Genomic DNA, 54,604 nt, shown 5'->3' on the forward strand with positions numbered 1-54,604 from the left:
ACCACCACCGCCAATATCACGGCCAGGTCCATCACCGGCAGCCTCACCGCCCAGGACAAGACCTACGACGGCACCACGGCCGCTGCCACCAGCGGTAGCCTGAGCGGGGTTATCGCCGGTGACGCCGTGACCCTCGCCACCAGCGGCGTCTTCACCGACAAGAACGCCGGCAATGGCAAGACCGTCAATCTCAGCGCCAGCCTAGCGGGTCGCGATGCCGGCAACTATGCCTTGCAGAGCTACAACACCTCGACCCTGGCCGACATCGCCCGCGCGTCCCTGACCATCACCGCCCTGGACGCCAGCAAGACGGTCGGCCAGCTCGCTCAACTCAACGGCTACAACGTGCTCGGGCTCCTGCCTGGCGATGTCCTGGCCAGCGTGACCCTCGCCAGCCCCGGCGCCGATGCCGCCGCCGCGCCCGGCGACTACGCCATCCTGCCCAGCGCGGCGAGCGGCCTCGGCTTGGGCAACTACCTCATCACCTATCGACCGGGCGTGCTGGCGGTGCAGGGCCTGCCCGCAGCCCTGGTCGAGACCCGGACCGCCAGTTTCGTACCGTTGCGCGAGCGCCCAACGCTCACGCTGCCCGCGCCGACCTTGGCGGAGAGCAACGGCCTGAGCGGTCTGCCAGGCCTGGACGTCGTCAATCGTGGCATTCGCTTGCCAGAAGGAATCTGAAGATGCGTTTCCACCCCCAGCTCGGTTGCGTCCTCGCCGCCTTGCCTTATGCGGTGCACGCCGCCACCGCGCCGGATGCCGGCCAGTCCCTGCAGAGTCTGGACCAGCAGCCCCTGGCCCTGCCCGAGCGCCAGACCCTGGACCTCAACCTGCCCAGCGCGCCGGCCACCCAAGCCGCACCGGGCGGGCCCACGCTGGAGGTCAAGGACTTCGTGCTGGAAGGCAACAGCGCCTTCCCCGACCAGGAATTGCAGCGACTGCTCGCTGACCTGCGTGACCGCAAGCTGACCCTGGCGGAGCTGCAAGCAGGCATCCAGCGCATCACCGAGCTGTACCAAGTCCAGGGCTATCCCCTGGCCCGCGCCTATCTACCGGCCCAGACCATCGAGAATGGTCAGGTGCGCGTCGCCATCCTGGAAGGCCGCTATGGCGCGGTGCGCGCCGCGCACGCCGCGGACCTGCACGGCTTCGCCCTGGCCCCGCTACAGCAATTGTTATCGGGTGATGTCGTCAAGGCGGATACCCTGACCCGCAGCCTGCTGCTCTTGCAGGAGGTGCCCGGCCGCGAGCCCAAGGCGACCCTGCAGCCGGGCGCCACCACCGGCACCTCGGACCTCGTGGTGGACATGGGTCCCGCGACGCGGTTGTCCGGCTCGCTGGATGCCGACAACTACGGCAACCGCTTCATCGGCGAGTACCGCCTGGGCGGCACCCTGAACGTGAACAATCCGCTGTCGGTCGGCGACCGGCTCAGCCTGAGGGCCACCGCCAGCGACGAAGACCAGCGCTACGGACGCATCGCCTACCAGTTGCCGGTCAGCCCCTGGTCGACCCAGCTCGGCGTGGCCTATTCGGACATGGATTACCAACTGGCCAAGAACTTCGCCGACCTGGACGCCCATGGCACGGCCAGGGTGGCCAGCGTCTTCGCCGTGCAACCCTTGATCCGCCAGCGTGGCCTGAGCCTGGATACCCAGCTGCAATTCGACGCCAAGCGCCTGCGCGACGACATCGACGCCTTTAGCGAGCGCAGCGACAAGCACTCGCGGGTCACCACCCTCTCGCTCAACGGCAGCAGCCAGGACCGCCTGCTGGGCGGCGGGGTGAACAGCTTCGCTCTGGCCTGGAGCCATGGCGATCTGGACATTTCTGGCGCCGACCAGCGCCTCCAGGACCAGAGCACCGCCGGCACCCAGGGCCAGTTCAACAAGCTCTCTCCCAGCCTGGTGCGCCTGCAACGGCTGACGGAGCGTTTCAGTCTCTACACCCAGTTGCAGGGCCAGTGGGCCGACCGCAACCTGGACAGCTCGGAGAAGTTCTACCTGGGCGGTGCCTATGGCGTGCGCGCCTATCCCCAGGGCGAGGCCGCGGGTGACCAGGGCTGGTTGGCCAACCTGGAACTGCGCTACGCCCTGACCCCGGTCTGGCAGCTGTCCACCTTCGTGGACCATGGCGAGGTGCGGCTGAACCGCGATCCCTGGACCAGCGAAGGCAACCACCGCAGCCTGTCCGGTACCGGCGTCGGGGCGACCTGGAATGCCTACGGCTGGCGCGTCAACGCCGTGGCGGCCTGGAAGCTGGGCAGCGCCGAACCCACCAGCGACGTGGATCGCTCGCCGCGGGTCTGGGCACAGGTGGTGCGGTTCTTCTAAGAGCCTGTTCAAAATCTGCTGCGCGTCGGCCAAACTGCGTTGAAAATGGCCTGGGTCGCCAGCCCGGTCGGAATGCTCATTTACCACTCGTAAACTCCGCGTCCTCAGCCCTTTGATTCGCTGGCGCTCACCCTACGGGCCAGCCGTTGGCTGTTACTCCCGTTGGTCGTTGCGCCTTGTTTGGCTCTAGCTCGCGAGATTATGAACAGGCTCTAAGGACCTTGGCTGCGCCTGTTCGGCAGTGGCCCTGTTGGGCTTCGACGATGGAGCTGTCTCAGCCCAACCTACCTTACTAGCTCGCGAGCCGTTGACCGGGCTCCCAGGAAGCCAGCAGGACGTCCCATGCCCGATTACCGGCAGATCGGTAGCCAGGCCAGGAAGGAGCTCTTGCAGAAGAAAGGTTTCTGCGGCTGGGGCACGGGATTCGGTGCAGGAGTCGGTTTAGGTGCGGGTGCGGGTGCGGGTGCGGGTGCAGGTGCAGGTGCAGGAGCCGGAACTGGCTGCGGGCTCGGCGTAGGAGGGGGCGTCGGCACCGGGGCCGGTGCAGGGGAGGGTGTTGGTTTGCCTGGGCCGCGCTGGATACAGCTGTTGCTGGCCTGAGCGTACTTGCTGGCGACTTTCCAGGAGGCGGTTTCCTCTCCATCTCGGGGTTCCAGGCTGAGGATGTAGTCACCCCAGGCGGGGCCCGCGGCCCATAGGGTGACCGGTACGCAGTTATCGGCGAGATATTTCAGGGCATTGTCGAAAGGCACCAGCCAGTTCGGATTGTTGTAGGGGATACCCAACTCACCCACGAATCCCTGTTTGTTGTTGATCTTGAGCCATTCGACGAATGGCTTTAGCCGGTTTATCCCGACCATGGGGTCCTGGGCGCCGGCATCATTGGGGTGGTCATAGGTACCGGAGTTGTTGCGGTCCAGGTAGGTGTGGGCCGAATAGAGCGTCCTGTTGGCAGGGTCCTTGACGGCGAGCAGGGCGCTACCGGAAAGGTTCTGCCACTCGGGTGCGCTGGAAAATTGTTCGCCTTCGAGGATGACGTAGTTGACGTTGTCGTAGCGCCTTACGCCATCGACACCGGCTTGCATGATGCTGGTCAGGGTACCGTTGGTATTGTAGGGCTCGTTGTTGAGGTCATAACCGAACAGGGCGGGATGTCTGCCCCAGCGTAGCGCCATGCGGCCGGTCACGTCGGTAAAGGCCTTGAGTGGCACCTCAGGACTACCGATGAGTTGGTTGTTGAAGCGGGCAAAGCCATGCAGGTCGAGGGCGATGCGAATACCGTACTTGCGGGCGAAGTCCAGGGTCTGGGTGATGAGACCTGCATACTCGCTGTTCAGCTCGGTGTAGAACCTGGGTTGTAGCCGTTCCCACAGGATTGGCAGGCGCACCGTCTTGACGCCGCGGTCGCTCCACTCTTTGAAATACTGTTCGGCAGGGAACAAGTAGTTCACGCCATGCTTGCCTGGCTGCACCTCTGCGGAAAAGGTGGCGGCGGAGAGATTGACGCCGATTAGATCGATCCCGGCCTGGGCCAGGGGCGCGCTAGCCAGCAAGGCCAGGGCGAGGGTGGCAGTGCGCAGCCGTACGCCGGTAGCGATTAGTCGCCGAACAGGGGACATGGGAGCATCCTTGCAAAACCGGTGGGAAAGGGTGAGGCGGACGTTAGCACCGCGGAAAGGGCCGCCGTAGAGGGTCCCGCCGGCCTTTTGATGGCAAGGTGATGGCCGTCACGCTTGTGCCAGCAAAGAGGCTTGCCGCCCCGTCAGCCGTGACTCATCACGACCCTCCCCAGGTAAGCGAATAGCGCTATCCTGATGGCCCGGTCGGCCGCTAGTCGAATGGTTCGAGAGCCCAATTCATCGGTCGACTGCTACCGCTCGGAGGCGCCTTCGGGCAGGGTCCTCAAGCAAAGGTCCAAGCTGTCGTCCTTTCCTGGAGAGCCTGTGCGATGGAGATGCAAGGGTGGTAATGGATGGTGCTCGGGGTCGGACTGATCCTGGGCGAGTTGCTGCTGCACTCTTTCGTGCTGCTCGGCTTCGGCGTGGGTGCCTTGCTGGTGGGCATTCTCCTGCTGGTGCTGCCGGGACTGGTGCTGGCCTGGCAGTTGCTGGCGTAGGGGCTGCTGTCGCTCGCCGCCGTGGTGCTGGTTCCGCCATGGCAAGGGCCAGAGCAAACCAGGCGAGGACTGGAGCGCCAATGCCCACCTGGGCGAGATTGGCCTGCTGGTCGCCGCGGTCGGGCCCTTCGCCCGTGGCCGCGTGCGTTTCCAGAAACCCATTCTCGGCAGCGAGGAATGGCCCTGCCTGGCCGATGCCGAGATCGCCGCTGGCGAGCGGGTTCGGCTGCTCGCCTTCGAGGGCAACCTGGCCAAGGTCGCCCATCAAGCCTGACCTCTTCTATCTATAGGGAAATAAGCCATGAGTGGTCTCATCGTTGTCTGTTTGTTGCTGGTGTTCATCGTGGTGACCGTGGCCAAGGGCGTGCGGTTGGTGCCCCAGGGCCAGGAGTGGATCGTCGAGCGCCTCGGCAAGTACCGCACCACCCTCAAGCCCGGCCTGAATTTCCTGGTCCCCTGCGTGATCAGGTCGGCTATCGGCTGAGCACCAAGGACCTGATCCTCGATGTCCAGCAGCAGGAGGTGATCACTCGTGACAACGCGATGATCCTGGCCAATGCCCTGTGCTTCGCCAAGATCGTCGATCCGGCCAAGGCCGCCTATGGGGTGGAGGATTACGCCCAGGCCATCACCAGTCTGGCGATGGCCTCGCTGCGCGCCATCATCGGCGAGATGGAGCTGGACCAGGCGCTGTCCTCGCGGACGAGATCAAGGCGCGGCTGCGGGTGAGCATGGCCGAGCAGACCCTGGACTTGGGGCATCACCGTCAAGGCGGTGGAGGTGCAGGAACTCAAGCCGACCCCGTCGATGCAGGCGGCGATGGAGCTGCAGGCGGCCGCCGAACGCGAGCGCAAGGCGGTGGTAACCCGCGCCGAGGGCGCCAAGCAGGCCGCCATCCTGGAGGCCGATGCCCGCCTCGAGGCCGCCAAGCGCGACGGCGTGGCCCAGGTGACCCTGGCCGAGGCCTCCGCCAAGGCCCTGACCAAGGTGGCCGGGGCAGCGAGCCGACGCCGGTGCTCTACCTGCTGGGTGAGCGCTACATCAACGCCATGGAGAAGCTCGCCATCAGCGACAACGCCAAGACCGTACTGCTACCGGCCGATATCCAGCAGACGGTGCGCGGCTTGCTGGGGATCAAGCCCTAGTGGCCTAGGCTAGGGGTAGTCGCGCTTGGGCAGCCGCCGATAGAGCTGCTCGACCTTTTCCCGCGCCCAGGGCGTGCGGCGCAGGAAGGTCAGGCTGGATTTGATGCTGGGCTCATGGGTGAAGCAGCGTAGCGGGATGCGCCGGCCCAGTTCCTCCCAACCGTGGTGCTCCACCAGGCGGGTGAGCAGGGCTTCGAGGGTGACGCCTTCGAGGGCGGGGCGGGATTTGTCGGACATCGATTGGGCTCTTGGCTAGGGAAGGGCAGTGTAGCCGGTGCGCCGGCCGATCGCGTATTGGTCGGGTCGATAGCCTGCTGAGCAATCCTGTTCGATAATCGAACTATTAGTCGATTATCGGATTGTTTGCGCCCGTGCGGCTTTGTAGTCTGACCCTAGACCGCCGCACCGGGCGGCGCCGATAACAAAGACGCGAGTCGACAATCCATGGCCCAGATCCTGTCCCTGAGCGAAGCCATCCAGCGCTTCGTCCACGATGGCGATACCGTCGCCCTCGAAGGCTTCACCCATCTCATCCCGACCGCCGCCGCCCACGAGTTGATCCGCCAGAACCGGCGCGATCTGACCCTGGTGCGCATGACGCCCGACCTGGTCTACGACCTGCTGATCGGCGCCGGCTGCGCCAAGCGGCTGATCTTCTCCTGGGGTGGCAACCCCGGCGTTGGCTCCCTGCACCGCCTGCGCGATGCGGTGGAGAAGGGCTGGCCGCATAAGCTCGACATCTCCGAGCACAGCCACGCGGCCCTGGCCAATGCCTATGTCGCCGGCGCCTCCAACCTGCCGTTCGCCGTGCTGCGCGGCTACCAGGGCTCGGACCTGGTCAAGGTCAACCCGGACATCAAATTCATCGAATGCCCCTTCACCGGCGAGAAGCTCGCCGCGGTGCCCAGCGTGCGTCCGGACGTCACCGTCATCCACGCGCAGAAGGCCGACCGCCAGGGCAACGTGCTGATCCAGGGCATCCTCGGCGTGCAGAAGGAAGCGGCCCTGGCCGCCCAGCGCTGCATCGTCACCGTGGAAGAGATCGTCGACGATCTCCAGGCACCGATGAACGCCTGCGTGCTGCCGACCTGGGCACTGGCTGCCGTCTGCGTGGTGCCGGGCGGGGCGCATCCCTCCTATGCCCACGGCTACTACGAGCGCGACAACCGCTTCTACCAGGCCTGGGACCCGATCGCCCGCGACCGCGATACCTTCACCCAGTGGATCGACACCTACATCCGCGGTACCGCGGACTTCGCCGCCTTCCAGGCGAAGCTGGCTGCGGAGGCCTGAACCATGAGCGACTTCACCACCAATGAAATGATGACCGTGGCCGCCGCGCGCCGCCTCGGCAATGGCAGCGTCTGCTTCGTCGGCATCGGCCTGCCGTCCACCGCGGCCAACCTGGCGCGCCTGACCCATGCGCCGGACGTGGTGCTGATCTACGAATCCGGCCCCATCGGCGCCAAGCCGACGGTGCTGCCATTGTCCATCGGCGACGGCGAGCTGGCCGAGACCGCCGACACCGTGGTGCCCACCGGTGAGATCTTCCGCTACTGGCTGCAGGGCAGTCGCATCGATGTCGGCTTCCTCGGCGCGGCCCAGGTCGATCGCTTCGGCAACATCAACACCACGGTGATCGGCGACTACCACCAGCCCAAGGTGCGCCTGCCCGGCGCTGGAGGCGCGCCGGAGATCGCCGGTTCGGCCAAGGAAGTGCTGATCATCCTCAAGCAGTCGCACCGCAGCTTCGTCGACAAGCTGGCCTTCATCACCTCGGTGGGCTTCGGCGAGGGCGGCGATCACCGCCAACAGCTGGGCCTGCCGGGCAAGGGCCCGACCGCCATCATCACCGACCTCTGCATCATGGAGCCGGAAGCCGGCACGAACGAATTCGTGGTGACCGCCCTGCATCCCGGGGTGACCCGCGAGCAGGTGGTGGCCGCCACCGGCTGGGCCATCCGCTTCGCCGACCAGGTCGCCACCACCGAAGCGCCCACCGCCACCGAGCTCGACGCCCTGCGCGATCTGCAGGCCCGCACCACGGCGGCTCACGGTGGCCAGAAGGGAGGTGAGGAATGAGTCGCGCCGTCTATATCTGCGACGCCGTCCGCACTCCCATCGGCCGACTCAACGGCGGGCTGTCCGCGGTGCGTGCCGACGATCTGGCGGCCATCCCGCTCAAGGCGCTGCAGGAGCGCAATCCCCAGGTGGACTGGCGCGCCGTGGACGAGGTGTTCATGGGCTGCGCCAACCAGGCCGGTGAGGACAACCGCAACGTGGCGCGCATGGCCGTGCTGCTGTCGGGACTACCGGAAACGGTGCCGGGCGTGACCCTCAATCGCCTCTGCGCCTCGGGCATGGAAGCGGTGGGCCAGGCCTATCGCGCCATCGCCCTGGGCGAGATGGAGCTGGTGATCGCCGCCGGGGTGGAATCCATGACCCGAGCGCCCTATGTGATGGGCAAGGCCGACAGCGCCTTCGGTCGCGGCCAGAAACTGGAGGACACCACCCTGGGCTGGCGCTTCGTCAATCCGGCGCTGAAGGAGGCCTATGGCGTCGACAGCATGCCGGTCACCGGCGACAACGTCGCCACTGACTATGGCGTCAGCCGCGCCGACCAGGACGCCTTCGGCCTGCGCAGCCAGCAACGCGCTGCCGCGGCCCAGGAATCCGGCTACTACGCCGAGGAAATCGTCCCGGTGACCATCAAGGGCAAGAAGGGCGACGTGGTGGTGGCGCAGGACGAGCATCCGCGTCCGGACACCACCGCCGAGGGCCTGGCCAAGCTCAAGCCGGTCAACGGCCCGGACCGGACCGTGACCGCCGGCAACGCCTCGGGCCTCAACGACGGTGCTTCGGCCATCATCCTGGCCTCGGCGGAAGCCGTGAAGAAGCACGGCCTCACCCCGCGCGCCAAGGTGCTGGGCATGGCCAGTGGCGGGGTGGCGCCGCGCATCATGGGCGTCGGCCCGACCCCGGCGGTGCGCAAGCTCCTCAAGCAACTGGACCTTTCCATCGACGCCTTCGACGTCATCGAGCTCAACGAAGCCTTCGCCGCCCAGGGCCTGGCGGTGCTGCGCGAGTTGGGCGTGGCCGACGACAGTCCCAAGGTCAATCCCAACGGTGGCGCCATCGCCCTGGGGCATCCCCTGGGCATGAGCGGCAACCGCCTGGTGCTCACCGCGGTGCATCACCTGGAGAAGACCGGCGGCCGCCTGGGCCTGGCCACCATGTGCGTGGGCGTCGGCCAGGGGCTGGCGCTGGCGGTGGAGCGGGTGGAGTCGATCTAGGTTTTTGCATTGGCTATCGCGGCCATGGGCCGCTCCTACAGGGCATGATGCCTTTGTAGGAGCGGCCCATGGCCGCGATGACCAGAGTCGATCGTAGAGTCCTTGCTTGAGCAATCACCGAAATTTCCAACCACCCCATGCCCACACCCCCTGTAACCGCGTGTGTCTCTCCTGGTCCGATGGCGGTAGGCTGTCTCCCGTCCATCCATACCTATAAATAAGGATCTCCATGAGCACTCGCCCGCATTACAGCTTCGAGGAGCGCAAGAAGCGCATCTTCGCCATCGTCGGCGCCTCGTCCGGCAACCTGGTGGAATGGTTCGACTTCTACGTCTATGCCTTCTGCTCCATCTACTTCGCCGCCGCCTTCTTCCCGAAGAGCGATCCCACCGTGCAGCTGCTCAGCACCGCCGGTGTCTTCGCTGCGGGCTTTCTCATGCGACCCCTGGGCGGCTGGATCTTCGGGCGCGTCGCCGACAAGTACGGGCGGCGCACCTCCATGGTCATCTCCATCCTGATGATGGGCGCCGGCTCCCTGGCCATCGCCTGCCTGCCCACCTATGCCAGTATCGGCGTCGCGGCGCCGGCGCTGCTGCTGCTCGCGCGACTGCTGCAAGGTATCTCGGTGGGCGGTGAATATGGCACCACCGCCACCTACATGAGCGAGGTGGCGTTGCGCGGCCAGCGTGGCTTCTTCGCCTCCTTCCAGTACGTCACCCTGATCGGCGGCCAGCTGCTGGCGGTGCTGGTGGTGGTGATCCTGCAGCAGGTCTTGAGCGACGCCGACCTGCGCGCCTGGGGCTGGCGGATTCCCTTCCTGGTCGGCGCCGTCGCCGCGGTGATCTCGTTGTTCCTGCGCCGCTCGCTGGAAGAGACCACCACCGCCGAGAGCCGCGCCAACAAGGAAGCCGGCACCCTGAGCGGCCTGTTCAAGCACCACAAGGCGGCCTTCTTCACCGTGCTCGGCTACACCGCCGGCGGCTCGCTGATCTTCTATACCTTCACCACCTACATGCAGAAGTACCTGGTCAACACCAGCGGCATGGACGCCAAGACCGCCAGTGGCGTGATGACCTGCGCGCTGCTGGTATTCATGCTGATGCAGCCGCTGTTCGGCATGCTCTCCGACCGTATCGGCCGCCGCGCTTCCATGCTGCTGTTCGGTGGCCTGGGCGCGGTCTGCACCTGGCCGATCCTTACGGCCCTCGCCAGCGTCCAGAGTCCCTTCGTGGCCTTCCTGCTGATCTGCCTGGCCATGGCCATCATCAGCCTCTACACCTCCATCAGCGGCCTGGTGAAGGCGGAGATGTTCCCGCCGGAAGTGCGCGCCCTGGGCGTGGGCCTGTCCTATGCGGTGGCCAATGCGGTCTTTGGCGGCTCGGCGGAATTCGTCGCCCTGAGCTTCAAGACCCAGGGGCACGAAGAGGTGTTCTACATCTATGTCTCGGTGATGCTGGTGGTGGCCTTCCTGGTCAGCCTGCGGCTGCCGCGGCAGGCCACCTACCTGCATCACGACCACTAGGAGCAACCAACAAAACTACTGCGTGTTCGCCATGCGGGCGCGTGCAGTGCTCGGAATCCTCATGTACCAGTCGTACATTCCGGTTTCTGCGCGCCGCGCGCACCCGCCTGACAACCGCTCGCTACGCTTTGTTGGCTGCTCCGCCACTTGAGGAATCCCCATGTCCAATCTGCTGTTCGATGCCTACTTCACCAGCGCGGCCATGCGCGCGGTGTTCTGTGACCATGGCCGACTGCAGGGCATGCTGGACTTCGAGGTGGCCCTGGCGCGCGCCGAGGCCGCGGTGGGGGTGATCCCGCCGACGGCGGTGGCGCCCATCGCCGCCGCCTGCCGCGCCGAGCGATACGATGCCGCCGAACTGGCCCGCGCGGTGGTCAGCGCCGGCAACTCGGCCATTCCTCTGGTCAAGGCCCTCGGCCGGCAGATCGCCGCCCAGGACCCTGAGGCCGAGCGCCATGTGCACCGCGGCGCCACCAGCCAGGACGCCATGGACAGTGGCCTGGTGCTGCAGATCCGCCAGGCGCTGGACCTGCTGGACACCGACCTGGCACAACTGGCCGAGGCCCTTGCGGTCCAGGCCGAGCGCCATGCCGGCACCGTGCTGGCCGGCCGTACCTGGCTGCAACACGCCACCCCGGTGACCCTCGGCATGAAGCTGGCCGGAGTGCTGGGCGCCATCACCCGTCACCGCCAGCGCCTGGCCGAGCTGCGGCCGCGGGTGCTGGTGCTGCAATTCGGCGGCGCCTCGGGCAGCCTGGCCGCCCTGGGCGAGCAGGCCCTGCCGGTGGCCGAGGCCTTGGCCCGAGAGCTGGAACTGGGCCTGCCGGAGCAACCCTGGCACACCCAGCGCGACCGCCTCGTCGAGGTCGGCGCCTGGCTGGGCCTGGTGGCCGGCAGCCTGGGCAAGCTGGGGCGCGATCTGTCGCTGCTGATGCAGACCGAGGCCGCCGAGGTCTTCGAACCCTCGGCGCCGGGCAAGGGTGGCTCTTCCACCATGCCGCACAAGCGTAATCCGGTGGGCGCTGCGGTGCTGATCGCCGCCGCTACCCGCGCGCCGGGGCTGGTCAGCACCCTGTTTTCCGCCATGCCCCAGGAGCACGAACGCAGCCTAGGACTCTGGCACGCCGAGTGGGAAACCCTCCCGGAGCTGTTCTGCCTGGTCTCCGGTGCCCTGCAACAGGCCCAGGCTATCGTCGCCGGCCTGGAGGTGGACGCCACGCGCATGCAGAACAACCTGGAGCTGACCCACGGCCTGGTGCTGGCCGAGGCGGTGAGCATTGCCCTGGCTGGGCGCCTGGGGCGCGAGGCCGCCCACCACCTGGTGGAGCAGAGTTGCAAGCGCGCCGTCCAGGAGGGTCGCCACCTGCGCCAGGTCCTCGGCGATACCCCTGAGGTCACTGCCGAGCTTTCCAGCGCCGAGCTGGATCTATTGCTGGACCCCGCCCATTACCAGGGCCAGGCCCGGGCCTGGGTGGCTCGCGCCCTGGCCGAACACCGCACTTTGCTTGCCCATTCCTAGACAAAAGAGGACTGCCTGATGCCCAGCGTACGTTTCGCCGATGGCGACCTGAACTACCGACTGGAGGGCCCCGAAGGCGCCCCCGTGCTGATCCTGTCCAACTCCCTGGGCACCAACCTGGCCATGTGGGACGCCCAGGCCGCGGCCTTCAGCGAAAGATTCCGCCTGCTGCGCTATGACACCCGTGGTCATGGCGCCTCCCTGGTGACGCCCGGTCCCTATCGCATGGATCAGAATGGCCGCGACGTCCTGGCCCTGGCCGATGCCCTGGGCATCGACCAATTCGCCTTCTGCGGCCTGTCCATGGGCGGTTCCATCGGCCAGTGGCTGGGCATCAACGTCCCCGAGCGGGTCACCCGCCTGGTGCTGTGCAACACCGGCGCCAAGATCGGCACCCCCGAGGTGTGGAACACCCGTATCCAGACCGTCGAGGCCGGCGGCGAGCAGGCCATGCGCGACCTGCGCGATGCCTCCATTGGCCGCTGGTTCACCCCCGACTTCGCCAGCGCCGAGCCGGACAAGGTCGATCGTATCGTCGCCATGCTCGCCAGCACCCCGCCCCAGGGCTATGCCGCCAACTGCGCAGCGGTGCGCGACGCCGACTTCCGCGAGGTGCTGGACGCCATCCAGGCGCCGACGCTGATCGTCGCCGGCAGCCATGACGCCGTGACCACCCCGGCCGACGGGCGCTTCCTGCAGGAACGCATCCCCGGCGCCGAGTACGTCGAGTTTCCCGCCGCCCACCTGTCCAACGTACAGATGGGCGCTGCCTTTACCCAGCGCGTGCTGGCCTTCCTCAGCGCCTGAAGGAGTCGATCGTGGACGAAAGAGAACGTTACGAAGCTGGCATGCAGGTCCGCCGCGCGGTGCTGGGCGACGCCCACGTCGACCGCAGCCTGGAAAAACTCACGCCCTTCAACGAAGAATTCCAGGAGATGATCACCCGCCACGCCTGGGGTGACATCTGGACCCGCCCGGGCCTGCCGCGGCACACCCGCAGCCTGATCACCATCGCCATGCTGATCGGCATGAACCGCGAGGGCGAACTGCGCCTGCACCTGCGCGCGGCGCGCAACAACGGGGTGACGCGCGAGGAGCTCAAGGAGGTGATCATGCAGAGCGCCATCTACTGTGGCATTCCGGCGGCCAATGCCACCTTCCATCTGGCGGAGGCGGTGTGGGATGAGTTGGGGGTGGAGTCGTTGGAGGGGTGAGTTTCCCCCCTCCTTGGCCTCTTTGGATGACGCCCACCAGATTGGATTTGGTGGGCGTTGTTGTTTGGGCGGCGGCGTAGGTTGGGTTGAGCGTTAGCGAGGCCGCAACATTGCGGAGGTTGGTCTTCTGCCTAGGCTTACCTGTACCCTAACTGTTTATCGTGGTCTGCTGGTGGCTCTTGTTTCGCCCACCCGGGCGAGTCACTTTTTGCAGTCGCGCAAAAAGTAACCAAAAACGCTGTCCCCACGTTTCGGCCCTCCGCTGCGCTCCGGGTGATTCGCTTCGCTCACCCTCCGGGCCAGCCTGCGGCTGTTACTCCGCTTCGCTACGTCTCCCTCGTTCCGGCGCCGCTCCGGGGGCACGGCACGAAGGGGCCTCCTGCCCCTCGCGCCTTGCTCAGCGTCCTGCCTCGCATCCCCCTCCGCGACCCCTGCGCTCTGCCTCACTGACGGGGCGGGGCGCCAGCCTGATGCTTGGGTGTTCACAGGTTGTAGCGTGGAAAACCGCGCAGCGTTTTCCACTGGATGGTACCGACACTATCAGTGGACAAGGCTTCGCCGTTGTCCACGCTACGGGCCGCCGACGTCTCTTCAACCGAAACTTTCAGGCTGGCGAAACCGCCCCGTTCAGGAGGGCGAACGCCAGTGTCGTGGAGGGGGCGAGCCGCATGGATGCGGCGAGAGGCCTAACGGGCCATGGACGGACCGTGTAGGCCGACCCCGGAACGGCGCTGGCGTGAGCGAACCTGGAGCGAAGCGGAAGGCCGGATGGTCGGGGCAAGCGGTTTTGGTTACTTTTGCCGCGACTGGCAAAAGTGACTCGCCCGGGTGGGCGAAACAAAAAGTGCCAGCAAAACTCGATAAACAGCTAGGGCACCAATAAGCCTTGGTACTGGCTCCGCCTGGTTAGGCTTCGCTCGCGCTCAATCCACACTCGGAAATCACGCCTTTATCGCGGCCATGGGCCGCTCCTACAGCAGCCGGATAACCTGTAGGAGCGGCCCATGGCCGCGATAAGGCAGTCGCCCTGTACGAAGGCAGCCCTGCCCAGCCACAGGGCTTCATGCCTTACTTAGCCACTACCCGGGTAATCCGATCCCCCTCGGCATCATCCTGCCCCTTGGCCTTGTTCACCGCGTAGACCACCCCCTTGCTATCCACCACCGCGTGGTTGGGGAAGGTGCCCAGTTCCAGGTTGGCCTTGATGTTGCCGTCCGGGTCGACCACCGTCAGGGTGCCGGCACCGCGGTTGGTGACGTAGGCCAGGCGCTTGACCGGGTCGAAGACCACGCTCAGGGCCCCGGCGCCGGTGGTGACGTTGTGCAGGGTCTGGCCGGTCTTGGCGTCGACGATCAGCAGGTTGTCGCTGCCCTGGGCGGTGATGAACAGGCGGTCGGTCTGGGGATCGTGGGCCACGTTCATGGCGGTCTTGGCGCCCTGGATCGGGAAGACCTTTTCGACGGTCTCGGTCTTGGCGTCGATCACCGCGGCCTCGTTGGTCTTCAGGCTGACGGCGTAAAGCTTGTGCACCACCGGGTCCAGGTGCAGGCCGACCACGGCGAACTGCTCGCCGCGCACGCTCGACTCGATGGTGATGTGCTTGCGCACGGCCGGGGTCTTGGCGTCGAAGCTGATGATGTCCGGGGTCATGGCCGCCGAGGCGAAGGCGCGATCGAGTTTCTCGTCGACCACCACGGTGTGGGCATGGGGCACGAGGCCGGGTTCGAATTGCTTGACCAGGCCCAGGTCGCTCTGGCGATAGACCGCCACGGTGTTCTGCCGGGTGTTGGTGGTCCAGACGGTACCGTTGCGATCGTCCACGCCCACGCCGTAGACGGCGTAGACACCGGCATCCGCGCCCGGGGCGGCAGCCGGGGTCACCTGGCGTTCGATGGACAGGTCCTTGGGATCGAGCTTGAGCAGTTGCGAGACCTTGACCGGCGGGCGGCCCACGGCAGAGGTGACGAACAGGGCGCCGGTCTTGGCGCTGATGTCCACCTGGTACAGGCCGGGGACCAGTTTGACCGCGGTGAGGCGGTAGGCGTCTGTGCCGGACAGTGGCACCACGGGCGAGACCTTGAGTGGGAAGACCGCGGCGCCCGAGGGCTGGGCGGTGCTGATGACGATGGGGTGCTGGCCAGGGGCGGCGTCGTCGGGGATGCGGATGGTCGCCTTGAAGTTGCCCTGGGCGTCGGCTACGTAGGCGGCATCGGGGTTGAGCGCCACGCCGCCGCGGGACAAGGTGATCTGCTGGCCGGGCTTGAAGCCGCGGCCCTCCAGTGCGACCTCGCCGCCCGCCAGGATGGCGGTGCCGGCGACGGGGCTGGCCTTGATCTCGCCGCGGTAGTCCGGATCGGGAGCGTCGAAGCTGGAGCGCGCCTGGGCGGTCTGTACGCCCAGCGCCAGCACGCTGGCGAGCAGGGTGAGGGAAAGGGCACGCCGGCCCTTGGCCGCAGACGCTAGAGCGATGTTCATCGAGGATTCCTTGTATCGGCGATCGAAACGCCCGCGCCAGAGCGCCGGGCAGGAGAAGCCCTCCAGGGCGCGGCTATGTTAATGCGAAAAGCGAAATACTTGCATTTAGATTTGCAGGTTTTACGCGGACGCCTCGGTCGGGGCATCGAGGCTGAGCTGCATCAGGCAGGCGCCGGGGCCGTAACCGGCCAGCTTGGCGGCGAGCGCCGCGTCGGCGGGGACCGGGCGATAGTGATGGCGCTGCCAGTAGCCGATGGCGCCAGGCAGGGACACCAGGCGCCCGCGGGGCAGGCGGGCGCGGCGCGCCTGGCCTTGGGCATGGCGATAGAGGCATCCAGCCACCCCCAGGCCCTGGGCATCGGGATGCACCGCGCAATCGTGCAGGAACCAGGTCGAGGCCTGCGTGGGCAGCCGTTCCAGGTGGGCGCCGAGCACTGGCGGCAGGCCATCGTCCCAGGGATAGCCGATCAGATAGCCTTGCAGCCGCTCCTGGACGTCGAGGGCGGCCCAGCAGTGCTCGGGCGCGAGGGCCAGGCGATTGGCGTAGAAGCCGTGGTCTTCGAGCAGCTCGGCAGGGTAGTTGGCTGCCTGGATGTCGAGGACGGCGGGGAGATCGGCGAGGCGGAGCGGGCGTATCGAGGGCATGACGACAGGGGAAAAGGTCCGGTCGGGCAGTATGGTCACTGCCCGACCGGGAGGCAAATGCCTCGGAGCTGTGGTTATGAGTTCCCCGTGCAAGCCTGCGCCAGGCCATGCAGCAACGGATTCTGGCGACGACCTTGGTTTGCCTGGTCACGCCCTCTAACCCGCTGGTTACGTCGCGATGGTCGCTTCCAGACAGGTGTCTCGGGCTCAGCCCTTGGCGATCAGCCGCGAGTTGCGGGCATTGCGGAATTGCAGGTCTTCGATGCCTAGCGTGGTGGTCTCGGCTTCGGCACGGGCGGCGAGGATGAGGTCGTGATGCGGGGACTTGGCGCAGACCGGATCGGCGTTGCGCGCATCGCCGGTGAGCATGAAGGCCTGGCAGCGGCAGCCGCCGTAGTCCTTTTCCTTCTCGTCGCAGGAGCGGCAGGGCTCGGGCATCCAGTCGTAGCCGCGGTAGACGTTGAAGCCGAAGGAGTCGTACCAGATGTGCCTGAGGTCCTGCTCCTTCACGTTGGGGAAGGCGATGGGCATCTGCCGGGCGCCGTGGCAGGGCAGGGCGGTACCGTCCGGCGTGATGGTGAGGAACAACTTGCCCCAGCCGTCCATGCAGGCCTTGGGGCGCTCTTCGTAGTAGTCCGGGGTGACGAAGATCAGCTTGCAGGGATGGTTATCGGCCTTGAGCCGGGCGCGGTACTCGTTCGTGATGCGCTCGGCGCGCTCCAGCTGAGCCTTGGTCGGTAGCAGACCGGCGCGATTGCGCTCGGCCCAGCCGTAGAACTGGCAGGTGGCGAGTTCGACGAAGTCGGCTTCCAGGGCCAGGCAGAGGTCGATGATCTGGTCGATGCGATCGATGTTGTGCCTGTGGGTGACGAAGTTGAGCACCATCGGGTAGCCATGGGCCTTGACCGCCTTGGCCATGGCCAGCTTCTGGGCGAAGGCCTTCTTCGACCCGGCCAGCAGGTCGTTCACCTGTTCATCGCTGGCCTGGAAGCTGATCTGGATATGGTCCAGGCCGGCCTGCTGGAATTCGGCGAGGCGCGCCTCGGTCAGGCCGATGCCGGAGGTGATGAGGTTGGTGTAGTAGCCCAGCCGGCGGGCCTCGCGGATCAGTTCGGCGAGGTCCTGGCGCACCAGGGGCTCGCCCCCGGAGAAGCCGATCTGGGCGGCGCCCATCTCCCGCGCCTCGGCCATGACCTTGAACCACTGTGCGGTGGTCAGCTCGCGACCCTGGGCGGCGAAATCCAGGGGATTGGAGCAATAGGGGCACTGCAGCGGGCAGCGATAGGTAACCTCGGCCAGCAGCCACAGGGGCAGGCCGACATTCGGCTTGGCTACCACCGGCGGCTGCGGCAACTGCATGGGCACGCCCGACAGGCTCGTGTCAGCCGAGCAGGAGCCAGTGCTCTGCACGGGCGACCTCCATGAATTGCTCCACGTCGTCGCCCAGCTCGGGCACGCCGGGAAAGCGTTCGTCGAGGACGGCGATGATGGCCGCCACGTCACGCTGGCCGTCGATCAGTTCGCCGATGGCGGCGGCGCTGTCGTTGAGCTTGATCATGCCTTCGGGATAGAGCAGCACATGGCCGTCCTGCGCCGGCTCGAACTGGAAGCGATAGCCGGGGCGCCAGCGTGGCACCTGGGTACGGTCGAAGCTCATAGGTCGATTCCTCGGTGCCAGCGGCGCTCGGCGGTGACGCTGTGATAGGGCGGGCGGTGCAGTTCGTAGGCCATGCTCATGGCATCGAGCATGCTCCAGAGGATGTCCAGCTTGAATTGCAGGATCTCCAGCATGCGCTGCTGGGATTCCCAGGTGGTGTAGTGCTGCAGGGTGATCTGCAGGCCGTGTTCGACGTCGCGGCGGGCCTGGCCCAGGCGGGTGCGGAAGTACTCGTAGCCGGCCGGGTCGATCCAGGGATAGTGGGTCGGCCAGGCGTCCAGCCGCGACTGGTGGATCTGCGGCGCGAACAACTCGGTGAGGGAGCTGCTGGCGGCTTCCTGCCAGGAGGCGCGGCGGGCGAAGTTGACGTAGGCGTCCACCGCGAAGCGCACCCCCGGCAATACCAGCTCCTGGGAGAGCACCTGCTCGCGGTCCAGGCCGGTGGCCTCGGCCAGGCGCAGCCAGGCCTCGATGCCGCCTTCGCTGCCGGGCTCGCCGTCGTGATCGAGGATGCGCTGCACCCACTCGCGGCGGATCTCGCGGTCCGGGCAGTTGGCCAGGATGGCGGCGTCCTTGAGCGGGATATTGACCTGGTAATAGAAGCGATTGGCCACCCAGCCCTGGATCTGCTCGCGGCTGGCGCGACCCTGGTACATGGCCACGTGATAGGGGTGGTGGATGTGGTAGAGGTCGCCCTTGGCACGCAGGGCGGCTTCGAATTCGGCGGGAGTAAGGGCGTCGGGCATCTTGGGGATCGCGGCCATGGGCCGCTCCTACAGGGTGATGGACAGGCCGTCCCAGGCGACTTCCACGCCCTGGCGCTCGACGATGGCGCGTTCGGGGGAGTCTTCGTCCAGGATCGGATTGGTGTTGTTGATGTGGATCAGCACCTTGCGCTGGCGTTCGAAGCCGGCCAGCACCTCCAGCATGCCGCCGGGGCCGCTTTGCGGCAGGTGCCCCATCTCGGTGCCGGTGCGGGTGCCCACGCCGCGGCGCTGCATCTCGTCGTCGGTCCAGAGGGTGCCGTCCACCAGCAGGCAGTCGGCCTGGCCCATCAGCTCCAGCAGGGCGGCGTCAGGCTGGCCTAGGCCCGGGGCATAGAACAGCTTGCCGCCGGTACGCCGGTCATGGACCAGCAGCCCCAGGTTGTCGCCAGGGTGCGGATCGTGACGATGGGGCGAATAGGGCGGCGCGGCGCTGCGCAACGGGAAGGGCGTGAACTCGAGAGCCGGGCAGGCCGGGATGGTGAAGCTACCGCTCAGGGCGATGGGCTGCCAGGTCAGGCCGCCATTCCAGTGCTCGAGCATGTTGAATAGCGGAAAGCCAGTGGTGAGGTCCTGGTGGACCATCTCGGTGCACCAGACCTCGTGGGGGCAGCCCTCGCGCAGGCTGAGCAGGCCGGTGGTGTGGTCGATCTGGCTGTCCAGCAGGACGATGGCGCGGATACCGGTGTCACGCAGGGCCCGCGCCGGCTGCAGCGGGGCGAAGCCGGCCAGCTGGGCGCGAATATCGGGCGAGGCGTTGCACAGGATCCAGTTCACTCCGTCGTCGGACAGGGCGATGGAGGACTGGGTACGGGCCTGGGCCCTGAGGGTACCCTTGCGGAAACCGTCGCAGTTGGGGCAGTTGCAGTTCCACTGGGGAAAGCCACCGCCGGCGGCGGAGCCGAGAATCTGGATATGCATGGGAAGGGCTGAACCTGGAAAAAGTACGCCCCGGCGGACCGGGGCGTGGGGCGCATCAACGGTTGGCGAAGTACATGGTGACTTCGAAGCCGATGCGCAGGTCAGTGTAGGCAGGCTTGGTCCACATGGGAGGTCTCCTCTTTGACTGCGAAAGCCGGATGGATCCGGTCGCCAAGTTTAACAAAGTTGCTTGGCTAAGGGTTTTGCCGATAGCGAATCGGTGGGGTGGCGCCGACATAACTGTCTTACCGATCCTGCAACAGATTGACCGCTGCCGATTGCCGACGCTCCCGGGAAAATGTTGAAAGCTATGACAGCCAGCCGGGCGGTGCGGCGGCGTTGGCCAGGACGAAGCGCGGTGCGTCGGTGGCGGTGAGCTGCTGCCAGGCCTGCGGCAGGGCTTGATCGTCCAGGGCGGCCAGGGCTTCCTGCAAGGGATTGAGGTCCAGGGCACCGCTGCGTTGGAAGCCCCACCAAAGGCGCTCGGCCAGGGCAGCGCGCTGGGTGGTGGCGGGACTGAAGTCACGTACCAGTTGGCGAATGTTTTCCGCCAGCGTGGTGGCCTCGGCCTGCACGGCGGCCAGACTGTCAGCCAGGCAGCCCTCGATTTCCGCCAGGATGTCCACCGCCCGGGCATGGGGTGACTGCACCCCGATCAAGAGGCCGCCGTGATCGCCCAGCTGGCGATAGGCGGAAAACACCGCATAGCCCAGTTGCCGCTCACTGCGCAAGCGACGGAACAGCGGCGCCTGCAAGTGCGCCGCCAGCAGGCGCCAGGCGGCTTCGGTGGCGGGCTGCGCATCGGGCTGCGGGCAGAACAGCAGCAGCGCCTGCTGGGCCTCGGCGCTGGGTTCGTGATGCCAATGGCGACCGCTGAAGCACGGCGGCTCGCCGAGCGGTACGGCCCACGGCTGCGCTGGCGGGGCGACCTTGGCCAGGGCCGCCTGGGCGGCCTGTGGCAGACCGCAGGCCAGGGCCTGCCAATGGGGGCTACCGGCACCGGTACGCGGCATGACGGCTGGCAGACGTCCCGGCAGCACCTTGAGCAACTGGCGGATGAGCATCGGCTCGGGCGGTGCCGTGGCCGGTGCCTGGGGGGCGTCGAGCGCGCCCTCGAGCTGGTGCAATGCCCGTTCCAGCGTTGCCGGCAGCGTGGGAGACCACCCTTGCAGCCGCAGTTCCCAGGGAGCGCCGGGTGGACTCCAGCGCAGATTGATCCCCGCCTCGGCGGCCAGGCGCGGCAAGGCGCCCAGGACCGCGACAGCGGGTGCGGCCGGCATCGGGCCGGGCCACTGCCAGCGCAGGAATAGCAGCCCTTCACGTTGCTGGGGGGCGAGGGCCTGGCTGATCGGCCAGGGCTGGGCGCCTGGCATAGGCAGGTCAGGGGGCTGGGCGAGCAGGGGATTGGCGGGTGGCAGGCCAAAGGGCGGGACGACCGCGGCGCCTGTTCGCCGCTCTGCCGATGAACCGGCGGCGAAACCACTGAGGCGTTCCGGTACCAGTTGAGCCGTCAGTTGGGGCCAGGCCGCCTGGGCGGCGGTGGAGAGCCCGGGCTGGGGCCAGCCCAGGCCGTCACGGTCCAGCCAGAGTCGCTCGCCGAGGCGGCGGACCAGCGGCAAGGCGGGTAGGGTGGCCCACTGGCGTTGGACCCGTGCCGCGTGGCCCTCCTCCAGAGTCGCCAGGGGCACCTGGCGCAGGGCCGTCAACCAGGTGAACAGCGCGGCGGTCAGCCCAGCCGGCGTGGCCTGGGGACCGGGCACCGCCTCCAGCCGCAACAGCCCTTGGCCGGCCTGGCGATAGGGCCAGGCGAGGTGCAGGCGCTCGGCCTGGCCGGCCTGGCGCAGGCAGGCCGGCAACCCGCCCGGATGCTCGCCGAGCAGCAGGGCTTCGAGCAATTCCGCGGCTTCCCAGCTACCAGGGGGCAGGTCATCGAGGGCGAATTGTAGCGCCAGCATGGGCGGCGCGGCGGTGCTGGTCTGCCAGCCTTCGCCGGTGGCGGGGAGCGGCGGGGGCGCCTCGGCGCGGGGCGCTGGCCCGGGCGATAGGACCGCGCCCTGTTCGCGCGCCAGGCGTTCCAGTTCGGCCAAGGACTGCGGGCCGGCGAGCACCAGCAGGGCGTTGGCGGCGCGGTAATGGTGCTGCTGGAAGTCGTGCAGCGCCGCCTGGAAGGCCGGGGCGTTGAGCGGCAGGCTGTATCTATTGCCGGCATGAAAGCCGGCAGCCGGATGGGTGGCGGGTAGCCCCGCGGCCAGCGCCAGGTCGCGGCGGGTGTCGGCACTGCGCGACCAGGCGATGAATTCGGCGTGCAGCACCTCGCGCTCGCGGTGCTGGGCGTCGGGCGCCAGCAGAGGCGCGGCGAGCATGTCCAGCAGCCGGGCGAGGCCGGCGGCCAGGTGCTCGGGGGCCAGGGCGAAGAAGAAGTCGGTGGTGGTCTCGCGGGTGCTGGCATTGAGTTCGCCGCCGAGGCGTTGCACCAGCGGCATCAGGCCGTCGGCCGCGGGATAGTGGCGACTACCCAGGAAAAACAGGTGTTCGAGAAAGTGCGCTAGCCCCGGATAGGCCTGCGGCGCCTGGTGACTGCCGGCGCCGATGCGCACCAGGGCGGCGGCCTGGGGCAGTTCGGGATCGTGCAGCAGGGCGACGGCCAGGCCGTTGGCCAGGCGCAGGCGGCGGTGTTGGGAAAGAGAGCTGGGCATGGGGGTAGCTTAACCGAGTCCGAGGGAAGGTGATGGCGCGGGGTTTGCCCTCACCCTGGCCCTCTCCCAGGGGGAGAGGGGGAAGAGCGAAAGCCGTGCCTGGTTTTGCCCTTACCCCGGCCCTTTCCCGGGGGGAGGGAGAAGAGCGAGAGCCGTGCCTAGGTTTACCCTCACCCCGGCCCTCTCCTTGGGGGAAAGGGGGAAGAGCGAGAGCCGTGCCTGGGTTTGCCCTCACCCCGGCCCTCTCCCCGAGGGAGAGGGGGAAGAGCGGGTGGGGTGGCTGGGTTGGTCCTCGCCTTGGCCTTCTGCCAGGGAGAGAGGGAGCGTTCGAGGCACGGTCTTGACCCCGTAGCGTGGAAAACGGTGCAGCCTTTTCCGCTGGGCCTTAGATGCCAGGGGGCTCTTTTCATAGAGAGATAAAGCCCAGGCGAAAAAAATCCCGGCTGGGCCGGGATTTCGGGGTGGGGCGAGGGGGGTTCCAACAGGATGTCAAAAATGCTCGAAGCATCCTCGCCCCGAACCCTCTCCCGGAGAAGAGGGGAGCTCGGGCGCGGGCGCCCTTACTGCTTCTCGGGCAGGGCGAAGGCCATCACGTAGTCACCCTGCTTGGTGCCCAGCGAGCCATGGCCGCCGGCGTAGACCAGCACGTACTGGCGACCGTCCTTGCCGGTGTAGGTCATGGGGGTGGTCTGACCACCGGCCGGCAGGCGGCCTTTCCACAGTTCCTTGCCGTTCTTCACGTCATAGGCGCGCAGGTACTGGTCCAGGGTGCCGCTGAGGAAGGCCAGGCCACCGGCGGTGGTGACGGTGCCGCCCAGGCTGGGCACGCCCATGGGCAGGGGCAGCGGAACCGGCGAGTTGTCGCGCACGGTGCCGTTCTTGTGCTTGTAGACCAGCTTGCCGGTGGTCAGGTCGAGACCCGCCACGTAGCCCCAGGCAGGTGCCTGGCAAGGCAGGCCCAGCGGCGACAGGAAGGCCGACAGGATCACGCCGTAGGGCGCGCCCTTGTTGGGCTGGATGCCCTCGGTCTCGCTCTTGCGCGCCGGCTGGTTGGCGATCTCTTCACGCGGGACCAGCTTGGAGGTGAAGGCCATGTAGCTGGGATTGAGGAAGGCGATCTGGCGGACCGGATCGACCGAGATACCGCCCCAGTCGAACACGCCGAAGTTGCCCGGATAGACGATCGAGCCTTGGGTGGACGGTGGGGTGTAGATGCCCTCGTAGCGGTGCTCGCGGAAGGCGATGCGGCACAGCGCCTGGTCGAAGGGCGTACCGCCCCACATGTCGCTTTCCTTGAGGGTCGGCGCGGCCAGGTTGATCGAGGAGACCGGCTGGGTCGGCGAGGTGTGGTCGCCTGCCACCGCGCCCTGGGGCACCGGGGTTTCGGTGATCGGATAGAGGGGCTGACCGTTGGTGCGGTCCAGCACATAGATGCTGCCCTGCTTGGTCGAGGCCATCAGCGCGGGTTTCACGCCGCCAGCGGTCTTGATGTCCACCAGGGTCGGCTGGCCGCCCACGTCCATGTCCCAGAGGTCATGGTGGGTGAACTGGTAGTTCCAGCGCACCTTGCCGGTGGCGATGTCGAGGGCCACGACGCCGGCGCTGTACTTCTCGGACGCCGGGGTACGGTCACCGCCCCATTGGTCGGGCATCTGGTTGCCCATGGGCAGGTAGACCATGCCGACCTTCTCGTCGACCGCCATCATCGACCACATGTTGGGCGAGTTGCGGGTATAGATGCCGTCGGCGGCGATGGGCGCGGTGGCGTCCGGATTGCCGCTGTCCCAGTTCCATACCAGCTTGCCGCTGTGCACGTCGTAGGCGCGGACGACACCGGAGGGCTCGTCCGTGGAGACGTTGTCGGTGACGTGGCCGCCGATGATCACCAGGTTGCGGGTCACCGCCGGCGGCGAGGTGGAGTAGTAGCCACCGGGCGTGAAGCTGCCCATGTTGGCGCTCAGGTCGATCTGGCCGTTGTCGCCGAAGTCGCTGCACACCTTGCCGGTGTCGGCGTTGAGGGCGATCAGGCGGGTGTCGGCGGTGGGCAGGAACAGGCGCCGCGGGCAGCTGTTGGCGACCGGGGTGCTCTGCTCGTCGACCGGCACGGCATTGCCGGTGGCCGGGCTCTGGCCGGCAGTGGTGGTGCCGGCGTAGGTGGCGTCGTCGTGGTAGGCCACGCCGCGGCAGGTCATGTGCGCCCAGCCCTTGAAGCTGTCGGCGTGCTGGGTGCTCAGCTTGGGATCGAAGCGCCAGATTTCCTTGCCGCTGTCGGGGTCCACGGCGATCACCTGGCTGTGCGGCGTGCAGACGTAGAGCATGCCGTTGACCTTGAGCGGAGTGTTTTCCGCGGTGGTCTCCTGGGGATCGTTCGGGCCGGGGATGTCGCCGGTGCGGAAGGTCCAGGCCGGTTGCAGGTCCTTCACGTTGTTGACGTCGATCTGCTTGAGCGGCGAGTAGCGATCACCGAAGGCGGTACGGCCATAGGAGGGCCAGTCGCCGTCGGCGGCGGTCGGCGCGGCGCTCTCGGTGCCGGCGGTGTCGCGGCCCAGGTCACCGTCCAGACGGTTGTAGTTGACGAACTGGGCGATCAGGGCAACGGCGCCGGCGATCACCAGCGAACCCACCAGCGGCAGGCCGCCGCTGCGGCTGTCCAGCGGACGGCGGAACGCCGGGATCAGCAGCACCAGACCGAGCACGAACCAGAGTGCCAGGCGCGGCACCAGCTGCCACCAGTCGAACTGGACTTCCAGCACGGCCCAGGCGGTGGACATGACCAGGAAGAAGGCATAGACCCAGACGCCACTGGCCCGGCGGATGCACAGCAGGTAACCGCTCAGGGCGAGCAGCACGCCGCCGCCGAGGTAGTACAGGGAGCCGCCGAGGGTGGCCAGTTTGATGCCCAGCCCCAACAGGGCGAGGCCCAGGAGGATGAACAGGATGCCGAGTAACCTGGCAGGCAGGCCTCCCGGTCTCGCGTTGGAAGTGACAGTCATGGCAGTGCTCGCAATGCAATCGTGAAAGAGACTTCGACTCGACCGACGTCAGCGCAAATCGGAACCGCATGCGGATCTGGCGTCTGCTACGTCTGAACCTGTTGTCTATCTTATTGTTCCACCCCATCGCCGGCTTCCCTGGCAGGAAGCTGGTGAGATCGCGCTGAGGCGAAGCGAGGCATGGCGCGGAAGGCGTCGGTTGAATCGGGCGGGTAGATAGTAAGCTAAGCATTGACTGATGTCACTTCGCGATGACGGAAGGAAGGAGCCCGCGACACGTCGTGCCTGCTACCATCGCGAGCCTTTTCCTAATGTTGCCCGCCATGTCCGACGTACTTGCCCTGGTCCAGGCGACCTTCGACGTCACCGCCCCGGTCTTCGCCCTGGTGCTGCTCGGTAGTCTGCTCAAGCGGCTGGGCTGGATCGATACCGCCTTCATCAACACCTCGTCCAATCTGGTGTTTCGCGCCACCATGCCGACGCTGCTGTTTCTCGGCATCGTCAAGGCCGATCTCGGCGACGCCCTGCAGCCGCTGCTGCTGGGCTACTTCGCCCTGGCCACGGTGGCGAGCTTCCTGGCGGCCTGGGGCTGGGCGGTCTGGCGCTGTCCGCAAGCCGACCGCGGGGTCTATGTGCAGGGCGCCTTTCGCGGTAACTGCGGCATCGTCGGCCTGGCGCTGGCGGCCACCCAGTACGGCGACTACGGCCTGTCGGTGGGCGGGATCATGGCCGGCATGGTCATCCTCTTCTACAACGTGCTCTCGACCCTGGTGCTGGCGCTCTACAGCCCGCAACTGGAGGCCAACTGGCGCACCCTGCTGCGCAGCATCCTCGGCAATCCACTGATCATCGGCATCCTCCTGGCGATTCCCTTCGCCTATTGCCAGTGGCAACTGCCCCGCTGGCTGGACACCTCGGCGCGCTATTTCGCCGGGCTCACCCTGCCGCTGGCCTTGATGTGCATCGGCGCCACCCTGTCCCTGGCGTCCCTGCGCGAAAGCAGTCGCCTGGCGGTGGGCGCCAGCCTGTGGAAGATCGTCTGGATTCCGCTGTTCGGCGTGTTGGGTGCCCTGGTGGTGGGCATCCAGGGACCGGCGCTGGGCATTCTCTTTCTCTATCTGGGTTGTCCCACGGCGGCATCGAGTTTCGTCATGGCCCGTGCCGCGGGCAGCAATGCCCAACTGGCGGCGGCCATCGTGGTGGTCAGCACCCTGGGCGGGATGCTGACCACCAACCTGGGTCTGGTACTGCTGAAAGGATTAAGCCTGCTCTAGCGTGACCATCCGGACATCGGCTAGCTGAGAACGTCTATCGGTTGTACCCGGTAAATTGCCAGACTAATGCGTGATAGTGCGCCTGTCATCCTGGCTTCCGTCGCCGCCTTCCGCTGAACGTTTATCGCGATCAAGGTCTGGCCGCGTGGGTATGCCACCCTTATCGTCTGCTACGTGGTACCCATGAAACGTTCTCTCCAGTTCAGCCACAAGATCCTGCTGGCGGCCGCCTTGGTCGTGACCCTGGCCCTGGCCGGCTTCGCCAGCTTCAATGCCTACCTGCAACGCCAGGCCATCACCCAGAGCCTGGAGGCCTCGCTGAGCGAGATCGGCCGGACCACCGCCGGCAACATCGCCTACTGGCTCGATGCGCGCATCAAGCTCATCGACAGCCAGGCGCAGGCGCTGTCCCGCGACAGCAGCCCGGCCAATGTGGTCGGCCTGCTCGAACAGAAGCTCTATACCAGCAACTTCGACTCCACCTACCTGGGCGAGGTCGACGGCACCTTCACCGACCGTCCCCACACGCCCATGGACGCCGGCTACGACGCCCGCCAGCGTGACTGGTACAAGGCCGCGGTAAGTGCCGGTGGCCCCATCCTCACCGAGCCCTATCTCACCGCGCCACCGCAGAACTTCCTCTGCATCACCATCGCCGCGCCGGTCCTGCAGAACGGCAAGCTCATCGGCGTGGTGGCCGGCGACCTGGTGATGGACAGCCTGATGAAGATGATCACCTCGCTGGATGCCGGCGGCCTCGGCGAAGCCTTCTTGGTGGACGCCGACGGTAAGATCCTGGTCAGCAGCCACGCCGATCAAGTGCTGAAATCGCTCAAGGATGTCTTCCCCGAGCACACACCGTCGCTGGCGCCCGGCTTCCATGCGGTCATGCAGAACGGCAGCGACCGCCTGGTGAGCTTCACTCCAGTGAACGGCCTGCCTTCGGTCAAGTGGTACCTGGCGCTGTCGATCGACCAGGCCAAGGCCTATGCCCCGGTGACCCAGGCGCGCAACCTGGCCATCGTCGCCACCCTGGTGGCGGTGCTCGCCATCATCCTGCTGCTGGGGCTACTGATCCGCGTCCTGCTGCGCCCGCTGCATGACCTGACCCGGGCCATGGACGACATCGCCCAGGGCGAGGGCGACCTGACCCGGCGGCTGCCGGTGCAGTCCCGCGATGAATTCGGCGCCCTGGCCGAGGCCTTCAACCTGTTCGTGGCCCGCATCCATGCCTCGATCCGCGACGTGGCCCAGACCACCGGCGAGCTGAATCAGGGCACCCGGCGGGTGCTGGAGGCTTCCCAATCGTCCATGCGGCAGTCGGATGTCCAGGCCCAGCGCACCACCAGCGTGGCCGCCGCGATCAACGAGCTGGGCGCCGCCGCCCAGGAAATCGCCCGCAACGCCGCCCATGCCTCGGGCGAAGCCAGCAGCGCCCGTGCCCAGGGCGAGGAAGGCCGCGAGGTGCTCGACGAAGCCCTGCACGCCATGCAGGCGCTGTCGGCCAAGATCGGCACCAGTTGCGAACATATCGAAGCGCTCAATGGCAAGGCGGCCAACATCGGCCAGATCCTCGAGGTCATCCGCGGCATCTCCGAGCAGACCAACCTGCTGGCGCTCAATGCTGCCATCGAGGCGGCCCGCGCCGGTGAAGCCGGGCGGGGTTTCGCCGTGGTGGCCGATGAGGTCCGTACCCTGGCCAGCCGCACCCAGAGTTCGGCGCAACAGATCCAGCAGATGATCGAAGAACTGCAGAACGGCTCCCGCGACGCGGTGGCGCTGATGCAGGAAAGCCAGCGGCAGAGCGCCCACAGCATGCAGGTGGCGAAGCACGCCGGCGAGCGGCTGGGCAGCGTGACCGAGCGCATCGGCGAGATCGATGGGCAGAACCAGTCGGTGGCCACCGCCACCGAAGAACAGACCTCGGTGGTGGAGACGCTGAACATGGACATCAGCGAGATCAACCTGCTGAACCAGCAGAGCGTGGACAACCTTCAGTCGACCCTGGCGGCCTGTACCGCCCTGGAGGCCGAGGCCGGTCGTCTGCAACGCTTGGTCGGCGGTTTCCGCATCTAGTCGGAGGGCGCGAAAAGGTCGGCAGGCTGCGCTCAAGTAGTCTGCCCCTTGCCCGATAACCACGGCGACAGGCCATGCCTCGAGATCGGCATCGCCGCCTAGTTACGGACAGGGATCTGTATGAAGCGCCACCTGAAGTTCAGTCACAAGATTCTGCTCGCCGCCGCCCTGGTGGTGACCCTGGCGCTGGCCGCCTTCGCCGGCTTCAATGCCTATCTGCAACGCCAGGCCATCGACCAGAGCCTGAAAGCCACCCTGAGCGAAACCGGCAAGGTGACCGCCGGCAACATCGCCTACTGGCTGGATGCCCGGGTCAAACTCATCGAAGGTGAGGCCCAGACCCTGGTGCGGGACCGTTCGCCCGAAGGCCTGGTGGGTCTGCTGGAGCAGAAGGTCTATACCAGCAACTTCGACTCCACCTACCTGGGCGAGGTCGACGGCACCTACACCACCCGGCCGCTGCGCAGCCTGCCGGCGGGCTACGATCCGCGCAAGCGGCCCTGGTACGCGGCGGCCACGGCGGCGGGCACCACGGTGCTGACGCCACCCTATATCTTCGCCTCCTCCGGCCAACTGGGCGTGACCATCGCCACGCCCCTGCTGCGCGACGGCCAACTGGCCGGCGTGGTAGCCGGCGACCTCAACCTCTCGGCCCTGGTGGACATCATCACCTCGCTCAACGTCGGTGGGCTGGGCGAAGCCTTCCTGGTCGACGGTGACGGCAAGGTCTTGGTCAGCAGCCATCCCGAGCAGGTGCTCAAGGCCCTCAAGGACGTCTTCCCGGAACAAACCCCGTCGCTGCAGCCCGGTCTGCAGGCGGTCGCCCAGAATGGCAGCGACCGCCTGGTGAGCTTCACGCCGGTCAACGGCCTGCCTTCGGTCAAGTGGTACCTGGGCCTGTCCATCGACCAGACCAAGGCCTACGCCCCGGTGACCCAGGCGCGCAACCTGGCCATCGTCGCCACGGTGGTGGCGGTGCTCGCCATCATCCTGCTGCTGGGGCTGCTGATCCGCGTCCTGCTGCGTCCGCTGCACGACCTGACCCGGGCCATGGACGACATCGCCCAGGGCGAGGGCGACCTTACCCGCCGGCTGCCGGTGCAGGCCCGCGACGAATTCGGCGCCCTGGCCGAGGCCTTCAACCATTTCGTGGCGCGTATCCACACCTCGATCCGTGACGTGGCCCAGACCACCGGCGAGCTGAACCTGAGCACCCGGCGCGTGTTGGAGTCTTCCCAGTCCTCCATGCAGCAATCCGATATGCAGGCCCAGCGCACCACCAGCGTGGCCGCGGCGATCAACGAACTGGGCGCCGCCGCCCAGGAGATCGCCCGCAACGCTGCCCATGCCTCGGGCGAGGCCAGCGAGGCCCGCACCCAGGGCGAGGAGGGCCGCGAGGTACTGGATGAAGCCCTGCATGCCATGCAGGCGCTATCGAACAAGATCGGCACCAGCTGCGAGCATATCGAGGCGCTCAACGGCAAGACTGCCAACATCGGCCAGATCCTCGAGGTGATCCGCGGTATCTCCGAGCAGACCAACCTGCTGGCGCTCAACGCCGCCATCGAGGCGGCCCGTGCCGGTGAAGCCGGCCGTGGTTTCGCCGTGGTGGCCGACGAGGTGCGCTCCCTGGCCAGTCGCACCCAGAGTTCGGCGCAGCAGATCCAGCAGATGATCGAAGAACTGCAGCACGGCTCCCGCGACGCCGTGGCGCTGATGCAGGAAAGCCAGCGACAGAGCGCCCACAGCATGCAGGTGGCGAAGAGTGCCGGCGAGCGGCTGGGCAGCGTGACCGAGCGCATCGGCGAGATCGACGGCCAGAACCAATCGGTGGCCACGGCGACCGAGGAACAGACCTCGGTGGTGGAGACGCTGAACATGGACATCAGCGAGATCAACCTGCTGAACCAGCAGAGCGTGGACAATCTCCAGGCCACCCTGGCGGCCTGTACCGCCCTGGAGGCCGAGGCCGGGCGGTTGCAGCGGCTGGTGGGTGGTTTCCGGATCTAGCGAGAGCGACCTAGAGCGATGCCCGCTCCACCAGCGGGCACGGCAGTCGGATCAGCCCGCGGGTCGCGCGGGCCTCGATCAGGTGCAATGCGGCCTGGCGGCCCAGTTCGAAGTGCGGCAACTGCACCGTGGTGAGCGGGGGATGAAAGAGTTCGGCCACGCCCACCATGTTGTCGTAGCCGAGCACCGCCACGTCCGCCGGGATACGCCGGCCGCGGGCCAGCAACCATTGATAGGCAACCAGGGCGATGCGGTCGTTGCCGCACACCAGCAGGTCGGGTGGCGGCTGGTCAGCGGCGAAGTGGCGTTCCAGTTCGGCCGGGATTTCCCGATAGGCATCGTCGCGGCTGAGGTCGTATTGCCTGAGGTCCGCCAGGGCCAAGCCCGCCTCGCGGCAGGCCTGCAGCATGCCGGCCTGGCGTAGCGGCCAGGCCGGGCTGTGGCGCGGCAGGTTGAGGCACAGCGGCCGGCGCGGCCCGCGGGCGAGGGCGGCGCGCATGCCGAGGTACTGGCCGGCGCTGTCGTCGGGCACGTAGCAGGGCAGGTCGCTCGCCGCGGTATGGCAGTTGCTCAGCACCAGCGGACGTTCGCCCAGGCCGGCGGGAATCTCCACCTGGCACAGGTGCATGGAACTGAAGACGATGCCGTCGGGACGATGCGCCAGCATCAGCGCCAGATCCTGCGGGCGCGGTCCCTCGTCCAGCAGGTTGACGATGAACAGATTCCAGTCGTGCTCGCGCGCGGTGCGCTCCAGGCCCAGCAGCAGGTCCACGGCGAAGGGGGTGGTGGCGGTGCCCAGGGCGAAGACGCCGATGGTCTTGCCGCTGGAGCGCCCGCCGCGGGTGCGCCGGGCGGCGAGGTCGGGCACGTAGCCGAGGGTCTGGATCGCCGCCTGGATGCGCGCCAGGGTCTCGGCCCCAAGCTTTTCCGGGGTGTTCAGGGCGCGCGACACGGTCATGGCGGAGACCCCCGCCAGCCGGGCCACATCCTTTACCGACGCCATCCGCTACCTCATCGCCTGTTCTCCAGCGCTGGAGTATGCCGCCTTCAGAGCTGCAGGTCGCGCAGCGTCCAGGCCTGCAGCTCGCCGAACCGCGCCTGGCCATCGTGGGCGAACAGCGCCAGCCCCTGGCTATCCGGCCGGGGATAGAGGCGACTGCTGAGGACCCAGGCGCCGTCGTCGACGAATACCTCCAGCGAGGAACGGTCGAGAAACAGCTGCAGCTTCACCCTGGCCTGCCCGGGGGCCAGGGGGATGCTGCGTACCCCGGTGACGCCGCGTCCGGCCTGCTCCCGGTCCAGTACCAGGCGGCCGGCCTGGGCATCCACATAGAGCCGGGTCTGCTCCTGACCCTTGGGATCACAGCGCAGGGCCAGGCCGAAGCGTTCCGCATCGCTGCCGGCCAGGTCCAGTTCCACCTGCAGCTCCAGGCGATCACCCTGCAGGGGCAGTGGGCGGCGTTCGTTACACAGGCGGGTCTCCGCGCTGAGCTGGGCGCCCTGGCGCAGGCCTACCAGCTCCCGGGCCGGCCGTTGGCGCAGGCGGTCGCCGTCCAGGCTCAGCTCCCGCGGCAGCGAGAGCTGGCCGCACCAGCCATGGGCCTGGCTGGGCATGGGGCTCTCCCACATGTCCAGCCAGGCCCACAGCAGGCGGCGGCCATCGGGGGCGGCCAGGGTCTGGGCGGCATAGCAGTCGTGGCCGTGGTCGAGTTCGACGAAGGGGGTACGCGGCTGGAAGCGCCCGCTCGTGTCCAGCCGACCGAGCCGATAGCCGGTCTGGTAGAGGTTGCGTCGACTGTAGCCACTAGGAGCCAGGCCCTGGGGCGAATAGAGGAAGACGTCGGTGTCGTCGAGCCGGAACAGGTCCGGGCACTCCCACATGTAGCCGTCCAGGGCGCGGGTCCCCGCCAGGGCGCAGCCCAGCACGTCCCAGCGGTAGAGATCGGTGGAGCGATAGAGCAGCAACTGGGGGTCGTCGCCGGCGCGGGCGCCCAGGGCCAGCCACCAGGCGCCATCCTGGCGCCAGACCTTGGGATCGCGGAAGTGCTGCAGCGCCGGCGCGGGCGGCTCGATGATCACCCCGTGCTTGCTGAAGGTCAGGCCGTCACTGCTGCTGGCCAGGCACTGCACCTGGTACAGCCCCTGGTCCTCGCGGCCCGGTTCGCCCAGCCAGCGGTGACCGGTGTAGATCAGGTACAGGGTGTCGTCCCAGACCACCGCCGAGCCGGAAAAGCAGCCGTCGCGGTCGGCTTCGGTGTCCGGTGCCAGGGCCACCGGCAGGTGTTCCCAATGGACCAGGTCGGCACTGCGCGCATGGCCCCAGTGCATGGGGCCCCAGGCGGTCGAATAGGGGTGGTGCTGATAGAAGACGTGGTAATGCCCGCGAAAGAACACCAGGCCGTTGGGGTCGTTCATCCAACCCACCGGCGGCGCCAGGTGATAGGCCGGGCGCCAGTCGTCCTGGCGCTGCGGCAGGTGGTGCTGGAGGGCGGCTTGCGCATCGCGCAGGGCGGAACGGGACATGGAGGTTTCTCAGGCAGGGGTCGAGTGTTCGACCGGACGAGTAGGGGACAGCGTGCGTGGATCACCGCGCAGCAGCGACCAGGACAGCAGCAGGCAGACGCCCACCAGGGCGGCCAGCAGCAGGTAGACCGGGGCGAAGCCCAGCCGGTCGTAGCCGTAGCCGACCAGCGGGGCGAGCAGCATGGCGGTGAGTTGCTGGGCGAACTGATAGCCGACGATGTAGAGGGTGGCCGACAGCCGTGGATCGAAATGCAGGTTGAGGTACTTGAAGACCGCCACCAGCAGGATGGGCACCTCCAGGGCATGCAGCATCTTGCAGGCGGCGAGGGCCCAGGCGGTGTCGACCAGCCCCGAGCCGAGGATGTGCACGAACATCACCGTGCCGGCCAGGATCAGGCCCTGCTTGGCGCCCAGGCGGGTCACCAGCCAGGGCGCCAGCAACATGCAGCCGGCTTCCAGCAGCACCTGGCTGGAATTCAGATAGCCGTAGGCGCGGATACCCTCCGCCGGGGTGGCGAAGAAGCTGGCGAAATACACCTGGAATTGCTGTTCGTAGACCATGTACACCCCGGCCACGCCGGTCAGGTATAGGCTCAGTGCCCAGAAGCGCGGCAGTCGCAGCAGCCCCAGCAGCTCGGCGCTGCGCACCGGCGCGCCGACGCTATAGGCACGTGCCTCGGCCTGGTCGAAGAGCCTGAGGTCCAGCCGGCTGAGCAGCAGCAGGAAGACCGCCCCGGCGGCGCTGCTCAGGTAGAAGGTGAGCTGCGGATCGACATTGAAGGCCACGCCCGCCACGGCGGTAGCCGCGGCCCAGCCCAGCGAGCCCCAGGTGCGCACCAGGCCGAATTCGAAGCCACCGCAGCGGGCCAGGCGCTCGGTATAGGACTCGATCACGCCCACCGCGGCGAGCATGGCGAAGCCGAGGAACAGGGCCCCGACCAGGGCCCCGAGCACCAGGTTGCCGGCCAGCAGGGTGGCGTAGACGTGGATGGAGAAGGGCGCTCCCAGGGTCAGCAGCACGCCGATCCACACCAGGATCTTGCGCGACAGCCCGAGGCGGTCCTGCAGCGCTCCATAACAGGGCTGGATGAGCAGGGCGGCCACGGCATTGGCGGCGAAGACGAAGCCGGTCTCGGTGCCATTCAGGCCCACCTCCCGGTGCAGCCAGAGGGAAAACAGCGAATAGCTGGACGACCAGGCGAAGAAGAAGGCGAACAGCAGACCACTGACCAGCCAATAGGCACGGCGGTGCGAGCGAGCCATGGGAAATCCTCATTGTTGTTGTTTTTTGGTAACGTTAACATCAGCGCCTAGATAAAAGCAGTTGTGCCGGGTAAGTCAAGAGTCAGCTTCCTCTTGCGCTGCTTGAAGGCATCAGCGTCACCTCGTACCCCGGCGTCATGCGGGCTGGACGTTCGGCAAAGGCATCCACCGCTCGTCAGATATAGTAAAACCAATTAGTGCAATAAAATGCTCTATCTTGGTGCTTTGCGCGCTTCGCCCGTCCCGCTCTCGCCCAACGGGCGATCTACGGCATAAAGAAAGCCTTTTTCCCCGCCGATGGGCTCTCTATACCGCCAGGTTCGGTGGAGGCCCGATTTCGTCGTTGCGCTTCCCGTCCCCGGCCTCGCTAATCCGCGCTGTGGCAGCCTTGCCACCAGGGGCACCATGTTCATCAGGCTGTGCAAATCCACTCGCGTACGCTGGAGCCTCGGCGTCTTTCTCTGTGGCGTCCTGCTGACCAGCCTGGCCATGCGCCATCTGGCCATGCGCAATGACCAGCAGTTGCACAGCGCCCTGGACAGCGCGGCCGAGGACGTGCGCGACCAGGTGTTGGACCGCCTGCGCATCTACGAATACAGCCTGATCGGCATGCGTGACCTGGTGGTGGTCGCCGGTGGCAACCTATCGCGCCAATTGCTCGGCAACTACGGTCGTGTCCATGACCTGGGCCAGGAGTTTCGCGGCGCACGAGGCGTCGGCTTCATCCGCCGGGTGCCCCAGGCCGACGAAGCGCGGTTTCTGCGGGAAGCCAGCGCCGATGGCTGGCCCAATTTCACCATTCGTACCTTCGCGCCCCATGACGGCGATCGTTATATCGTCCAGTACCTGGAACCGGTCGCGCGTAACCTCAAGGCCATTGGCATGGACGCGGCGTCCGATCCCATCCGCCGCGAGGCCGCCGTGCTGTCCATGCGGCACGCCGATATCCATCTGACTGGTCCGCTGCAACTGCAGGCCTCTACGCCGCCCGAGCCCGGCTTTCTGATGATGCTGCCGATCTATGACGAGGGGCTGCCTCCGGTCGATCCGAGCGCACGGGAGGCCGCTACCCTGGGATGGTCCTATGTGCCCCTGAGCATCGGGGAAATGTTCGGCAGTCTGCGGCTGAACATTCCTGGGCTGATCATCCGCCTGAGCGACGTGACCGTGCCCGATGCCCCGCGTCTCTTCTATCGGCAAGGCGAAGACGAGGAGGGCGCTCAGGAGCTGTCCGAGCGCCGGCTGATGCAGGACGTCTATGGCCGGCAATGGCAGCTGGCATTCACTGCCACCCCGACCTTCGTCGCGGCGCAGAACCTGGTCTCGGTGCCCTTGGTGCATCTGTTCGGCAAGCTGTTCAGCCTGCTGGCCGCCGGCCTGACCTTCGCCTTGCTGACCACTCGCCAGCGGCGCCGCCAGTACCAGCAGGACCAGGCCAACCTCACCGCGGTGGTGGAGAGCTCTTCCGACGGCATCATCAGCAAGGATCTCAAGGGCGTGGTGTTGAGCTGGAACCACGCAGCGGAACAGCTGTTCGGCTATTCCGCCAGCGAAGCCGTGGGGCGGCGCCTGCTCGATCTGGTGGTGCCCACCGAACTCGAACACGAGGAGTGGTCGGTGCTCGAACGCATCGGCCGCGGCGAGCCGGTACCGCACTTCGAGACCCGGCGCCAGCATCGCGACGGCCGCCTCATCGAGGTGCTGGTCAGCGTCTCGCCCATGCGCGGCCGTGACGGCCGGATAATCGGCGCCTCCAAGACGGTACGCGACATCTCGCTGCAGAAGGCCGCCCAGGCCGAGATCCTGGCGCTCAATGCCCGGCTGGAAGAGCAGGTGGCCCAGCGTACTGCCGAACTCAGCCAGACCAACCGGCTGCTCGGCGACGTGCTGCGCGCGGCTTCCGAGGTGGGCATCATCGCCACCGACCGCGACGGTCGCATCACCCTGTTCAACGAAGGCGCCGAGCGCCTGCTGGGCTATCGCGCCGCCGAGGTGGTGGGTAGCTGGTACGCGAGCGATTTCCACCTGCCCGAGGAACTGGCGGCCCAGGGGCAGGCGCTGAGCGCCCAGTTCGGCCAGCCGGTCAACGGCTTCCGGGTCCTGGTGGAGCGCTCGGAGCGAGCCGGCGCCGAGGCCCGGGAATGGACCTATGTGCGCCGCGACGGCGAGCACCGCGACGTCAGCCTGGTGGTGACCACCATGCGCGACGGCGCCGGCCAGGTCAGCGGCTACCTCGGCATCGCCTCGGACGTCACCGAGCGCAAGGCCGCCGAGCACGAGCTGGAGGCGAGTCTGGCCCTGACCCGGGCGATCCTCGACACCGCCGTCAATCCGGTGTTGACCGTGGACGAGGAAGGCCGGGTACGCTCCTTCAACCCGGCGGGCGAACGGGTGTTCGGCTGCGTGGCCCAGACGGTGATCGGTCAGGACATCCGCCGCCTGATCCCGTCCTACCTGAGCGGCTACGAAGCGCTGTTCACCGAGGATGGCAGCGGTGAGGCGCGGCCGGTCGATTCCCTCGGTCACGAAACCCTGGCCCGCCGTGGCGATGGCAGCGAGTTTCCCATCACCCTGAGTCTCGGCATCACCTGGGTGGACGGCCAGCGCCTGGCGGTGGCCATCATCGCCGACATCACCGAGCAGTGTCGCCAGCGCGAGGCACTGCTGCAGACCCGCGATCAGCTGACCATGGCCGCCGAGGTGGCCGAGCTGGGCATCTGGTGCTGGCGGCCCGAGACCAACGAGGTGCAGTGCAACGAGCGCATGGCCGACCTCTACGAATGGACCCCGGAGCAGGTCCAGCGCGGCCTGGTGTACGAAGACTGGCGCCGCTGCGTGCATCCCGATGACCTCGCCGAGGCCGAGGCCCGGTTGCTGGCCACCATGGCCGGCCAGGCGGTGTTCGATCCGGTGTTCCGTATCCTGCGTCAGGATGGCTCCATCCGGCACATCCAGGCCGGCGCCCATACCGAGCGCGATGGACGCGGTCGCGTCCTGCGCCTGGTCGGCACCAATCGTGACATCACCGAACAGCTGGCGCTGGAGCATCGCTTGCGCGAGGAGCGCACCCGCGCCGACCTGGCCAGCCAGGCCAAGTCGTCCTTCCTGGCCAACATGAGCCACGAGATCCGCACGCCGATGAACGCCGTGCTGGGCATGCTGCAACTGCTGCAGCGCACCGCGCTCGACGCCCGCCAGGGCGACTACCTGACCAAGGCCCAGCAGGCGGCGCGCTCGCTGCTGGGGCTGCTCAACGATGTGCTCGACTATTCCAAGATCGAAGCCGGCAAGCTGCAGCTGGACGTCCATCCCTTCAGCCTCGAGCAGGTGCTGCGCAACCTGGGGGTGGTGCTCTCCGGCAACAGCGGCGAGAAGAACGTCGAGATCAACTACCACCTCGATGCCGGACTGCCCACCGCCCTGATCGGCGACAGCCTGCGCTTGCAGCAAATCCTCATCAACCTGGCCGGTAACGCCCTCAAGTTCACCGAAGCGGGGCAGGTGCTGGTCAGCGTGCGCCAACTGTCCCGGGCGGACGGTCAGTTGCGTCTGGAGTTCTCCGTGCAGGACACCGGCATCGGCATCAGTCCGGCCCATCAGGAGCAGCTGTTCCAGGGCTTCACCCAGGCCGAGGCCTCGATCAGCCGGCGCTTTGGCGGCACCGGGTTGGGCCTGGCCATCTGCAAGCGCCTGGTGGAGCTGATGGACGGCCAGTTGCAGGTGGAAAGCGAGCTGGGGGTGGGCAGCCGCTTCTGGTTCGATGCCGCCCTGGCGGTGGACAGCCAGGGCGAGGCCCAGCTGGCGCCGGTACGCCGGCGGGTACTGCTGGCCGACGACAACACCCTGGTCGGCGAGGTGCTGGTGGAAACCCTGGCCGCCCTCGGCTGGCAGGTGGACCTGGTCACCAGTGGTGCCGCCGCCCTGGCGCGGGTCGCCCAGGCCCAGCAACAGGAGCAGCCCTATGAAGCGGTGCTCATGGACTGGCGCATGCCCGACGGTGATGGCCTGCTGGCGGCCCGGCAACTTCGCGAGCGGCAGGCCGACGACCGACCCAAGGTCATCATGCTCACCGGCTTCGGCCGCGACTTCCTGTCCGAAACCCAGCAGAGCGCCGATGCGCCCTTCGACGACTACCTGACCAAGCCGGTGACCCCGGCGCAGATCGTCGAGGTGGTGGAGCGTGCCCTGGGCGCCGAGATCCCGGCCGGTGTGCACGCTGCCGCGGTGGTCGACGAAAGCCACCGGCTGGCCGGCCTGCGCCTGCTGGTGGTGGAAGACAATGCCCTCAACCGCCAGGTGGCCGCCGAGCTGCTGCTGGCCCAGGGCGCCCAGGTGGAACTGGCGGAAGGCGGCCTGGAAGGGGTCGAACGGGTACTTTCCGGCGCCCCGCTGGACGTGGTCATCATGGACATGCAGATGCCCGACATCGATGGCCTGGAAGCCACCCGCCGTATCCGCGCCGACGGACGCTTCCGCAGCCTGCCGATCCTGGCGATGACCGCCAACGCCTCTCATAGCGACCGCGACGCCTGTCTGGCGGCCGGTATGGACGACCATGTCGGCAAGCCCATCGACCTGGAACTGCTGGTCGCCCGCCTGCAGCGCCTGACCGGCCATGAGGTCAGCGCCGCGCCCCTTGCCGCGCCGGTCGGCGAGGATCGCCAGGTGGAACCCTTGAGCCTCGTCCTGCGTCGCTTCGGTGGCGATGCCCGGCTGTTCGGCTCGCTGCTGGAGCGCTTCGCCGAGGATTCCGTCAGCCTGCTGGATCACCTCGCCCAGGCCTGGCATGCCGCCGACAGCGACGCAGCGGTGGCCGTACTACACTCCCTCAAGGGCAGCGCCGGCACCATGGGTGCGCAGCGCCTGGCCGCGCGCGCCGCCGAGGGCGAACGCGCCGGTAAGGCCGGGGCGGGTGTCCCGCTGGAGGTGGCGATGGAGCTGACGACCCTGCGACAGCTGCTCGACGAAGCCCTCGTCGAATTGCGCAGCGCCCTGGCCGAGGTGCTGCCGCCTGCCGTGCCTACCCCGGCCGAAGCGGAAATCCCAACCGACAAAGACACCCTGGTCGACTGGCCCGCACGGCTGGATGAACTCGAACAGTTGCTCAGCCAGGGCAATCTCGAAGCCCTGGAGCTGATCGCCAGGCTGCCCGTGCATTGCCGTGCCGAAGCCCAGGTGCGCTACGACCTCTTCCGCGCCCAGATCGAGACCCTCGACTTCGCCGCGGCGCTCACCATCCTGCCTGATCTGAAGGAAGCCCTATGACTCCGCCGACCGCCGAGGCCGCAGGGCGGCGCAGCAAAGCCAAGCTGCTGATCGTCGACGACCAACCGCTGAACATCCGCATCCTCCACGAACTCTTTCGCCAGGATTGCGAGACCCTGATGGCCACCAGTGGCGCCCAGGCCCTGCAACTGGCCCTGGCCCAGCAGCCGGATCTGATCCTGCTCGACGTGATGATGCCCCAGCTCGACGGCCACGAGGTCCTGCGCCGGCTGCAGGCCGATCCGGCCACCGCGGCCATCCCGGTGATCTTCGTCACCGGCCAGGAAGGCCCGGACGAGGAGGTGACCGGCCTGGAACTGGGCGCGGTGGACTTCATCAGCAAGCCGATCAATCCGGTCATCGTGCGCGCCCGGGTACGTACCCAGCTGACCCTCAAGGCGCAGCGCGACGCCCTGCGCAGCATCGCCCTGGTCGACGGCCTCACCGGTGTCGCCAATCGCCGCCAGTTCGACGAGGCACTGCTGCGCGGCTGGCGGCAGAGCCAGCGCGAAGGCACGCCTTTTTCGCTGATCCTCATGGATATCGATCACTTCAAGGCCTACAACGACCACTACGGTCACCTGGCCGGCGACCAGTGTCTGCGCCAGGTCGCCCAGGCGCTGGGGCAGGGGCTGTTCCGTCCCTATGACCTGCTGGCGCGCTACGGCGGCGAGGAATTCGGTTGCCTGCTGCCGGGTACCGATCTGGAAGGCGCCACCCAGGTCGCCGAGCGGCTGCTGCAGCAGGTGCACGACCAGCGCCTGACCCACGGCTACTCCTCGGCGACCGGCTACGTCACCCTGAGCCTGGGCGTGGCCACCGCGCTGCCGCCGACCACCGTCGATCCGGCCGCCCTGATCACCGCCGCCGATGCCCAGCTCTATGCGGCCAAGCACCAGGGCCGCGCCCGGGTCTGCGCTGCCGAACTGGCTGGCTGAGTCGAGCGGTCGAAAGCGCCCGGTCGGGTAACGCCGGGTAACAGAGGCTTGGGCTTTCTTCGCTGTCCAGGCTGGGCGGCGAGGCGGCAGACTGTCAGACTGCGGGCAGGGATTCTGCCGCCGGTAATCTATGTACGCCTTCACGCAACGCCAGGCCATCTTGGCCAGCTGGATCATCGTCTTCACCGCCCTCTACCTGGTTCTCCCGCTCAAGCTGCTGCCCAGCCTGCTAGCCGGGCTGCTGGTCTACGAACTGGTCAATACCCTGGCCGGGCGCCTGCAGCGCCATCTGCCCGGGGGCGGCGCGCGCTGGCTCGCCGTCGCCCTGCTCGGCGCCCTGGTGGTGAGCCTGCTGACGCTGTTCTTCGTCTGGTTCACCAGCTTCATCATCCAGGAGGTGCAGAACCCCGGACGGCTGCTGGACAAGTTCATGGTGCTCACCGAGCGCGCCCGCGGCCAGCTGCCGCCTTCGCTGGACGCCTACCTGCCGGCCAACGCCGACGGCATGAAGCAGGAACTGGTGGAATGGGTACGCGCCCACGTGGCGCAACTGCAACTGTTCGGTCGCGATGCGGCACGCACCTTCGTCATCGTGCTCATCGGCATGATCCTCGGCGCCATCGTCGCCCTGCAGCCCACTCCCGATCCCGGGCGCCTGCGGCCGCTGTCCGGCGCGCTGCTGGTGCGCCTCGGCCTGGTGGCCCAGGCCTTTCGCAACATCGTCTTCGCCCAGATCAAGATCTCACTGCTCAACACCACCCTGACCGGCATCTTCCTGCTCGGGGTGCTGCCGCTGTTCGACGTCCACCTGCCGCTGGCCAAGACCCTGGTGATCCTTACCTTCATCCTCGGCCTGCTGCCGGTGATCGGCAACCTGATGTCCAACACCCTGATCTTCATCGCCGGCCTGTCGCTGTCGATCTGGGTCGCGGTGGCGGCCCTGGGCTACCTGATCGCCATCCACAAGCTGGAATACTTCCTCAACGCGCGCATCGTTGGCGGCCAGATCAGCGCCCGCTCCTGGGAACTGCTGGTAGCCATGCTGGTGTTCGAGGCGGCCTTCGGCCTGCCCGGCCTGGTGGCGGCGCCGGTCTACTACGCCTATCTCAAGAGCGAGTTGAAGGCGGAGGGGCTGGTCTAGCCATGACGGTCGTCTACCGCCAGGCCAGTCTCGCCGACCTGGAGGTACTGACCGGCTTCAATGCCGGGCTGCAGCGTGATCAGGGCAGTCCGCAGCCCCTCGCCGAGGCGGCGCTGCGCCAGCGTATGGCGGACTGGCTGAGGCGCGCCGAGTACCAGGCCATCCTGGCCGAGTGGGACGGCCAGCCGCTGGGCTACGGACTCTACCGCCTGGAAGACCAGGTGATTTTCCTGCGCCATCTCTATGTGGCACCCGAAGCGCGCCGCCAGGGGCTGGGGCGTGCCTTCTATCACCACCTGCGTGATGAACGCTGGCCTGCCGACTGGCCGGTGCAGCTCAACGTCCTGGCCGTCAACGAGCGCGGCCAGGCGTGCTGGGCGGCGCTGGGTTTCGAGACCTATAGCCTGACCTTGCGTCAGGCCAGGTAGCGGTCGGCGGCTGCCTGGGCCGGCAGGCCGGTATAGCCTGTCTACCTCGAGCGCGAGCTTTGGACGGAGGGAGTATGACGCGGCGCCAGATTCGGGTTTTAGCCTTGTGCATCCTGCGCCAGGATGATCGCATCCTCGTCAATGAGGCGCAGGATCCGCATGATGGCCGGCGTTTCTGCCGGCCCCTGGGGGGTGGGGTGGAATTTGGCGAGCGAGGTCTAGCGGCCGTTCGCCGGGAAATCCACGAAGAGTTGGGTGCCGAGCTGACCAAGGTACAGTTGCTGGGCACCCTGGAGTCGTTGTTCACCTACGCCGGGCGACCGGGGCACGAGCTGGTGCTGGTCTACTCGGCCAGCTTCGCCGATCAGCGGCTCTACGGCCAAGCAGAGCTAGCGGGTCAAGAGAGCGATGGTCAGGCTTTCGTGGCGTCCTGGCGCTCGCTCGACTCCTTCGATGAGCACTGCCGGCTGGTGCCCGAGGGTTTGCTGGAGCTCGTCAGGTCTGCCTAGGGCATTTGCCGACTGTCCCGACGATCCAGATTTCCCCACATCCGCTGCCAGAAGCCCCCGGCCCTTTCATTGATGGTTCGCCACTCCTGTTCCAGGCGGTCGCGCTCGGGCGTGCCGAAGTCGTCCGGGCAGGCCAGGTAGCGGTCGGCGGCAGCCTGGGCTTCGGCCTGCAGGCGGCGCCATTCGCGTACGTCGTCGAGCCAGCAGCGGCCGGTGAGGGTCTCGTAGTATTGCTGCGGGGTAGGAAGGTCGGTCATGACGCGGGCTCCTGCGTGGTCAAAGGCTAGACCGCCGCTGCCGCCCAGGGTGCCGCGCCCATGAAAAAGCCGCGTCAAGGACGCGGCTTGGGTCTCGCTCAGGCGCTGGTCACTGGCGGGCCAGTACCGTGTTGCGACCGGCCTTGGGCGCGCCCGGCAGGGGACTCAGCGCGCCGGTTTCCAGCCAGCGGCGGACGCGGGTGGCGTCGGCCATGTGGGTGAACTTGCCGAAGGCGTCCATCACCACGAAGGCCACCGGCCGGCCGGCCATCACGGTACGCATCACCAGGCAGTGACCGGCCTTGTCGGTGTAGCCGGTCTTGGTCAGCTGCACGCTCCAGTCGGCGTTGTAGACCAGGTGGTTGGTGTTGCGAAAGCCCAGCACATAGTTGGGATTGTGGAAGGCCTGGGTCTTTTCCGGGGTGGTGCTGAGCTGGCCGAGCAGCGGATAGTGCTCGGTGGCCTTGAGCAGCGTCACCAGGTCGCGGGCGGTGGAGACGTTGAGCGGCGACAACCCGGTGGGCTCGGCGTAGCGGGTATTCTTCATGCCCAGGGCGCGGGCCTTGGCGTTCATCGCGGCGACGAAGGCCTTCTGGCCACCTGGATAGTGGTGGGCGAGGCTGGTGGCGGCGCGGTTTTCCGATGACATCAGCGCCAGTTGCAACATGTCGCGACGGCTCAGCTGGCTACCCAGGCGTACCCGCGAGAAGATGCCGCGCATGGCGGGGTTCTCGCTGATGTCGATATCGATGGTCTGCTCCAGCGGCAGCTTGGCATCGAGTACCACCATGGCGGTCATCAGCTTGGTCACCGAGGCGATGGGGGCGACCTGGTCGGGATTCTGGGCGAACAATACCTGGTTGGTCTTGAGGTCCACGACCAGGGCGTGGTTGGAGGCCAGGCGCTGCGCGGTAGCGGCGGCCGCGGCCTTGACCTTCGGCGGGGTCTGGGCAAGGACGGCCGGACTCAGCCCGACCAAGCCAGCCAGCAACAGGCCGGCAAACTGATGACAGATCTTCACGGTGGCAGCTCTCGAAAAGGGGGGCGGGGTCAGAACAACCGCGAACGGCAATGCGCCTTGCAGATCAAGGACATTGCGCAAAGATTTCACGTCTTTTATCACCCGGATTGTCGGCTGGGAATCCGACAGGTCAGCTTTTTACACAGCGCGCTGGGAAAAAGTCACAATTAGTTGCAGATGGGCGACGGGCGGCAGGGATGGCGGAGCGAATGGGCGCCCGGACGGAGCCGGGCGCCTTGCCTTTCAGTCGTGGGCTTCCTGGGCGGCGGGGCCGAGCATGCTACCGGTGACCAGGTAGCGCTCGTGCCAGGCCAGGGCCTCGGGCAACAGGTGCGGGGTATGCTTGCCGTGGCTGCCGGCCAGGGCACGTTCGAAGTAATCCTCCAGCGCCGGGCGGAAGCTCGGGTGCACGCAGTGCTCGAGGATGGCGCGGGCGCGCTGCTTGGGGCTGAGCATGCGCAGGTCGGCCAGGCCCTGGTCGGTGACGATCACCGAGACATCGTGCTCGGTGTGGTCGACGTGGCTGACCATGGGCACCAGGGTCGAGATCAGCCCGTTCTTGGCCGTGCTCGGCGCCATGAACACCGACAGATAGGCGTTGCGGGCGAAGTCGCCGGAGCCGCCGATGCCGTTCATCATCCCGGTGCCCATCTGGTGGGTGGAGTTGACGTTGCCATAGAGGTCGGCTTCGAGCATCCCGTTCAGGGCAATGCAGCCCAGGCGACGCACCAGTTCCGGATGGTTGCTCACTCCCTGCTGGCGCAGGATGATGCGCTGGCGTAGGGATTCGGCATGCTCGAGGAAGCGCTCGATGCCCACCGGACTCAGGGAGAAGGAGGTCGCCGAGGCCAGCTCCATCTTGCCGCTGATGAGCAATTCCAGCATGCCGTCCTGGATCACCTCGGTGAAGGCGGTCAGGCCTTCGAATTCACTCTCGGCCAGGCCCTGCATGAAGGCGTTGGCGATATTGCCCACGCCCGACTGGATCGGCAGCAGGTTGGCCGGGATGCGGCCCTGGCGTACCTCGAAGCGGAGGAAGTCCAACAGGTGCGCGGCGATGGCCTGGGAGGCGGCGTCCGGGGCCTTGAACGGACTGTTGCGGTCGGGGGCATCGGTCTCCACCACGGCCACCACCTTGTCCAGCGGTACCTCCAGGTAGGGCGAGCCGATGCGGTCGCCGGGATGCGCCAGCGGGATGGGCGTGCGGTGGGGTGGCAGGGCGCCGTCGGTGTAGATGTCGTGCATGCCGTCCAGGGCAGCGGGTTGCCAGCGATTGACCTCGAGGATCACCGCATCGGCCATGTCCAGCCAGGTCTTGTTGTTGCCCACCGAGGAGGAAGGTACCAGGAGGCCGTCTTCACGAATCGCGGCGATCTCCACCACCGCCACGTCGATCTTGCCGAAGAAGCCGTAACGCACCTTTTCCGCCAGTTGGCCGAGGTGGATGTCCATGTACTCCAGGCCGCCGGCATTGATGCGGCTGCGCAACTCCGGATCGGACTGGAAGGGCACCCGCAACTCGATGCCATCGACCCGCGCCAGGGCGCCGTCCAGCTCCGGCGCGGTGGAGGCGCCGGTCAGCACCTTGATGCGAAAGGGCTCGCCGGCGCCGTGGCTGGTGGTGATGCGCTGGGCCAGGGCGCCGGGCACGGCCTTGGGATAGCCGGCCCCGGTGAAACCACTCATGCCCACGGTCATGCCGTGGCGGATGAACCGAGCGGCCTGCTCGGCGCTCTGGCGTTTGGCAGCGAAGCCGGGGTGGCGAATACGGTGGGACATGACGACCTCTGCGGGTGTTATCGAAAGCACACTAAGAATGTGGATTCTACGCCGAAGGGATGCTTAGGTCCCTAAGCAAAAGGTCGGGTGGGAGGGAAATTTTAGGGAGGGGCGTAGGTTGGGTTGAACGATAGCGAAGCCCAACGGTGCGGCGTTGACAGTGGTACCTTTCTATCGGTGCCCAGACTATCTATCGAGCTTTGCTGAGAGTTCTTGTTTCGCCTGGCCGGCGACTCACTTTTCTTTGCTTGTGCAAAGAAAAGTAAGCAAAAGAAAGCACACCCCAACAGTTCGGCCCTCCGCTGCGCTCCGGGTCCCCTCGCTCCGGCGCCGTGGCAGGGGCACGGCACGAAGGGGCTTCCTGCCCCTCGCGCCTCGCTCGGCGTCCTGCCTCGCAACCCCCGCCACGACACCGGAACTCGGCCTCACTGATGGGGACGGGACGTCAGCTTGAGGATTCGGAGTTCGGTCGTAGCGTGGAAAACCGCGCAGCGTTTTCCACTGGAAGGTACCGGCACTATCAGTGGACAAAGCTGCGCCGTTGTCCACGCTACGAGCTGTTAGTGGCTCTTCAACCAAAACTTTCAGGCTGGCGAAACCGCCCCGTTCAGGAGGGCGAGCCCCAGTGTCGTGGAGTGGGTCGAGCCGCATGGATGCGGCGAGAGGCCTAACGGGCGATGGACGGCCCGTGTAGGCCGACCCCGGAGCGGCGCTGGGGTGAGTGGACCCGGCGCTTCGCGCCGGGCCGGATGACCGGGGCAAGCGTTTTTGCTTACTTTTTTCGCGACTGAAAAAAGTGAGTCGCCCGAGGGGGCGAAACAAAAAGCGTCAAGGCACTCGATAGCCAGCTAAGGCGGCTCCTATTCGTTGGGCTTCGCTATCGCTCAACCCAACCTCCGCTGCTTCGCCCGAGCCACCAAGACACGGGCCTCAGCCCACCCCCCTCACGCCACCACCATCATCCACGGCACCCCGATCCCCAGTAGCACCAACAGGAACAGCGCCCCGAAGATCGTCCCCAACCGCCAGTAGTCGGCGCTGGGCAGGTAGCCACTGCCGTAGTACACCGGACTCGGCCCGGTGCCGTAGGGCGTGATGATGCCCATCAGCCCCAGCGAGGTGCCCAGCAGCAGGGCGAACACCGGCAGGTCGATGCCGGGGATGCCCATGCCGGCGGCCAGCATCACCGGCAGCAACGCCGTGGTGTGGGCGGTGGTACTGGCGAACAGGTAATGGGCGAGATAGAAGACCACCACCAGTACCACCATGGCGGTACCGGCGTGGAAGCCACCCAGGTGGCCGGCGACCCACTGGCCGAACCAGCTGACGAAGCCGACCCGGGTCAGGCCATCGGCCAGGGCGACCAGGGTGGCGAACCAGGCGAAGGTGTTCCAGGCGGCCTTGTTGCCCAGGGCGTCGTCCCAGGTGATGACCTTCAGCAGCAGCATCAGCACGATCACCAGGACGCCCACCAGCGCCGGATCGGCCCAGGCGGCGCCGAAGATCCACAGCGCCAGGGCGCCGATCACCAGGGCCAGCAGCAGCTTCTCGTTGCGCGTCAGCGGACCGAGGGCGGCTAGTTCCTTGGCCGCCCACAGCGGGACCTGGTCGTTGCGCTTGATCTCCGGCGGATACAGCCAATAGGCCAGCAGCGGCAGCAGGGCCAGCAGGAGGATGCCCATGGGGGCGGCGGCGATGAACCACTGGCCCCAGCTGATGTGCAACTGGGCGGTCTTCTCGATCAGGGCCGTGGCCAGCAGGTTGGGTGCCAGGGCGGTGAGAAAGAGGGTGCTGGTCACGCAGGTGGAGGAGATCGCCACCCACATCAGGTAGGAGCCGATGCGCCGGGCGCTGGGGTCGTTGGGTTTGGAATCGTAGAGCAGCGGCAGGTTGCGGATCACCGGGTAGACGGTGCCGCCGCTGCGCGCGGTGTTGGACGGGGTGAAGGGCGCCAGGGCCAGGTCCGCCAGCATCACCGCGTAGCCCAGGGTGAGGGTGCGCCGGCCCATGGCCTTGACCAGCAGCAGGGCGATGCGCCGGCCGAGACCGGTCTTCTCGTAGCCCAGGGCGAACATGAAGGCGCTGAAGATTAGCCAGACGGTGTTGTTGGCGAAGCCGGCCAGGCCCCAGCGCAACGCCTCCTGGGGCGGGCGGAAACCCGGCGTGGCCAGTTGCTCCGGGCTGAACAGCACCCAGGGCGCCAGCAGGGCGGCGAGGGCCACGCCAATCAGGCCGATCACCGCGCCGGGCAGGGGTTCGAAGATGAGGCCGACCACCACCCCGGCGAACAGGGCGAAGTATAGCCAGGCGTGCGGGGCCAGGCCGTCCGGTGCGGGCAGCAGGGCCAGGAGGCCGGCGACGGCCAGGGGCAGCAGGAATTTCCAGGTGGTACGCATCGGGCTCTCGCAGCTTGCGGTGGTCTCGGGATGGCTGCTGGAGCCAGGCGCGGCCGACAGCTGGCGTGCCCTTTCTCTGCAAGCGAAGAGCCGCCCGTCTAGCCGGATCGCGATTCCCTGCGCACTACTGGCTCAAGCGGCGGCAAGCTTTGCAAAGGCCGCAGCCCTTGCCCAGCGCTCTGGCCGTGGTCATTCGTCGCAGTCCAGCGGGCCAGGGTTCCCCGAAACATTCTTTATTTATCGAGAACGATTTGCAACAAGCTTGGATGCCGTCTCGGCTATCGATTGCACCCTTGGCCGGTACCGGCGAACAATCCGGCTGTCCCATACGTACAACAAGACGAGGATCAGCAGCATGAAATACCGCCTGGGAAAACAGAGTGTCGAGGCCCATCCGCAGAGCTGGGTCGCGCCTACCGCTGCGGTGATCGGCAAGGTGCGCCTGGACGAGGGCGCCAGCGTCTGGTTCGGCGCGGTGCTGCGTGGCGACAACGAACTGATCCACATCGGCGCGGACAGCAACGTGCAGGATGGCGCCGTGCTGCACACCGATCCAGGCTCGCCGTTGACCCTGGGCCGCGGCGTGACCGTCGGGCACCAGGCCATGCTGCACGGCTGCGAGATCGGCGACGGCAGTCTGATCGGCATCCACGCCGTGGTGCTCAACGGCGCGCGCATCGGTCGCCACTGCCTGGTAGGGGCTAACGCCCTGGTTACCGAGAACGCGGTGATCCCCGACGGCTCCCTGGTACTCGGCTCGCCGGCCAAGGTGGTCCGTACCCTGAGTGACGCCCAGCAGGCGCAACTGGCGGCCAATGCCCAGGTCTACGTGGCCAATGCGCGGCGCTATCTGGAGGAGTTGTTCGAGCAGGGGGAGTAGGGGGCTCGGGAGCCGCGCTTCGCGCTAGATGACCCCCTCTCGGGGGTGAGGGTCGTCTGACTAATCGCGGCCATGGGCCGCTCCTACAAAAGCATCACTCCCCTGTAGGAGCGGCCCATGGCCGCGATCAAACATCAATCCGGCACAGAAGCAGTCAGGAGCGACCGCGTTGGCAGATCGCCATGGCTGCGATCAAACCTTACGTCGACACAAAAGCAGGCAGGAATTCGTTGCTAGGCGCGCCCTCACCCCAACCCTCTCCCAAGGGGAGAGGGGGCTATCCGAGCAGGCGTTTGTCTGCAACGGCCCGCCCATCAGCTCACGGCCTGGCCCCCACCTCACGGCTTCTCGAAGCGATAGAACAGATTCGGCTCACTGACCACATAGAGCCGGCCCTGGTCGTCCATGGCCACGCCCTCGGCCTGGGGCACGCTGCGACTGAGGCCGTGCTGGCCGCGCAGCAGGGACAGCGAGCTGATCGGCTTGCCGTCGTCGTCCAGTTCCAGCACCAGGCGCGACTGGTCGGAGAGCGCCAGCAGGTGGCCGGTACCGGGGTCGAATTGCAGGCTGGAGAGGTCGCGCACGAACAGCCGGCGATCACGCTGGGGATCGGTGCGCAGCGACAGCGCCTGCAGGCCCTCGAAGGCCTGGCTGCCAAGGCCGTCGATCTCGTAGATGCGTACCGGATCGCTCTCCTTGGCGACGAAGAAGCGCTCGCGGGCGGCGTCGTAGGCCAGCCCTTCGTTACCGCGGTTGTCGCCTTCCACGTCGCTGAGGCTGAAGGGATGGCTGACGTTGCGGTCGTCGATGTCCACCGCGCGGGTATCGGCGCCGATCTGCACCCGCACCAGGCGCTGGCGGCGCTCCTCGCTGATCATGTAGACGCCCGGCGCGATGTACTCGATGGCTTCCGGGTCGCTGAAGCCCTTGAGGTCCACCTGCCGCAGCAGCTTGCCGTCCAGGTCCAGTTCGAGAAAGCGGGCCGGTTTGTTGGTGACGCTGACCAGGGTACGGCGATCCGGATCGAAACTCAGCGCCGAGACATCGGTGATGTCCTCGCCGATGGGACGGGCCTCGATGGCGACCCGGTAGTCCGGCAACCACAACGAGCGGGCCTGGCGGCTCTCTGCCTGGAACTGGTTCTGGACATTGAACCAGAGCCGCTCGAGCAGGCGATGCTGCTGGGCCACCAGGGTCAGGGCCAGCAACAGCGCGACGCCCAGGGCGGCGCCGAAAAAACGTAGGGAAAACAAAGGAAACATCGACGGCGGTCCTTCTGCAGCTCTGCCGCGCAGCCTAAGGGCGCCTGGCTGAATTCAAGCTGAATAAGCGCTCATCGCGTCGGCGCGGACACCTTGCGAAATACATGGAAGATGTTGGGCTCGCCGATGACGTAGAGATTGCCGGCCTCGTCCAGGGCCACGCCTTCCGGTTGTTCCAGGGTGGCCTCCAGGCCGTGCAGGCCGCGTCTGAGGCTGATGAAGCTGACCGGCTGGCCTTCGGCGGTCAGTTCCACCAGGGTGTGGGACTGGTCGGACAGCGCCAGCAGATGACCCGTACGCGGATCCACCGCCACCGCGGAATAGTCGATCACCAGCTGCTCCAGTGGAAAGGGCTGCAGGCTACCGCTGACGCCCCGGCCATCGCTGGCCAGGGTGAAGAGGGCGGCCGGATCGCGTTCCTTGCTGAGGATCAGCCGCTGGCGCCGCGGGTCCCAGGCGATGCCTTCGAAACCCTTGTTGCCGGCGTTGGGAAAGCCCAGGTCGTGGTGTTCGAAGGTGTTGGCGTCCAGTTCCTGGGTATCGTCCGCGAGCCGGAACAGCGACAGCCGCCGTTGGCGTTCGTCGACGATGGCCATACGCCCGTCTTCCAGGGTGGTCACCCCTTCCAGGTTGGCGACGTTGCGGATCGGGATACGCCTGAGGATGTCGCCGGTCAGGCTCAGCTGCACCAGGTAGGGGGTGCTGCCGGTGACGGCGAACAGGGTACGGGTGCGCGGATCGTAGGTGAGATCGGAGGTCTCGGCCTCGGCCAGGCCCGGCAGCTGCTTACCCTGGATCACCGCCTGGTAGTCCGGCAGCCAGACGGAAGCGGCACGCACCTCCGGCGGCGTGCGGTATTCCTGCCACCAGAGCAGCGCCCGGTCGTTCCAGTGCCAGACGAAGCTGAGGACGATCAGGACCAGCAGGATGAAGGCGGGGAGGAGGCGGAGCAGGATGAGGCGAGGGAGTCTGGACATGCGGCTTCTTGTTGGAGAGTCGCAGGGTGCCAGACGCACCATCGCCAGGCACTCGCCCGGCGACGGTGGGTGGCGGTTTTATAGCACGCGGGTTTCGAAGCGGCTAACGCCCGGCAGCTCCAGCACCAACTCATCGCCCACATTGAGCGGTCCGACACCTACTGGGGTGCCGGTGAGGATGACGTCGCCCGGTTGCAGCGAGAAATGTCCGGCGATGGCCTGGATCAGCGGCAGGATGGGATTGAGCATGTCACGGCTGTTGCCGTCCTGGCGCACCTCGCCGTTGATGGTCAGGCGCACCGGGATGTCGGCTAGGTCCTCGAAGGCATCGCCCGGCACGAAGGGCGCGAGCACGCAGGCGCCGTCGAAGCTCTTGGCGATCTCCCAGGGATAGCCCTTTTCCTTGAGGCGGCTCTGCACGTCGCGGAGGGTCAGGTCCAGGGAGGGGGCGAAGCCGGAAATGGCGTCGCGCACCTCCTCGGCAGAAGGCTTCTTCGACAACGGCTTGCCGATCAGCACGGCGATCTCGGCTTCGTAGTGCACCGAGCCCTGGTCGGTCGGAATGGCGAAACCTTCAGCCACCGGCACCACGCAACTGGCCGGCTTGATGAACAGCAGGGGCTCGGTGGGAACCGGATTGTTCAGTTCCTTGGCGTGTTCGGCGTAGTTGCGGCCGATGCAGACGACCTTGCCCAGGGAGAAGTGGATCTTGGTGCCGTCGAGGTACTGGTGCTGATAGGCCATCTTGTGCTCCTGATGAGTGGCGTCCGCCTTCGATCTTAACCAAAACCGGCGGCCGCGGGGCGGTGCTGGTCGCGAGGCGCTCATGGTCGCACTGAGAAAGCTTCAGGTCGCAATCGGACCTGCAACAGGCCGTGCATGTTAAGATGGCGTCCCTTTTCGCCGCTGGCTGCCCTGGCCGGCAGCACGGCGGCATCCTTCTCCCTGGAAACCCTGGATTCAACGCAGATGAGCAAGACTTCCCTCGACAAGAGCAAGATCCGCTTCCTTCTCCTGGAAGGCGTCCACCAGTCCGCCGTGGATACCCTGAAGTCCGCGGGTTACAGCAACATCGAGTACGTCACCAGTTCCCTGCCGGAAGCCCAGCTCAAGGAGAAGATCGCCGACGCGCACTTCATCGGCATCCGCTCCCGCACCCAGCTCACCGAAGAGGTGTTCGAGTGCGCCAAGAAGCTGGTCGCGGTCGGCTGCTTCTGCATCGGCACCAACCAGGTCGACCTGCAGGCCGCTCGTGAGCGCGGCATCGCCGTGTTCAACGCCCCCTATTCCAACACCCGTTCGGTGGCCGAACTGGTGCTGGCCGAGGCCATCCTGCTGTTGCGCGGCATCCCGGCCAAGAACGCCTCCTGTCACCGCGGTGGCTGGATCAAGAGTGCGGCCAACTCCTTCGAGATCCGCGGCAAGAAGCTGGGCATCATCGGCTACGGTTCCATCGGCACCCAGCTGTCGGTGCTGGCCGAGGGCCTGGGCATGCAGGTGTTCTTCTACGACGTGGTCACCAAGCTGCCCCTGGGTAACGCCCAGCAGGTCGGCTCCCTGACCGAGCTGCTCGGCATGAGCGACATCGTCACCCTGCACGTGCCGGAAACCCCCGCCACCCAGCTGATGATGGGTGAGCGCGAGATCCGCGCCATCAAGAAAGGCGGCATCCTGATCAACGCCGCCCGTGGCACGGTGGTCGATCTCGACGCCCTGGCCGCCGCCATCAAGGACGAGCACCTGATCGGTGCCGCCATCGACGTCTTCCCGGTGGAGCCGCGCTCCAACAACGAAGAATTCGTCTCGCCGCTGCGTGGCCTGGACAACGTCATCCTGACCCCGCACATCGGCGGCTCCACCGCCGAGGCCCAGGCCAACATCGGCCTGGAAGTGGCCGAGAAGCTGGTCAAGTACAGCGACAACGGTACCTCGGTGTCCTCGGTCAACTTCCCCGAAGTGGCCCTGCCGTCGCACCCGGGCAAGCACCGCCTGCTGCACATCCACCAGAACGTGCCGGGCGTGCTGTCGGAGATCAACCGCGTCTTCTCCGAGAGCGGTATCAACATCTCCGGTCAGTACCTGCAGACCGACGAGAAGGTCGGCTACGTGGTGATCGACGTCGACGCCGACTACTCCGACCTGGCCCAGGAAAAGCTGCAGAACATCAAGGGCACCATCCGTTGCCGCGTGCTGTTCTAAGCCGCTAGGTGCCATGAAAAAGCCCCGGTCGGGTTCGCCTGACCGGGGCTTTTTTGCTTGCGTGCTGGTGGAAGGCACTATCGCGGCCATGGGCCGCTCCTACAGGATGCTCGATGCAACTGTAGGAGCGGCCCATGGCCGCGATCAGCTGTGTAGCGTGGATAACGGCGCAGCCTTATCCACTGGCCTCGCCCGCGCTCATCTGTGGAAAACGCTGACGCGGTTTTCCACGCTACGGCTGGCTTCGGCGGACCCTCATGGCCGCGATAGCAAGGTCTCAGCTGCGCTCCAACCGCTCCACGCCCTGGGCGGTGCCCAGTAGCAGCACGTCCGCCGGGCGGGCGGCGAAGAGGCCGTTGGCGACCACGCCGACGATGTTGTTGATCCTGGCTTCCAGGCCCACCGGATCGACGATGTGCAGGTTGTGCACGTCGAGGATGACGTTGCCGTTGTCGGTCACCACGCCGTCGCGGTATTCCGGATCGCCGCCCAGCTTCACCAGCTCGCGGGCCACATGGCTGCGGGCCATGGGGATGACTTCCACCGGCAGTGGGAATTCGCCGAGGACGTCGACGCGCTTGCTGGCGTCGGCGATGCAGATGAAGTTGCGCGCCACGGCGGCGACGATCTTCTCGCGGGTCAGGGCCGCGCCGCCGCCCTTGATCAGGTTGAGGTGGCCGTCGGCTTCGTCGGCGCCGTCCACATAGAACTCCAGGTCGCTGACGCCGTTGAGGTCATAGACGGTGATGCCATGGCTCTTCAGCCGGTCGGCGGTGGCCTGGGAGCTGGCCACGGCGCCGTCGAATTCCAGCTTGTGCTTGGCCAGCAAGTCGATGAAGAAGTTGGCGGTCGAGCCGGTGCCCACGCCAACCACGCTGTCGCGGGAAAGCTGGGGAAGGATGAGGTCGACCGCGGCCTGGGCGACGGCCTGCTTGAGCTGGTCCTGATTCATGGGGGTATCCGCAGAGAAAACGGGTGAAGGGTCGCCGATTATAGCCGCTCGGACGGCCTGGCTAACCCACCCGGGGACGCCCGTAGTAGACTTTTCGCCCCCGCCGCACCCACCGGATCGCCTCGCCGATGCTCGAACAGTACGTGAAGAAGACCCTGCTC

At 66.9% G+C, this 54,604-nt stretch carries 45 protein-coding genes, 1 other RNA gene and 2 pseudogenes; 26 read left to right on the top strand and 22 right to left on the bottom strand.

Features of this window, described 5'->3' with window-relative positions:
• Both RND78_RS24505 and RND78_RS24510 read left to right on the top strand, forming a co-directional pair.
• A partial coding sequence (locus tag RND78_RS24505) for a YDG domain-containing protein (RefSeq protein WP_312732597.1) occupies window positions 1-681 on the top strand: 681 nt, incomplete at its 5' end.
• Window positions 682-683: 2 nt separating this feature from the next.
• The gene (locus RND78_RS24510) at window positions 684-2,333 is read left to right on the top strand and encodes a ShlB/FhaC/HecB family hemolysin secretion/activation protein (RefSeq protein WP_312732598.1); all 1,650 of its coding nucleotides are present in this window, start codon (window positions 684-686) and stop codon (window positions 2,331-2,333) included.
• A gap of 350 nt (window positions 2,334-2,683) precedes the next feature.
• Here the strand turns inward: RND78_RS24510 and RND78_RS24515 are convergent, their stop codons facing one another.
• Window positions 2,684-3,952 carry a cellulase family glycosylhydrolase gene (locus RND78_RS24515; RefSeq protein WP_312732599.1) on the bottom strand — a complete coding sequence of 423 codons (1,269 nt, stop codon included), beginning with the start codon at window positions 3,950-3,952 and terminating at the stop codon, window positions 2,684-2,686.
• A 353-nt stretch (window positions 3,953-4,305) separates the two neighbouring features.
• On the opposite strand from RND78_RS24515, the gene RND78_RS28490 reads away from it, so the two are divergent.
• The 4 genes from RND78_RS28490 to RND78_RS24530 all read left to right on the top strand — a co-directional run bounded on the left by RND78_RS28490 (window position 4,306) and on the right by RND78_RS24530 (window position 5,594).
• A complete protein-coding gene (locus tag RND78_RS28490; RefSeq protein WP_409457120.1) occupies window positions 4,306-4,449 on the top strand; it encodes a hypothetical protein in 144 nt (47 codons plus the stop codon).
• A gap of 142 nt (window positions 4,450-4,591) precedes the next feature.
• Entirely contained in the window at window positions 4,592-4,723 is a 132-nt protein-coding gene (locus tag RND78_RS28495) for an NfeD family protein (protein WP_409457121.1), read from the top strand.
• 116 nt (window positions 4,724-4,839) lie between these two features.
• A complete protein-coding gene (locus RND78_RS28500; protein WP_409457122.1) occupies window positions 4,840-5,178 on the top strand; it encodes a paraslipin in 339 nt (112 codons plus the stop codon).
• A 284-nt stretch (window positions 5,179-5,462) separates the two neighbouring features.
• Window positions 5,463-5,594, top strand: coding sequence for a hypothetical protein (locus RND78_RS24530; RefSeq protein WP_312732601.1), 132 nt, complete (start codon window positions 5,463-5,465; stop codon window positions 5,592-5,594).
• Window positions 5,595-5,603: 9 nt separating this feature from the next.
• Here RND78_RS24530 and RND78_RS24535 read toward each other — a convergent pair whose 3' ends face one another.
• Window positions 5,604-5,831, bottom strand: coding sequence for a VF530 family protein (locus tag RND78_RS24535; protein ID WP_312732602.1), 228 nt, complete (start codon window positions 5,829-5,831; stop codon window positions 5,604-5,606).
• Window positions 5,832-6,038: 207 nt separating this feature from the next.
• On the opposite strand from RND78_RS24535, the gene RND78_RS24540 reads away from it, so the two are divergent.
• The 8 genes from RND78_RS24540 to pcaC all read left to right on the top strand — a co-directional run bounded on the left by RND78_RS24540 (window position 6,039) and on the right by pcaC (window position 13,142).
• Complete coding sequence (locus RND78_RS24540) at window positions 6,039-6,887, top strand: CoA transferase subunit A (protein WP_312732603.1); 849 nt, start codon at window positions 6,039-6,041, stop codon at window positions 6,885-6,887.
• 3 nt (window positions 6,888-6,890) lie between these two features.
• Window positions 6,891-7,676: a CoA-transferase subunit beta gene (locus tag RND78_RS24545; RefSeq protein ID WP_312732604.1), complete on the top strand. Its 786-nt coding sequence runs from the start codon at window positions 6,891-6,893 to the stop codon at window positions 7,674-7,676.
• On the top strand, window positions 7,673-8,887 hold the full coding sequence (gene pcaF / locus RND78_RS24550; RefSeq protein ID WP_312732605.1) for a 3-oxoadipyl-CoA thiolase: 1,215 nt from the start codon (window positions 7,673-7,675) through the stop codon (window positions 8,885-8,887). The genes RND78_RS24545 and pcaF overlap by 4 nt, the downstream gene beginning before the upstream one ends.
• Before the next feature lie 229 nt (window positions 8,888-9,116).
• Window positions 9,117-10,409, top strand: a complete 1,293-nt coding sequence (locus tag RND78_RS24555) for an MFS family transporter (protein WP_312732606.1) — start codon at window positions 9,117-9,119, stop codon at window positions 10,407-10,409.
• A 61-nt stretch (window positions 10,410-10,470) separates the two neighbouring features.
• A non-coding RNA gene (locus tag RND78_RS24560) (sX9 sRNA) lies at window positions 10,471-10,546 on the top strand.
• Window positions 10,547-10,569: 23 nt separating this feature from the next.
• A complete protein-coding gene (locus RND78_RS24565) occupies window positions 10,570-11,928 on the top strand; it encodes a 3-carboxy-cis,cis-muconate cycloisomerase (RefSeq protein WP_312732607.1) in 1,359 nt (452 codons plus the stop codon).
• A gap of 18 nt (window positions 11,929-11,946) precedes the next feature.
• Window positions 11,947-12,735, top strand: a complete 789-nt coding sequence (pcaD, locus tag RND78_RS24570) for a 3-oxoadipate enol-lactonase (RefSeq protein ID WP_312732608.1) — start codon at window positions 11,947-11,949, stop codon at window positions 12,733-12,735.
• Window positions 12,736-12,746: 11 nt separating this feature from the next.
• On the top strand, window positions 12,747-13,142 hold the full coding sequence (gene pcaC, locus RND78_RS24575) for a 4-carboxymuconolactone decarboxylase (RefSeq protein ID WP_059231751.1): 396 nt from the start codon (window positions 12,747-12,749) through the stop codon (window positions 13,140-13,142).
• A gap of 1,068 nt (window positions 13,143-14,210) precedes the next feature.
• Here pcaC and RND78_RS24580 read toward each other — a convergent pair.
• From RND78_RS24580 to RND78_RS24620, 9 genes are all read right to left on the bottom strand, one after another.
• A complete protein-coding gene (locus tag RND78_RS24580; protein ID WP_312732609.1) occupies window positions 14,211-15,617 on the bottom strand; it encodes an ATP-binding protein in 1,407 nt (468 codons plus the stop codon).
• A gap of 120 nt (window positions 15,618-15,737) precedes the next feature.
• Window positions 15,738-16,301 (bottom strand): GNAT family N-acetyltransferase, encoded by a 564-nt coding sequence (locus tag RND78_RS24585; protein ID WP_312732610.1) that lies wholly within the window; start codon window positions 16,299-16,301, stop codon window positions 15,738-15,740.
• A gap of 168 nt (window positions 16,302-16,469) precedes the next feature.
• On the bottom strand, window positions 16,470-17,621 hold the full coding sequence (gene pqqE, locus RND78_RS24590; RefSeq protein WP_312732635.1) for a pyrroloquinoline quinone biosynthesis protein PqqE: 1,152 nt from the start codon (window positions 17,619-17,621) through the stop codon (window positions 16,470-16,472).
• Between the two features lie 22 nt (window positions 17,622-17,643).
• Window positions 17,644-17,919 carry a pyrroloquinoline quinone biosynthesis peptide chaperone PqqD gene (gene pqqD, locus RND78_RS24595; protein ID WP_312732611.1) on the bottom strand — a complete coding sequence of 92 codons (276 nt, stop codon included), beginning with the start codon at window positions 17,917-17,919 and terminating at the stop codon, window positions 17,644-17,646.
• On the bottom strand, window positions 17,916-18,665 hold the full coding sequence (pqqC, locus tag RND78_RS24600; protein ID WP_027601038.1) for a pyrroloquinoline-quinone synthase PqqC: 750 nt from the start codon (window positions 18,663-18,665) through the stop codon (window positions 17,916-17,918). The genes pqqD and pqqC overlap by 4 nt, the downstream gene beginning before the upstream one ends.
• A 27-nt stretch (window positions 18,666-18,692) precedes the next feature.
• Window positions 18,693-19,604, bottom strand: coding sequence for a pyrroloquinoline quinone biosynthesis protein PqqB (pqqB, locus tag RND78_RS24605; protein ID WP_312732612.1), 912 nt, complete (start codon window positions 19,602-19,604; stop codon window positions 18,693-18,695).
• Window positions 19,605-19,659: 55 nt separating this feature from the next.
• Complete coding sequence (gene pqqA / locus RND78_RS24610; protein WP_003243383.1) at window positions 19,660-19,731, bottom strand: pyrroloquinoline quinone precursor peptide PqqA; 72 nt, start codon at window positions 19,729-19,731, stop codon at window positions 19,660-19,662.
• Window positions 19,732-19,912: 181 nt separating this feature from the next.
• The gene (gene pqqF / locus RND78_RS24615; protein WP_312732613.1) at window positions 19,913-22,300 is read right to left on the bottom strand and encodes a pyrroloquinoline quinone biosynthesis protein PqqF; all 2,388 of its coding nucleotides are present in this window, start codon (window positions 22,298-22,300) and stop codon (window positions 19,913-19,915) included.
• Window positions 22,301-22,860: 560 nt separating this feature from the next.
• Window positions 22,861-25,293 (bottom strand): glucose/quinate/shikimate family membrane-bound PQQ-dependent dehydrogenase, encoded by a 2,433-nt coding sequence (locus RND78_RS24620; RefSeq protein WP_312732614.1) that lies wholly within the window; start codon window positions 25,291-25,293, stop codon window positions 22,861-22,863.
• Window positions 25,294-25,616: 323 nt separating this feature from the next.
• Here RND78_RS24620 and RND78_RS24625 point away from each other — a divergent pair, with 323 nt between their 5' ends.
• The 5 genes and pseudogenes from RND78_RS24625 (at window position 25,617) to RND78_RS28520 (ending at window position 30,653) form a co-directional block, all read left to right on the top strand.
• Window positions 25,617-26,567: an AEC family transporter gene (locus RND78_RS24625; RefSeq protein ID WP_312732615.1), complete on the top strand. Its 951-nt coding sequence runs from the start codon at window positions 25,617-25,619 to the stop codon at window positions 26,565-26,567.
• 183 nt (window positions 26,568-26,750) lie between these two features.
• Window positions 26,751-27,785 (top strand): annotated as a pseudogene (locus RND78_RS28505) (cache domain-containing protein); the annotation flags it as partial.
• 93 nt (window positions 27,786-27,878) lie between these two features.
• Window positions 27,879-28,643, top strand: coding sequence for a methyl-accepting chemotaxis protein (locus tag RND78_RS28510; protein WP_409457123.1), 765 nt, complete (start codon window positions 27,879-27,881; stop codon window positions 28,641-28,643).
• A 120-nt stretch (window positions 28,644-28,763) separates the two neighbouring features.
• Window positions 28,764-29,795, top strand: a pseudogene (locus tag RND78_RS28515) (cache domain-containing protein); the annotation flags it as partial.
• Between the two features lie 108 nt (window positions 29,796-29,903).
• Entirely contained in the window at window positions 29,904-30,653 is a 750-nt protein-coding gene (locus RND78_RS28520) for a methyl-accepting chemotaxis protein (RefSeq protein ID WP_409457124.1), read from the top strand.
• A gap of 10 nt (window positions 30,654-30,663) precedes the next feature.
• On the opposite strand, the gene RND78_RS24640 is transcribed toward RND78_RS28520, so the two are convergent.
• Genes RND78_RS24640 through RND78_RS24650 form a run of 3 tightly spaced genes read right to left on the bottom strand, consistent with a single transcriptional unit; the run spans window position 30,664 to window position 34,439 of the window.
• The gene (locus RND78_RS24640) at window positions 30,664-31,656 is read right to left on the bottom strand and encodes a LacI family DNA-binding transcriptional regulator (RefSeq protein ID WP_312732618.1); all 993 of its coding nucleotides are present in this window, start codon (window positions 31,654-31,656) and stop codon (window positions 30,664-30,666) included.
• Between the two features lie 44 nt (window positions 31,657-31,700).
• Complete coding sequence (locus tag RND78_RS24645) at window positions 31,701-33,176, bottom strand: glycoside hydrolase family 32 protein (protein ID WP_312732619.1); 1,476 nt, start codon at window positions 33,174-33,176, stop codon at window positions 31,701-31,703.
• A gap of 9 nt (window positions 33,177-33,185) precedes the next feature.
• Complete coding sequence (locus tag RND78_RS24650) at window positions 33,186-34,439, bottom strand: oligosaccharide MFS transporter (RefSeq protein ID WP_312732620.1); 1,254 nt, start codon at window positions 34,437-34,439, stop codon at window positions 33,186-33,188.
• Window positions 34,440-34,844: 405 nt separating this feature from the next.
• Here RND78_RS24650 and RND78_RS24655 point away from each other — a divergent pair, with 405 nt between their 5' ends.
• The 5 genes from RND78_RS24655 to RND78_RS24675 all read left to right on the top strand — a co-directional run bounded on the left by RND78_RS24655 (window position 34,845) and on the right by RND78_RS24675 (window position 42,720).
• Window positions 34,845-39,704 carry a PAS domain S-box protein gene (locus tag RND78_RS24655; RefSeq protein ID WP_312732621.1) on the top strand — a complete coding sequence of 1,620 codons (4,860 nt, stop codon included), beginning with the start codon at window positions 34,845-34,847 and terminating at the stop codon, window positions 39,702-39,704.
• Entirely contained in the window at window positions 39,701-40,642 is a 942-nt protein-coding gene (locus RND78_RS24660; RefSeq protein ID WP_312732622.1) for a diguanylate cyclase domain-containing protein, read from the top strand. Before RND78_RS24655 ends, RND78_RS24660 begins: the two co-directional genes overlap by 4 nt.
• Before the next feature lie 130 nt (window positions 40,643-40,772).
• The gene (locus RND78_RS24665) at window positions 40,773-41,783 is read left to right on the top strand and encodes a hypothetical protein (RefSeq protein ID WP_312732623.1); all 1,011 of its coding nucleotides are present in this window, start codon (window positions 40,773-40,775) and stop codon (window positions 41,781-41,783) included.
• 2 nt (window positions 41,784-41,785) lie between these two features.
• Window positions 41,786-42,211, top strand: a complete 426-nt coding sequence (locus tag RND78_RS24670; RefSeq protein WP_312732624.1) for a GNAT family N-acetyltransferase — start codon at window positions 41,786-41,788, stop codon at window positions 42,209-42,211.
• A gap of 74 nt (window positions 42,212-42,285) precedes the next feature.
• Entirely contained in the window at window positions 42,286-42,720 is a 435-nt protein-coding gene (locus RND78_RS24675; protein ID WP_312732625.1) for an NUDIX hydrolase, read from the top strand.
• On the opposite strand, the gene RND78_RS24680 is transcribed toward RND78_RS24675, so the two are convergent.
• From RND78_RS24680 to RND78_RS24695, 4 genes are all read right to left on the bottom strand, one after another.
• The gene (locus RND78_RS24680; RefSeq protein ID WP_312732626.1) at window positions 42,717-42,977 is read right to left on the bottom strand and encodes a hypothetical protein; all 261 of its coding nucleotides are present in this window, start codon (window positions 42,975-42,977) and stop codon (window positions 42,717-42,719) included. The genes RND78_RS24675 and RND78_RS24680 overlap by 4 nt on opposite strands.
• A 109-nt stretch (window positions 42,978-43,086) precedes the next feature.
• Window positions 43,087-43,998, bottom strand: coding sequence for a D-alanyl-D-alanine endopeptidase (gene pbpG / locus RND78_RS24685; protein WP_312732627.1), 912 nt, complete (start codon window positions 43,996-43,998; stop codon window positions 43,087-43,089).
• 243 nt (window positions 43,999-44,241) lie between these two features.
• Complete coding sequence (locus tag RND78_RS24690) at window positions 44,242-45,777, bottom strand: acetyl-CoA hydrolase/transferase family protein (RefSeq protein ID WP_312732628.1); 1,536 nt, start codon at window positions 45,775-45,777, stop codon at window positions 44,242-44,244.
• A gap of 944 nt (window positions 45,778-46,721) precedes the next feature.
• Complete coding sequence (locus tag RND78_RS24695) at window positions 46,722-48,173, bottom strand: anion permease (RefSeq protein WP_312732629.1); 1,452 nt, start codon at window positions 48,171-48,173, stop codon at window positions 46,722-46,724.
• A gap of 355 nt (window positions 48,174-48,528) precedes the next feature.
• Here RND78_RS24695 and RND78_RS24700 point away from each other — a divergent pair, with 355 nt between their 5' ends.
• Complete coding sequence (locus tag RND78_RS24700) at window positions 48,529-49,053, top strand: gamma carbonic anhydrase family protein (protein ID WP_312732630.1); 525 nt, start codon at window positions 48,529-48,531, stop codon at window positions 49,051-49,053.
• Window positions 49,054-49,391: 338 nt separating this feature from the next.
• On the opposite strand, the gene RND78_RS24705 is transcribed toward RND78_RS24700, so the two are convergent.
• The 3 genes from RND78_RS24705 to RND78_RS24715 all read right to left on the bottom strand — a co-directional run bounded on the left by RND78_RS24705 (window position 49,392) and on the right by RND78_RS24715 (window position 52,036).
• The gene (locus RND78_RS24705) at window positions 49,392-50,315 is read right to left on the bottom strand and encodes an SdiA-regulated domain-containing protein (protein WP_312732631.1); all 924 of its coding nucleotides are present in this window, start codon (window positions 50,313-50,315) and stop codon (window positions 49,392-49,394) included.
• Window positions 50,316-50,386: 71 nt separating this feature from the next.
• Window positions 50,387-51,292 (bottom strand): SdiA-regulated domain-containing protein, encoded by a 906-nt coding sequence (locus RND78_RS24710; protein ID WP_312732632.1) that lies wholly within the window; start codon window positions 51,290-51,292, stop codon window positions 50,387-50,389.
• Window positions 51,293-51,370: 78 nt separating this feature from the next.
• Window positions 51,371-52,036 carry a fumarylacetoacetate hydrolase family protein gene (locus tag RND78_RS24715; protein WP_058774475.1) on the bottom strand — a complete coding sequence of 222 codons (666 nt, stop codon included), beginning with the start codon at window positions 52,034-52,036 and terminating at the stop codon, window positions 51,371-51,373.
• Window positions 52,037-52,261: 225 nt separating this feature from the next.
• Between RND78_RS24715 and serA the strand changes: the two genes are divergently transcribed.
• Complete coding sequence (gene serA, locus RND78_RS24720) at window positions 52,262-53,491, top strand: phosphoglycerate dehydrogenase (RefSeq protein WP_312732633.1); 1,230 nt, start codon at window positions 52,262-52,264, stop codon at window positions 53,489-53,491.
• Window positions 53,492-53,768: 277 nt separating this feature from the next.
• Here serA and rpiA read toward each other — a convergent pair whose 3' ends face one another.
• The gene (rpiA, locus tag RND78_RS24725) at window positions 53,769-54,443 is read right to left on the bottom strand and encodes a ribose-5-phosphate isomerase RpiA (RefSeq protein WP_312732634.1); all 675 of its coding nucleotides are present in this window, start codon (window positions 54,441-54,443) and stop codon (window positions 53,769-53,771) included.
• Between the last annotated feature and the right edge of the window lie 161 nt (window positions 54,444-54,604).

It is taken from the genome of Pseudomonas oryzihabitans (assembly GCF_032027545.1).
In the GTDB taxonomy this organism is placed as follows: Bacteria; Pseudomonadota; Gammaproteobacteria; order Pseudomonadales; family Pseudomonadaceae; genus Chryseomonas; species Chryseomonas oryzihabitans_F.

Coding starts and splice junctions, on each gene's coding strand:
- RND78_RS24510 (WP_312732598.1), top strand. CDS start 684: ATGCGTTTCCACCCCCAGCTCGGTTGCGTCCTCGCCGCCTTGCCTTAT.
- RND78_RS24515 (WP_312732599.1), bottom strand. CDS start 3,952: ATGTCCCCTGTTCGGCGACTAATCGCTACCGGCGTACGGCTGCGCACT.
- RND78_RS28490 (WP_409457120.1), top strand. CDS start 4,306: ATGGTGCTCGGGGTCGGACTGATCCTGGGCGAGTTGCTGCTGCACTCT.
- RND78_RS24535 (WP_312732602.1), bottom strand. CDS start 5,831: ATGTCCGACAAATCCCGCCCCGCCCTCGAAGGCGTCACCCTCGAAGCC.
- RND78_RS24540 (WP_312732603.1), top strand. CDS start 6,039: ATGGCCCAGATCCTGTCCCTGAGCGAAGCCATCCAGCGCTTCGTCCAC.
- RND78_RS24545 (WP_312732604.1), top strand. CDS start 6,891: ATGAGCGACTTCACCACCAATGAAATGATGACCGTGGCCGCCGCGCGC.
- pcaF (WP_312732605.1), top strand. CDS start 7,673: ATGAGTCGCGCCGTCTATATCTGCGACGCCGTCCGCACTCCCATCGGC.
- RND78_RS24555 (WP_312732606.1), top strand. CDS start 9,117: ATGAGCACTCGCCCGCATTACAGCTTCGAGGAGCGCAAGAAGCGCATC.
- RND78_RS24565 (WP_312732607.1), top strand. CDS start 10,570: ATGTCCAATCTGCTGTTCGATGCCTACTTCACCAGCGCGGCCATGCGC.
- pcaD (WP_312732608.1), top strand. CDS start 11,947: ATGCCCAGCGTACGTTTCGCCGATGGCGACCTGAACTACCGACTGGAG.
- RND78_RS24580 (WP_312732609.1), bottom strand. CDS start 15,617: ATGAACATCGCTCTAGCGTCTGCGGCCAAGGGCCGGCGTGCCCTTTCC.
- pqqE (WP_312732635.1), bottom strand. CDS start 17,621: ATGCAGTTGCCGCAGCCGCCGGTGGTAGCCAAGCCGAATGTCGGCCTG.
- pqqD (WP_312732611.1), bottom strand. CDS start 17,919: ATGAGCTTCGACCGTACCCAGGTGCCACGCTGGCGCCCCGGCTATCGC.
- pqqC (WP_027601038.1), bottom strand. CDS start 18,665: ATGCCCGACGCCCTTACTCCCGCCGAATTCGAAGCCGCCCTGCGTGCC.
- pqqB (WP_312732612.1), bottom strand. CDS start 19,604: ATGCATATCCAGATTCTCGGCTCCGCCGCCGGCGGTGGCTTTCCCCAG.
- pqqF (WP_312732613.1), bottom strand. CDS start 22,300: ATGCCCAGCTCTCTTTCCCAACACCGCCGCCTGCGCCTGGCCAACGGC.
- RND78_RS24620 (WP_312732614.1), bottom strand. CDS start 25,293: ATGACTGTCACTTCCAACGCGAGACCGGGAGGCCTGCCTGCCAGGTTA.
- RND78_RS24625 (WP_312732615.1), top strand. CDS start 25,617: ATGTCCGACGTACTTGCCCTGGTCCAGGCGACCTTCGACGTCACCGCC.
- RND78_RS28510 (WP_409457123.1), top strand. CDS start 27,879: ATGCGGCAGTCGGATGTCCAGGCCCAGCGCACCACCAGCGTGGCCGCC.
- RND78_RS28520 (WP_409457124.1), top strand. CDS start 29,904: ATGCAGGCCCAGCGCACCACCAGCGTGGCCGCGGCGATCAACGAACTG.
- RND78_RS24640 (WP_312732618.1), bottom strand. CDS start 31,656: ATGGCGTCGGTAAAGGATGTGGCCCGGCTGGCGGGGGTCTCCGCCATG.
- RND78_RS24645 (WP_312732619.1), bottom strand. CDS start 33,176: ATGTCCCGTTCCGCCCTGCGCGATGCGCAAGCCGCCCTCCAGCACCAC.
- RND78_RS24650 (WP_312732620.1), bottom strand. CDS start 34,439: ATGGCTCGCTCGCACCGCCGTGCCTATTGGCTGGTCAGTGGTCTGCTG.
- RND78_RS24655 (WP_312732621.1), top strand. CDS start 34,845: ATGTTCATCAGGCTGTGCAAATCCACTCGCGTACGCTGGAGCCTCGGC.
- RND78_RS24660 (WP_312732622.1), top strand. CDS start 39,701: ATGACTCCGCCGACCGCCGAGGCCGCAGGGCGGCGCAGCAAAGCCAAG.
- RND78_RS24665 (WP_312732623.1), top strand. CDS start 40,773: ATGTACGCCTTCACGCAACGCCAGGCCATCTTGGCCAGCTGGATCATC.
- RND78_RS24670 (WP_312732624.1), top strand. CDS start 41,786: ATGACGGTCGTCTACCGCCAGGCCAGTCTCGCCGACCTGGAGGTACTG.
- RND78_RS24675 (WP_312732625.1), top strand. CDS start 42,286: ATGACGCGGCGCCAGATTCGGGTTTTAGCCTTGTGCATCCTGCGCCAG.
- RND78_RS24680 (WP_312732626.1), bottom strand. CDS start 42,977: ATGACCGACCTTCCTACCCCGCAGCAATACTACGAGACCCTCACCGGC.
- RND78_RS24690 (WP_312732628.1), bottom strand. CDS start 45,777: ATGTCCCACCGTATTCGCCACCCCGGCTTCGCTGCCAAACGCCAGAGC.
- RND78_RS24695 (WP_312732629.1), bottom strand. CDS start 48,173: ATGCGTACCACCTGGAAATTCCTGCTGCCCCTGGCCGTCGCCGGCCTC.
- RND78_RS24700 (WP_312732630.1), top strand. CDS start 48,529: ATGAAATACCGCCTGGGAAAACAGAGTGTCGAGGCCCATCCGCAGAGC.
- RND78_RS24705 (WP_312732631.1), bottom strand. CDS start 50,315: ATGTTTCCTTTGTTTTCCCTACGTTTTTTCGGCGCCGCCCTGGGCGTC.
- RND78_RS24710 (WP_312732632.1), bottom strand. CDS start 51,292: ATGTCCAGACTCCCTCGCCTCATCCTGCTCCGCCTCCTCCCCGCCTTC.
- RND78_RS24715 (WP_058774475.1), bottom strand. CDS start 52,036: ATGGCCTATCAGCACCAGTACCTCGACGGCACCAAGATCCACTTCTCC.
- serA (WP_312732633.1), top strand. CDS start 52,262: ATGAGCAAGACTTCCCTCGACAAGAGCAAGATCCGCTTCCTTCTCCTG.
- rpiA (WP_312732634.1), bottom strand. CDS start 54,443: ATGAATCAGGACCAGCTCAAGCAGGCCGTCGCCCAGGCCGCGGTCGAC.